Source organism: Pseudomonas sp. IT-P294 (assembly GCF_949767865.1).
Classification (GTDB): Bacteria; Pseudomonadota; Gammaproteobacteria; order Pseudomonadales; family Pseudomonadaceae; genus Aquipseudomonas.
On record NZ_CATKQW010000001.1, the window covers coordinates 1 to 57,671 of the forward strand.

A 57,671-nucleotide genomic window follows, 5' to 3' on the forward strand; every position below is an offset into this window, starting at 1 on the left:
AGTGCGGCTTCGCCGCACGGCGCTACGCGCCTACCCCCCAGATGAACGCCTCCACTCAGCCTGCCGACGGGGCAGGTGGATCAAGATCAAAAGCAGGCGAGCTACCGCTCGGCCTATTGAGTGGTGAAGAGCGGGCGGTAGACACCGGTCCGTTGTGGGAGCTGGCCTGCCAGCCGAACAATCTCTTGCAGGTGTACCCGGTCCATTGTGGGAGCTGGCCTGCCAGCGATGGCGGCCTGTCAGCCGACCAATCTCTTCCTGTTGCCCCTTGATCGTTCCCTACGCTCCGCGTGGGAATGCAGCCAGGGACGCTCCGCGTTCCATTTTTGTGTTTAACGATGTGTAAGAAACGCAGCGCTTTCCCACGCATTTTTCAGGTTGCCGGGTAGGAAGCAGTGTCTCTAACCTCTGGCTGTCGCTGAAACCTCAGCGACCGGGTGTGAGAACCCGACAGGTTAAGAGTTTTAATCGAGCGCCAGTACCACCATAATTGCCGCCAGCTTTTTCGCTGTCAGTAATGCTCTATGGCGGCTGTGTGCGGGCAGACTTCGGTCTGGCCGGGTTGGCTCTTCACCGGTTTCTCACTCCGCACATAGCTGTCACCACTTCGTCGCGTGAGAAACGGCAAGTGATGGCTCCAATTGAGAAAGAGCATATCCATGAATAAGCCAGTTCCTGACCCACCCTTCAATACCGTCACCCCTGAAGCCGAAGCCACCGAAGCGGAAGCGCTCATCAAAGACCGCGAAGCCATAAACCGCGCCCTCGATTACTACCTTGATCCCCCCGAGCCCTACAGCGTCAAAACTCGACGCCCGAGCACGATGTTCATGATCGCTCCCGATACGGATACCGAAAGTCTGCTCGCCCAGGCCTGTGAGTCCTTGGCGTCCGCCAGTGTCATGGCCAGCGATTTCGCCACAAACCTGATCGGCCCTCAGCGCAACACCGTGCTGGCCATTCAGCAGATCGTCATGCTGGCGGAGTTAGCGGTGAACCGGGCGTTGGATAATGTCGATTCGCAAGCGGCCTGACTTTTTCCAGGCCATAAAAAACCCGGCATAAAGCCGGGTTTTTTGACTGGCGTCGATCTTAAGCGGTGAAGGTTTTGCCTTCGAACTGCTCAGCCACGAATTTCCAGTTGACCAGGTTCCAGAACGCTTCGACGTATTTCGGACGAAGGTTGCGGTAGTCGATGTAGTAAGCGTGTTCCCAGACGTCGCAGGTCAGCAGCGGGGTGTCGCCGTTGGTCAGCGGGTTGCCGGCGCCGATGGTGCTGGCCAGGGCCAGGGAACCGTCAGCCTTTTTCACCAGCCAGCCCCAGCCGGAACCGAAGGTGCCGATCGAGGTTTTGCTGAATTCTTCTTTGAACTTGTCGAACGAACCGAAGGCTGCGTTGATCGCTTCAGCCAGTGCGCCGGTTGGTTGACCGCCAGCGTTTGGCGCCAGGCAGTTCCAGTAGAACGTGTGGTTCCAGACCTGAGCGGCGTTGTTGAAGATGCCACCCGAGGAAGTCTTGACGATTTGTTCCAGGGTCTTGCCTTCGAACTCGGTGCCTGGCACCAGGTTGTTCAGGTTCACGACGTAGGTGTTGTGGTGCTTGTCGTGGTGGTATTCCAGAGTTTCCTTGGAAATGTGCGGCTGCAGGGCATCGTGTGCGTAAGGCAGCGGCGGCAATTCGAAAGCCATGATGATTCTCCTAATCAGGTCAGTTGCGGTGAGCGCAAGGCCGATCACGGGCGGCCAGACAAGCGCCGGGGAGTTTGTACTCTTTGCGGCGCATCGGATCGGATCATAGCACCGGGGGTTCGGCATAACCACGCAACAACTGTGTGGAATAGAGGTTCCAGAGCCTTTTGGAATAATCAGGGGGTGACGATTAATTGAAAGGCCACGGCAAACATCATCACCGCCACCAGCAGATCGAGAATCCGCCAGGTGCTGGGCCGTGCCAGCCACGGCGCCAACCAGGCGGCGCCGAGGGCCAGGGTGAAGAACCACAGCAACGACGCACTGGCCGCGCCGACGACATAGGCGCCGGGCTCGGTTTGTTGGGCGCCGAGGGAGCCGATCAACAACACCGTATCCAGATAAACGTGCGGGTTGAGCAAGGTCACCGCCAGGGCGCTGAGCATCACCGCGCGCAGTGAGCGAACAGTTTGATGTTCACCTTGTTGCAGGCTTTGTTTCGAACAGGCCCGACGCAGCGCCTGACTGCCATACCAGATCAGAAAAACAGCGCCACCCCAACGGGCGACTGCCAACAGGGTCGGGTTTTGCGCCAGTACGGTTGCCAGGCCGAATACGCCCGCGGCGACCAACAATGCATCGCACGCAACACAAAGCGCCGCCACCGGCAGGTGATGTTCGCGGCGAAGGCTTTGCGCCAGCACAAACGCATTTTGGGTGCCGATGGCCATGATCAATCCGGCGGCCACCAGCAGGCCGTTCACATAACTTTGCCACATAGGTTTTACTCCGCGTTGGCTGCCAGGTCGCGCAGCACTTGCAATGCGCGTTGGGCGTCGGCCTGACCGACAAATAAATGGTCGTGGTAATAGCCAGCGATCACGTTGCAACTGATGCCGGCCTGGCCCAGTGCCGTGGCGAACGCGGCCGTCAGGCCAACGGCTTCGAGGGCCGAGTGCACGTTCAAGGTGATCCAGGCCGCGACATAGTCGAAGTTGAACCCTGCCTGTTCAGCATGGGAACGTTCCAGAATCACCGTCAGGCCTTCCTGCTCGCGGAAGCTGCCGATGATCTCAAGTCCTGCCGGTAACGTACTGTCGCGCAGGGTGCAAAACACGTATTCGCCGTCGTTGAGTTGCGGGCTCATGCTGCGCAGCAAGGTGGCCAATGAAGTTTCGCCAGCCATGTCGATGTTCCTTGTGAAAGAGTGCTTGCCGGGCATTCTCCGCTGCTAACCTGTATAAGAAAAACCAATCATGCTGATCGCTCATTAGGAAAACTGATGTTCGACTATAAATTGCTTTCCGCCTTGGCCGCCGTGGTCGAGCAGGCTGGATTTGAGCGCGCCGCGCAGGTACTGGGGTTGTCGCAGTCGGCGATTTCCCAACGGATCAAACTGCTGGAGGCGCGAGTCGGCCAGCCGGTGTTGGTGCGGATCACCCCGCCGGCGCCGACCGAGATTGGTCGGCGGCTGCTTAACCATGTCCAGCAAGTGCGTTTGCTTGAGCGGGATCTGCAGACGCTGGTCCCGGCGCTGGACGAAGAAGGTCTGCCGGAACGCCTGCGAATCGCCTTGAACGCTGACAGCCTCGCCACGTGGTGGGCCGCTGCCGTCAGTGACTTCTGTGCCGAGCAGCACTTGCTGCTGGATTTGGTCGTCGAAGACCAGACGGTCGGCCTCAAACGCATGCGCGCGGGCGAAGTGGCCGCGTGCATTTGCGCCAGCGAACGGCCGGTGGCCGGTGCGCGCAGCGTGTTATTGGGCGCCATGCGTTATCGGGCGTTGGCCAGCCCGGCGTTTATTGCGCGGCACTTTCCTGAAGGGGTTCGTGCTGATCTGCTGGCGAAAACCCCTGCGCTGGTCTTCGGGCCGGACGATTTCCTGCAGCATCGCTACCTTGCTTCGTTGGGTGTCGAGGGTGGTTTCGAACACCATTTATGCCCCTCATCCGAAGGCTTCATCCGCCTGACCGAGGCCGGTCTCGGCTGGGGCCTGGTGCCGGAATTGCAGGTGCGCGAGCAACTGGAACGCGGTGTTTTGGTCGAGCTTTTGCCAGATAAGCCCATCGATGTGCCGCTGTACTGGCATCATTGGCGCAATGGCGGGCAGCTTCTGGGGTTGTTGACCGATCAATTGGTACGTTCGTCGAAGCAATGGCTGGTGCCGTTGGGTTGACGGGCAGCGTCAAGACTCACGCATTACGCAAAACGAAAGACATCGGAGCTCTACATGAAAATTCTGGTCACCGGCGCAAGCGGCTTCATTGGCGGACGCTTTGCGCGTTTCGCCCTGGAGCAAGGCCTGGACGTGCGGGTCAACGGTCGCCGGGCCGAAAGCGTTGAACACCTGGTGCGCCGTGGCGCCGAGTTTATCCAGGGCGACTTGAGCGACCCGGAACTGGCGCGCGAGCTGTGTTCAGATGTCGAAGCCGTGGTCCATTGCGCTGGCGCGGTCGGGTTGTGGGGGCGTTATCAGGACTTTCATCAAGGCAACGTGCAGGTCACCGAAAACGTGGTCGAGGCCTGTCTGAAGCAGCGCGTTCGGCGTCTGGTGCATTTGTCGTCGCCGTCGATCTACTTCGATGGCCGCGATCATCTGGGGCTGACCGAAGAACAGGTGCCTAAACGCTTCAAGCACCCTTACGCGGCCACCAAGTTTCTGGCCGAGCAGAAGGTCTTTGGCGCCCAGGAATTCGGTCTCGAAACCATCGCTCTGCGCCCGCGTTTCGTGACCGGGGCCGGTGACATGAGCATCTTCCCGCGCCTGCTGAAGATGCAGCGCAAGGGGCGGTTGGCGATCATCGGCAACGGCCTGAACAAAGTCGATTTCACCAGCGTGCACAACCTTAACGAAGCATTGCTCAGCAGTTTGCTGGCCAGTGGTTCGGCCTTGGGCAAGGTCTACAACATCAGCAACGGGGCGCCGGTGCCGTTGTGGGATGTGGTCAACTACGTCATGCGCAAGATGGATGTCCCACAGGTGACGCGCTACCGTTCCTATGGATTGGCCTATAGCGTTGCCGCGCTCAACGAAGGGGTGTGCAAGCTGTGGCCGGGCCGTCCCGAGCCGACGCTGTCGCGACTGGGCATGCAAGTCATGAACAAAAATTTCACCCTGGACATCAGTCGCGCCCGGCATTATCTGGACTACGATCCGAAGGTCAGTCTCTGGGCGGCCCTCGACGAGTTCTGCGCCTGGTGGAAGGCTCAGGACCTTCGCTGACTGTCCGGTTGCCCGTCTGCCAGCACTGAACCGAGTTTGTGGTTGAGGGTCAATCGGTCGGCAGTGGGGTTTATACTCGCCGCATAAAGCCATCACCGCGTTCCACAAAGGTTGACTCAATGTCCATGCGTAACGATGCCAACGACGACTTCGACGATGTCCCAAGCCTGCGTGCCGACGTCCTCGATGACGATGATTTTCCCACCACTGCGCGCACCTCCGTGCACTCGCGGCCGGTGCCTGTCGTCAAAGTCAAAAGCGCCAGCACCGGCCCGTTGTGGGCGTTGGTCGGCGCACTGTTCTTTGCCTTCGCAGGCCTTGCCTGGTGGAGCTTCCAGCAGATTTCGCTGATGGAACAGCAACTGGTCGCGACCCAGGAAAGTTTCGCGCGCATCAGTGAAGAAGCGGCGGGGCGCTTGCAGGATATTTCCGGCAAGGTTGTCGCCAGCCAGACCAACGTCAACAGCGACAGCGAAGCGTTGAAGCTGCAAATCAAGCAACTGGAAAGCAAACTCCAGGACCAGAGCCAACAGCAGCAAGGCGTTGTCGGCCAGACCTCGGAGCTGGACAAACGCTTGGCGCAGATGAGCGCGCAAACCGCCGATCTGGACAAACGCCTGGCGCAAATGACCGCTCAGAACACCGAGCACCAGACCGCCAATACGCAATTGCAGGCGCAGGTCAAAGCGTTGAGTAGCGATTTGGCCGCGCTGAAAAGCGCCTCGGACGACACCAGCAAATTCGACGCACAGCTCAAAAGCCTGGGTGCCGACATCGTTGCACTGAAGAAACAAGGCAACCCGAGCGCCGCCATCGAGCGTCTGGAACAAGAAATGATCGTGCTCAAAAGCGAGCAGGACAACCGCCCGGCTGTTGCGCAAGGCGCCACCAATATCGCCGAGTTCGACGCCTTCCGCGGCCAGACCACCCGCAACATCAACACGCTCCAGGCGCAGATCCAGAATCTGCAACAGCAGCTGCGCGCCCGGCAGTGAGGCCTGAATCATTCCCGGGCCGTCCGGGAATGATTTCCTTACACACTGCGATTCGCTGAATATTCATACATATCCCATTGCCGACTACGCTCTTGAAACACTGACAAGAACGGGGGATGGACAATGAGGGTTCTGCACAAGTTGGCGGGGCTGGGCGCGATGCTGTTGCTGTGCCTGGGGCAGGTTCATGCCGCCACGGCGCAAAAGGACGACGGTCAGGCCGCCAAGGCCTTGCTGGAAAAAGCCCTGGCTTATTACCACGACAATGGCGACAAGGCGTTCGCCGCCTTCAGTCGTCAGGGCGAATTTGTCGACAAGGATCGCTACGTGTTCGTGGTCGACACCAAAGGCGTGATGCTCGCCAGCGGTGGGCCGTCTTCGGCATTGATCGGGCGTGATGTGTCCGAAACCCTCGGGCCGGAGTTGCAGAAAGCGTTCAAGGACGCCTTGAGCGTGCCGGAAGGCAATGGCATCCAACAGGCGGAATATCGCTGGCAGAACTGGTCCGACGGCAAGGTCGAACGCAAGCACGTGTTCTACCAGCGCGTTGGCCAGCGGATTCTGGCAGTAGGTTATTACCTGCCACGTGCCTCAGCGGAACAGGCGATGGTCTTGCTGAACAAAGCAGCGACCGATCTGGCCAAGGACGAGAAGGGCACGCTGAGCGCGATCAACTCCCTCAAGGGCGGTTACTTGCAGGATGACCTGTATGTGTTTGTCGTCGACCTCAACAACCAGCGCTACGTCGCGCACGGCACCAACCTGCGGCTGATCAATACAGACTTCGGCAAGATCAAGGACCCGGAAGGCAAACCGGTGGGCGAGCCGATCCTGGGGTTGATTGCCAAGCAGGATGACGGCGAATACGAATACCGCTGGAAAAACCCGGTGACCGGCAAGATTGAAGACAAGCATGCGTACCTGAAAAAGGTCGGGCATTTCCTGGTGGCGGTCGGGTATTACAGCCCTTGAATCACGGTGACTGACTGACTGACAGACCGCTATCGCGAGCAAGCTCGCTCCCACAGTGGATCTTCGGCGTTCACATATTGTGTGTATGACATAGATCAAATGTGGGAGCGAGCTTGCTCGCGATGGCCACGACTCGGTCCCACTATCGAACCTTGTCTTCCCGCCCCCGCAACAACATATTCGGCATCACAATCGCCGCCGCCAGCCCCAGCAACGACACGGCTGCACTGACCATCAGCAAATGCCGGAAAGTCAGCAGCAGCTCCGCGCGCAGGGCATTCTGCGCATCGCCGGGTGCGGCATTCAAACCATCGAGCAACACATTCCCCGAGCGGCCCTCGGCAATCATCGTCGAGCCGGCCAGGTGGGCAAAACTCGAATCCTGCAACAATGCCAGCAGCAACGCCGACATCAATGCCACACCCACCGCGCCACCCAGTGAACGAAACAGGTTGGTGGTGCTGGTCGCGACGCCAATATCGCGCTGGTCCACCGAGTTCTGTGTGCCGACCAATGACGTCGGGAATTGCATGCCGCTGGCGATCCCGCTGAGCAACATAAACAGACTGCTCAACAGAAAAGCCTGCGGCGGGCTGAAGGCCATGCCGAGAATCGAGATCGGCATCAGAACCGCCCCGGTCAGAATCATCGGTTTGTAGCGCCCGGTCACCGACGTGCGGCGCCCGGCGAAATACGCGCCAATCGGCAGGCCCATGGCCAGCGGCAACAGATGCAACGCGGCGCTGTCGGCCCCGGCGCCCGTGACGCTCTGAAAGCGCAGCGGCATCAGCACGATCAGCGAGATGGCCTGGAAACTGGTGAAGAAAATCGTGCACCAGCACAGGAGCGCATTGCGGTTGGCGAACAGATGCATCGGCAACAACGGCTCACGCGCCCGGCGTTCATGCCAGACAAACAACGCCAGCACCAACACCGCACACACCAGCAGGCTCAACACTTCGGCACTGCGCCAGGAATGGCCTTGCCCGACCTGAGTGATGCCCAGCAACAAAGCGGTCAAGCCGATGATCATCAGCAAGGTGCCGAGGTAATCGATGATCGGTTTGCGTTGCGGAACCGGCAGCCCGACCAACGTGCGATTGGCCACCAGCCAGGCACCGAGGCCCAGGGGCAGGTTGATCAGAAACACCCAGCGCCAGGACAAATACTCGGTCATGTAACCGCCCAGCACCGGGCCGGCGACGCTGGCCACCGCGTACATGCTGCTGAAATACCCTTGATAACGACCGCGTTCGCGGGGCGGGATGATGTCGCCGATGATCGCCTGGCTGACCGAAATCATCCCGCCCGCGCCGATGCCCTGGAGAATCCGCGCCAGCACCAGTTGCTCCATGCTTTGGGCCATGCCGCAAAATAGCGATGCGATCGTGAACAGGCCCATGCCGAAGAGCATCAGCTTACGCCGGCCATACAAATCGCCGAGCTTGCCGTAGATCGGCACCGCCACGGTCATCGCCACCATGTAGCCGGAGATCACCCAGGCCAGCAGGCTGACGTCCTTGAATTGCGCAGAAATGGCCGGCATCGAAACGGCGACGATGGTTTGGTCCAGCGCGCCGAGGAAAATCGCCAGCATCAGGGCGATCAACACGCTGCGGATGGCTGGTTTAGGCGTTTCAGGCTGGTTTAGATTGGTCACGGGTAAAGGCCTGCGGGCAGTGATTGACCCGCAAGGGCAAGGCGAGCGGGGACACTCGCCAGTGTAAGTCGGTAGCAGGCTATTCGATAGCCTCATAAGGAAGGCCGACGTAATTTTCTGCAATGGTTTTGCGACCGGCCTCGGAGTCGACGAAGTAATTCAGCTCCGACTCGCTGATGCGCTGGCTGAACGCGTCGTGGTCGTCAAAGCGGTGCAGCATCGAGGTCATCCACCACGAGAAGCGTTCGGCTTTCCACACCCGGCGCAGGCAGATTTCGGAATACTTCTCCAGCAAATCCAGGCGTCCCTCGCGATAGACCTTGAGCAAGATCTTGAACAAGGTGCTGACGTCGCTCGCCGCCAGGTTCAGGCCTTTGGCGCCGGTGGGCGGGACGATGTGCGCGGCGTCGCCGACCAGGAACATTCGCCCGTACTGCATCGGTTCAACCACAAAACTGCGCAGCGGTGCGATGCTTTTTTCGATGGACGGCCCGGTCACCAAGGTGTTGGCCAACGCAGAGGGCAGGCGCGTTTTAAGCTCATCCCAGAAGCGCTGATCCGACCAGTCCTCGACCTTTGCGTCAGCCGGCACTTGAAGGTAATAACGCGTGCGGGTGGCCGAGCGCATGCTGCACAAGGCAAACCCGCGCGCGTGGCGGGCGTAGACCAGCTCTTCATGGACCGGCGGGGTATCGGCCAGGATGCCGAGCCAGCCGAACGGATAAACCCGCTCGAAGACGTTCAGGCAATCACTGGGAATCGACTGCCGGGCCACGCCATGAAATCCGTCGCAACCGGCGATGTAGTCGCAATCGAGGCGATAGGTTTCGCCATCCTTTTCAAACGTCACAAACGGTTCGGCGGTTTTCATCCCGTGCGGTACGACGTTGGCGGCTTGGTAAATCGTCTGCGCGCCGGCCTCCCGACGAGCGGCCATGAGGTCGCGGGTGACCTCGGTCTGACCATAAATCATCACGGTTTTGCCTGCGGTCAGGGCGTGTAGATCGATGTGGACCCGACGGCCGTCGAGGGCCAGTTCGAACCCCCCGTGGACCAACCCTTCGGCATCCATGCGCTGTCCTACGCCGGCCTCACGCAACAGCTCTACCATGCCTTGTTCAAGGACCCCCGCGCGGATTCGTCCGAGCACATAATCAGCGCTCTGGCGTTCGAGAATAAGGGTGTCGATGCCGGCGTTGTGCAGCAATTGGCCGAGCAATAAACCGGCGGGGCCGGCGCCAATGATGGCGATTTGGGTTTTCAGCGTTTTCATTGTTTTTATGACTCGCAAGCTTCACATGGCCCAGGCCGGTGAATGATTTTTATGGATCGAGTGCTTGCATTTTTCCCTTGCGGGTCTGTCAATTGAAGGTGAAAAGTGAGCCGATACCTGTACATTCTGCCAATCGGTGCGATTATCGCCCGTAAACCTCTGAGGCCTGGATTGAAGTGATGAACAAGCCTGACCTGCCTTCGATTCCAGTGTTCAAGCTCTACGGTGAAAGCCTGGACTGGCCGACCCCCGACTTGCTGCACTGTGAAACCATTTCCAAACGCAGCCGCGAACATCAATGGGAAATCAAACCCCATCGTCACGCCGATTTGTGCCAGTTTCTCTTCGTTTTCAAAGGTCAGGCAGAGCTTGAAATCGAAGGCAAACGCACGCAACTGACTGAGCCGACCGTTCTGGTTTTGCCGCCGTTATCGGTGCACGGTTATCGTTTTTCCGAGGACGTCGAAGGATTTGTCGTAACGCTGGCCGCGCCGTTGGTGGCCCATCTCCAGGCACAGTTGGGCAGCTCGGTGAGCACACTGACCCAGGCCGAAAGTTATCCGGCGGGCAAGGACGGCGACTACCTCAACAGCCTGTTTTCGGCGCTGCAGGAGGAGTACACCGGCCACCAACCGGCACGCGAAATGCTGATGCATTCGCTGGTCAGCGTGATCATGGTATGGGTCAGCCGCCAGGTGATTTCCCGTCGCAACGCCAGCCAGCGTCCGCAACGGGCCCGGGAATATCTCAACGGCTTTATTCAACTGGTGGAGGAAACCTACCGTCAGCACGTCAAGGTTGAAGACCTGGCGCATCGGCTGGGGATTTCCGTGTCCCACCTCAACGGCACCTGCCGAGAGCTGGCGGGGCAACCGGCGTTGCAGATCATGCACGAGCGTCAGTTGCTGGAGGCCAAGCGTTTGCTGACCTACACCAGCATGACCATTTACGAAATGTCCGACGTGTTGGGGTTTTCCGATCCGACCAACTTCACGCGTCTGTTCCGACGTCGAGTGGGGATCTCGCCCAAGGCATTCCGCGACCGCTTGAAGGCCGATCAGGACAACGAGGCCTGACCGCTTTCGTCACCGAAGGGCGTTGAGGGTCGCGTTGTGGGGGATGCAGCGCTCGAAGTTACAGCTCGCATAGTCGCGGGGCAGTTGCCGCAACTGCTCTACGCGCCAGGCGGCGGTGCCATACAGCGCCAGCGTTGCCGCGCAGGTGATGAAAATGGCGAGGTATCTTCTTGTTCTGGTGTTCATGGCGTTGACCTCTGAACGAATACCCTTGGGTATTACTTTGAGCATAGGTCAGTGCCGCTGAGTTGCCAGCCCTGTGGGAGCGAGCTTGCTCGCGATGGCGCAGTGTCAGTCACCAGAGATGGCGAACATCAGACCGTTATCGCGAGCAAGCTCGCTCCTACAGTTTTGATCTGGTTACAGGCCGATATCCCACGCCGGCTCTTGCGGAAATCTGAGCACCAGAAAATCCAGCAGGCTGCGCAGCGCCGCCGGCATGTGCTTGCGCGAAGCGTACACCGCATAAATATTCATCTGCCTCGGCTCGGCATGGGGCAGCAGTCGCACCAGTTCGCCGCTGTGGATATTCACACCTGCCTGATACGTCGGCAGCATCGCCACGCCAGCTCCGGCGAGGGTGAGGCGCAACAGCGTGCTGGCTTCGTTGGCGCAGATGTTGCCCTGTACAGGCACTGACACCGGTTCCCCGTCCTGCTCGAAATGCCAGAGGCTTTTGCCGAAGTAGGAGTGCGTCAGGCAATTGTGCTGACTCAAGTCCTCGACCCGTTGCGGCGTCGGGTGTTGGCCGAGGTAAGCGGGGGAGGCGCAGATCACCGAGCGGCAGACCGTCAACCGCCGGGCGATCAGGTTCGGGTCCAGGTCGTTGCTGGTGCGGATGGCCATGTCGATGCGCTCATCCACCAGGTTCACGGTACGGTCGAGCATCTGCAGGTCGATGCTGACGCCGGGGTAGCGTTGGACATACGCCGCTATTGCATCCGCCAGTTGTGCCTGGCCGAACGAGGTGCTGACGCTGATCCGCAACAGGCCGCGTGGCGCTTCATCCGGCTCGCTGATGGCGGCTTGCATGTCCGTGGACAGGTCGAGCATCTGCCGGCAGCGCGGCAGGATTTCGCTGCCGGCAGCGGTCAGGCTCAATTTGCGCGTGGTGCGGTGCATCAAGCGTGCGCCGACCCAATCTTCCAATTCCGCCAGATAACGCGACACGACCGGCCGTGACAGGTCCAGATGATCGGCGGCAGCCGATTGGCTGCCCAGGTCAACCACCGTGACGAACACGCGCATTGCTTGAAGACGATCCATGATTTGCCCGATTTTAGAAACAAACTATGTTCAAGCATCGCATTTTTTGTACTGAGTGACGCAACTAAGCTCTGTCCCATCGCCAAACACGGCATTCGGATCACGGAGCAACAGATGATCGGCTTTACCTCTCTCAAGCGTATTTTGCTGGCCACCGCCACCCTGGGTTTCGCGGCCCACGCCGTCGCGGCGTCGACCCTGACCCTGGACGTCTACAACCCGGGTGAGAAAGCGATCTTCCCAGTCACCTCGGTGCTGGTCAGCGGCGAGAAAGAAGCCATTTTGGTGGACGCGCAGTTCGGCAAGTCTCAGGCCGAACAGGTGGTGGAAAAAATCCGCGCCAGCGGCAAACAGCTGACCACCATCTACATCAGCCACGGTGACCCGGATTACTACTTCGGCCTCGACACCCTGACCGCCGCCTTCCCGAACGCAAAAGTGCTGGCTTCGCAGCCAACCGTGGATCACATCAAGAAAACCGTCGACGGCAAGCTGGCGTTCTGGGGCCCGAAAATGGGCGCCGACGTGCCTGCCAAGACCCTCGTGCCGGGCGTGCTCAAGGGCGACAGCCTGATGCTCGAAGGGCAGAAGTTGCAGGTGGTGGGCCTGGACGGCAAGCAGCCGGATCGCACTTTCGTCTGGATCCCGTCGATCAAGGCTGTGGTCGGTGGCGTGGTCGTCGCCGAAAACATTCATGTGTGGATGGCGGACACCCAGACCGCGCAGTCCCGCGCCGATTGGTTGACTACGCTGAAGGCCATCGAAACCCTCAAGCCGAACACCATCGTGCCGGGTCACTACCTTGGTGAAAGCAAGCGCTCGCTGGCGGCCGTGCACTTCACCGCCGATTACATCAAGGCCTTCGACGAAGAAACCGCCAAGGCCAAGGACTCCGCCGCATTGATCAGCGCGATGAAAAAACGCTTCCCGACACTGGGTGAAGAAAGCTCGCTGGAGCTGAGCGCCAAAGTCGCCAAGGGCGAGATGAAGTGGGGTGAATGAGTGATCGTTCCCACGCTCTGCGTGGGAATGCAGCCCGTGACGCTCCGCGTCACTGGACGCGGAGCGTCCCTTGAGGCATTCCCACGCAGAGCGTGGGAACGATCTATCAACGATCTATCAGGTACAACCAAGCCAACTGGAGAACGTCATGAGCAAGATCGCAATCATTGGTGCCACCGGTCGCGCCGGTAGCCAACTGCTGGAAGAAGCCCTGCGTCGCGGCCACAGCGTCACCGCCATTGCCCGCGACACCTCGAAAATCGCCCCGCGTGCCGGGGTGGTTGCCAGGAATGTCGATGCGCTTGATGCCCAAGCGTTGCAAGCAGCCATCGCCGGCCATGACGTGGTGATCAGTGCCGCGCACTTTGCGACCCTGCCTGCCAGCGCCGTTGTCGGGCCGGTGAAAAAAGCCGGGGTGAAACGTCTGCTGGTGGTGGGCGGCGCGGGTTCGTTGTTGTTGCCAGACGGCACTCGCGTCATCGACAGCAAGGGCTTCCCGCCGGAGTACAAGGCTGAGGCCAGTGCCGGTGCGCAATTCCTGCAAAACCTGCGTGAAGAAAAAGACCTGGACTGGACGTTCCTGTCGCCGTCGGCGGAGTTTGTCGAAGGTGAGCGCACAGGGGCGTTTCGAATCGGCCAGGATGATTTGCTGGTGAGCAGTGCAGGGCGCAGCTGGATCACGTTTGCCGATTATGCAATTGCGATGCTTGATGAAGTGGAAACACCGAAGCATTCACGTCAGCGGTTCACTGTCGGATATTGAACTCATGATCGTTCCCACGCTCTGCGTGGGAATGCCTCAGGGGACGCTCCGCGTCCAGTGACGCGGAGCGTCACGGGCTGCATTCCCACGCAGAGCGTGGGAACGATCATCAGCGCGCTAACGATCAGTACCGCGCCTGAGCCTGCTCCACCAACCATCCCATTAGTTCGCGCAACTTCGGCGAAGGTCCAGGCTTGTCGGGGAATACCAGGTAGTACGCCAACCCCGTTTTTACTTTCAATTCAAACGGCATGACCAGCCGCCCGGCACTCAGGTCATCGCCAATCAACGACCAATCCCCAATCGCCACGCCCGTCCCCTGGGACGCCATCGACATCGCCAGGTCCAGCGTTTCGAAATGCTGACCCTTGCCGACATTGCTCAAGCGAACATTCGCGCTGGTCAGCCAGGCCTTCCAGTCCCGTTCATCACGAGTCGGGTGCAGCAGCATGTGCTGTTCCAGATCCTCGGGCTTTTGCAGGGGCACCGGACCTTCGAGCAGCGGTTTGGAACAGACCGGTGTCAGTTGTTCATCAAACAGTCGATGGGAGTCCAGTGAAGTGTCCGGCGGCACGCCATACACCACCGCCGCATCGAACTGCTCGCGATGAAAGTCCACGCCGTGCTTGACCGTGGTGGTCAATTCCACCGGCACGTCCGGACGCTCTCGCTGCCACTGCAACAGACGCGGCAGCAGCCAGCGCATCACGCACGTCGGGGCCTTGAGTTGCAGGGTTTCGCGCTTCTCGCCGATCTGCTCCACCGCCTCGTCGATCAGCCCGAAAATCTGCTGCACCCGTGGCAGCCATTCGCGTCCTTCGGCGGTCAGGGTCAGGCCCCGGGCCTGGCGAATGAACAGCTCATAACCCAGGTTTTCTTCCAGCCCGGCGATCTGCCGACTCACTGCGCCTTGGGTGATGTACAGCTGTTCGGCGGCGCGGGTGAAGTTGCAGCACTGCGCCGTGATCAGAAAAGTGTGCAGCGCCGGCAAGGGAGGCAATCGTTTCATTTGGATCCAAGGTATGACGTAAGGACATGGCTAGTATGACTTTTTATCCATTGTTGCGGCTATGTGTCGCCCGTTCCAATGAGGCCATCCCTGGACCTGCCAACTCATCATAAACACTGCGCAGGCCCGGCGTCTCAAACGAACAAAAAGGGCAATGACATGGCGACGTGCGGCGAAGTATTGGTCAAGTTACTCGAAGATTACGGGGTCGAGCAGGTGTTCGGCATTCCCGGGGTTCATACCGTTGAGCTGTACCGCGGCCTGGCCCGTTCGAGCATCAACCACGTCACTCCGCGTCACGAACAGGGCGCTGGTTTCATGGCCGACGGTTATGCACGCACCAGCGGCAAACCGGGCGTGTGCTTCATCATCACCGGCCCTGGCATGACCAACATCACCACCGCGATGGGCCAGGCTTACGCCGACTCGATCCCGATGCTGGTGATCTCCAGCGTGCAATCGCGCAGCCAGTTGGGTGGCGGTCGCGGCAAGCTGCACGAGCTGCCGAACCAGAGCGCCCTGGTGGGCGGCGTGGCGGCGTTCTCCCACACCCTGATGTCGGCCGCTGAATTGCCAGGCGTGCTGGCCCGCGCGTTTGCGCTGTTCCAGGCCGGTCGTCCGCGTCCAGTGCACATCGAAATTCCGTTGGACGTGCTGGTTGAAGAAGCCGATGACTTGCTCACCAGTCTCCCGGTGAACATCGACCGTGCGGGTGCCGCGCCAAGCGCCGTTGCTCGCATGACCGCGCTGCTGGCCGGCGCCAAGCGTCCATTGATTCTGGCCGGTGGTGGCGCCATTGACGCCGCCGCTGAGCTGACTGAGCTGGCTGAGCTGCTGGATGCGCCAGTGGCCCTGACCATCAATGCCAAAGGCATGCTCGAATCCGGCCACCCGTTGCTGATCGGTTCGACTCAGAGCCTGGTCGCGACCCGTGCCTTGGTAGCCGAGGCCGACGTGGTGCTGGCCATCGGCACTGAGCTTGCCGAGACCGATTACGACGTGACCTTCGCCGGCGGCTTCGAGATTCCTGGCGTGCTGCTGCGAGTGGACATCGACCCGGACCAGACCGTGCGCAACTACCCGCCGAAAGTCGCTTTGGTGGCGGACTCTCGCAACGCCGCCCAGGCCTTGTTGAGCGAGCTGTCCCATCACTCGCTGGCCGAGCGCCGCAACGATTGGGGCCAGGTTCGCGCCGCCCGTCTGCGCGAAGACCTCGCCGCCACGTGGGATGCCCCGACTTTGGCCCAGACCCGTTTCCTGGAAACCGTGTTGCACGAACTGCCAGACGCAGTCTTCGTCGGTGACTCGACCCAACCGGTCTACACCGGCAACCTGACCTTCAACCCGGAACGCCCGCGTCGCTGGTTCAACTCGTCCACCGGTTACGGCACCCTCGGTTACGCCTTGCCTGCGGCCATTGGCGCCTGGCTCGGTGGCAGCGTCGAGGGCGGTTCGCGTCCTCCAGTGGTGTGCCTGATCGGCGACGGCGGTCTGCAATTCACCTTGCCGGAACTGGCCAGCGCCGTTGAAGCGCGTACCCCGGTGATCGTCCTGCTGTGGAATAACCAGGGTTACGAAGAGATCAAGAAATACATGGTCAACCGCGCCATCGAGCCGGTGGGCGTGGACATCTACACCCCGGACTTCATTGGTGTCGCCAAGGCCCTGGGCTGTGCAGCCGAAGCGGTCAACAGTGTCGAGAAACTGCGCAGCGCATTGCGCCACGCCGCTGATCGTCAGGGCCCGACCCTGATTGAAATCGATCAGACCCAGTGGATGAAGGCGGTGTCGAAATGACTTTGCGCATGACGTTCCCAACGGCCCTCGATGGCCTGTACATCAACGGCCAATGGTCGGCGGGCAGCGAACACCTGCGCGTGATCAACCCGGCGACCGAAGCCCTGCTGACCACCGTCAATGGCGGCGATGAGCGCTCTGTCGAACTCGCCGTGACGGCCGCGACCGACGCCATTGCCGACTGGTCGAAAACCACCGGCGCCGAGCGCGGCGCGATCCTGCGCAAGATTGCCGCCGGGGTTCAGGCCGGCCGCGAACAACTGATGAACTTGCAGTCGAGCAACAACGGCAAGCCGCTGTTCGAAGCCGCCATCGACGTCGATGACGTGATCGCGACCTTCGAGTATTACGCCGGTCTGGCCGAAGGCCTCGATGCCAAACAAGACAGCAACGTCGAGCTGCCTACCGACGACTTCAGCGCTCGCGTGCGTCGTGAACCGTGCGGCGTGGTCGGCCTGATCGTGCCGTGGAATTTCCCGATGGTCACCACAGCGTGGAAACTCGCCCCGGCCCTGGCTGCCGGTTGCTGCGTGGTCCTCAAACCGTCGGAAGTGACGCCGTTACCCGAGCTGCAACTGGCGACCATCATCGCCGAGGCCGGTCTGCCCAAGGGCGTATTCAACCTGGTCTGCGGCACGGGGCTGGCGGTCGGTGCGCCGATGTCGGCGGACCCGCGCATCGCCAAGATTTCCTTCACCGGCAGCAATGCAGTCGGCGTACAGGTCATGCAGCGCGCGGCTGAAACCGTCAAAGGCGTGAGCCTGGAACTGGGCGGTAAATCCTCGCTGCTGGTGCTCAAGGATGCCGACCTCGATCTGGCCGTGGACGTGGCCAGCGGCGGGGGATTCTTCAACGCCGGGCAAATGTGCTCCGCCACCAGCCGCGTGCTGGTTGCTGCTGAACTGGCGGATGAATTTTTATCGAAGCTGAAAACCCGCGCTGAAGCTATTCGCGTCGCCGACCCGTTCGACCCGGACGTGGAAATGGGCGCGCTGGTCAATCAGGCGCAGTACCAGCGTGTACTCGGTCACATCGATCGTGGTCTGAGCGCCGGCGCGACGCTGGTGTGCGGCGGCAATCGCCCCGCAAACCTGCCGCGCGGATATTTTTTGCAGCCGACAATTTTCACCGACGTGCCCCAGGGCAGTGCGTTGTGGTGTGAAGAGATTTTCGGCCCGGTGATCTGCGTGCGCAGTTTTGCCAGCGAAGCCGAGGCGATTGCCCTGGCCAACGACAGCCAGTTCGGTCTGGTCGCCAGCGTGGTGACCCGTGACGCCGAAGCGGCGGATCGGGTCGCCAATGCTTTGCAGGCGGGGCTGGTGTGGATCAACGCACCGCAAGTGATCTTCCCGCAGACCGCTTGGGGTGGCTACAAGCAGAGCAGCATCGGCCGCGAATTGGGGCCGTGGGGCTTGCAGGCTTTCCAGGAAATCAAACACGTGATTCGCGCCGTCTGAAGGCACGAAAAAGGTGAGCGCATGCCTCCATACGAGGCATGCGTTGGCGTCATGGCTTCAATGAATTTTTATCGATAGTCAGGTGTTTTGCACGACCTCAGGATGAAGCGGTCGGCTCAGCTCAAGCCCTTTGAAACCGGGGGTTTAAGCGGATCCGATCGCGCGGATGCAACGGTTGCGACCAACCTCATACTTAAAAAAACAAAGGGAGTCCTTCATGGGCGAGCATGATCTAAACAGACGTCAATTCATCAAGACCGTAGGCGTAGCCTCGGTCGCAGCGGCGGCCATGAGCATGCCGTTCATCAAGGCCAATGCCAGCGACACGCGCTTTGCGGGCAAAACCCTGCGGTTGCTGACCTGGTCCGATGACACCGGCCTCGCGGCACTGCGCAACATTGCCGCGACCTTCGAAGACAAATACGGCTGCAAGGTCATCGCTGACCGCACCGGCAGCACCTCGGAAATGGTCGCCAAGCTCAAGGCTGGCGGTGATCGTCCGCAGTACGACGTCATCACCCTGGCGGGCGTCGGTGCCGAAGGTCTGGCGGCGGCTAACCTGCTGGAAAAACCCGATCTCAACCGCATTCCCAACCTGGTCGACGTGCCGGAGAAATACCGCACCGGCGCCAATGGCCACGGTATCGGTTACCTGCTCTGGTGCAACAGCCTGGTCTACAGCACCCGCACCCTCAAGGAAGCGCCGGACAGCTATGCGTCGCTGTGGGATCCGGAGTTGGCTCCGAACATCTTCCTGCCGCCGCCGAACTGGACCGAAGCGATGGACCTGATCATCATCGCCGCCAAACTGGCCGGTGGTGACGAGCACAACATCGAGCCTGGCTTCAAGAAACTCGCCGAGCTCAAAAGTCGCGTGGTCACCCTGGGTGAAAACCCGAACCAGATCGCCGAGCTGTTCCGCACCGGTTCCCTGGACATGGGCGGCCTGTACGCCCCGGCGTTCTTCCCGAAACAGATTCGCGACCCGGCCTACGGCCTGAGTGCTACCTTTGGCATGAAGGAAGGTTTCTACACCGACTTGATGCAATCGGTGATGCCGAAGAACCGTCCGGGCGACACCGACATGGCGTACGCCTTCATCAACCACTCTCTGGACCCGCTGGTACAGGGCAAGATGGCTGAAGATATCTACAACGGCCCGGTCAACTCCAAGGCGATCATCTCCGCCGAAGCGCGCAAGAGCCCGTACATCCTCACGCCTGAGCAGATTGCCGAGAAGGCGATCATGCACGACAACGCCTTCCTGGCCACCGTGCATGACCAATGGATTCGTCGCTACACGGAAATCTTTTCTTCCTGATCGAGTGACAAAACACAGGATCTTCAACCACTGAAGATCCCCTGTGGTAGCGAGCCTGCTCGCGATTGCTGACAGTCATTCAACATTGATGTCGACTGTTACACCGCTATCGCGAGCAGGCTCACTCCTACAGGGGGCGATGTGGTTTTGGGGCTTGTGTTTTGTCAGCTGCTTTCCATTGACGAGACCCTTGCTATGGAACACCAACCTCTGACTCATCCGGTCGCCGCCGCTGCATCGCGCGCTCCCCGGGGTGTTTCGCCGACGACGCGTGCCTGGTTTTTCCTCTCGCCGTCGATGCTGTTTCTGGGCGTGCTGATCGCCGCCAGCCTGCTGGTCTTGCGCATGAGCGTGGGCACCAAAGGCGCGGAATGGACCGGGTTCAGCCTGGCCAGTTATGCCCAGTTGCTGGAACCGTATTACCTCAAATCCTTGCTGCTGACCCTGCGCCTGGCGCTGATCAGCGCAGTGATCGCGGTCATCCTGGCGATCCCGGTGGCCTACACCATGTCGCGCCTGACCTCACCGTTTGTGCGACGGATTTTCCTTGCCGCCGTGTTGCTGCCTCTGCTGGTCAACCTGTTGCTGCAAAGCTACGGCTGGCTGGTGATTCTCGGTCCTGGCGGCATGCTCAATCAGGCGCTGATGGGCCTGGGCCTGATCAAGCGGCCGATCATGCTGCTCTACAACCAGAACGGCGTCTTGATGGGCCTGGTGCAAACCGCGTTCCCGTTGGCCGTGCTGCCGATTGCCAGCGCCATGCGCGGCGTCGCCCGTACGTATGAAGAAGCCGCTGCAACCTTGGGCGCGAGTCGCTTCCAGGTGTTTCGCCAAGTGGTGCTGCCGATGAGCATGCCGGGGATCATCACCGGTGCGACGTTGGTGTTTGCCTACAACGCCAGCAGCTTCGTGGTGCCTTTGCTGCTCGGTGGCCGTCGCGTGCCGATGCTGGCGGTGATGGTGCACGACCAGATCGCCCCGCTGATGAACTGGCCCGCCGCGTCCGCTGCCGGTGTGGTGTTGATTGTCACCACGCTCGCGATCATGACCTTGTCCGAATTCATCACTGGCCGTCGTCGGCGCATGCTGGAGGCTTCCCAATGAGCACCCTGACCAAGAAACGTTATGGGCTGCTGCCCGGCGAGACCGGCAAGTTTGCCGGCATCCTCTCGGGCTTCATCCTGCTGCTGGCCGTGTTGCCGATCCTGACCATGATCGTGATGTCGTTCAGCGGTGCGTCGAACCTCGACTTCCCGCCGAGCAGCTACAGCCTGCAATGGTACAAAGCCGCCTGGCACACGTTCGTCTCGCCCGATTCCAGCGATGTGCTGAGCCTGGGCAAGGCCATGACCACCAGCTTGATGGTGGCGTGCCTGACCATGGTCTTCGCGACGATTGTGGCGGTGCCGGCGGCGTACGCGCTGACCCGTTGCGAGTTCCGCGGCAAAGCCGTGGCGCTGCAATTGATGTCGCTGCCACTGGTGTTTCCGATGGTGGTGTTGGGGCTGGCGCTGCTGTTGGTGTTCGACAGCCTGCCCTTCCAGATCACTACCTCACGTCTGGTGATCGCCCATGTGATTCTGGCCCTGCCGTTCGTGGTGAAGAACTGCACCGCCGCCATGCTTTCCATCGGCAGCGAAGTCGAGGAGGCCGCGCAAATGCTCGGCGCTTCACCGCTGCGCGCGATTGTCGATGTGGTGGTGCCGTTGATGAAGTCGGGGATCCTGGCGGGCATGTTGCTGGCGTTCATCGTCTCGTTCAACGAATTCACCGTGACCTATTTCCTCTACACCATCGACGTCATGACCGTGCCGATCTGGATGTACAGCCGCACCGTGTCTTCGCTCGACCCAACCGTATTTTCGTTTGCCGTGCTGATCGTGTTGATCGACTTCGTGCTCATTTGGGCGCTGGAAAAGTTGGTTGGCGAAGGCGGCGTTTCGTTCTGATTTCTTGAGGTGATTCAAATGACTGGTCTGATTCTGGAAAACGTCGAGAAACATTACGGCTCGGCCTGCGCGGTAAAGGATGTGAACCTGCATTTGCCGGAAGGCAAACTGGTGTGTTTCCTCGGCCCGTCGGGCTGCGGCAAAACCACCTTGCTGCGCATGATCGCCGGGCTTGAAACCCTGAGCGGCGGCGAGATTCGCCTGGACGGTGAAGACATCGGCCACACGCCGGCGCACCAGCGCAATTTCGGCATGGTTTTTCAATCCCTGGCGCTGTTTCCACACATGACGGTGGGCGAGAACATCGCCTATCCGTTGAAACTGCGTGGCGTCAGCAAGGCTGATCAGCAGGCGCGAGTGGTGGAGTTGCTGGAGCTGATTCAACTGAGCGAGATGATTGATCGCCCGGTGGCGAAGCTGTCTGGCGGTCAACGCCAGCGCGTGGCGATTGCCCGGGCGATTGCCAACCACCCGAAAATCCTTCTGCTCGACGAACCGCTGTCGGCGCTGGACGCCAAGCTGCGCGAGTCGATGCAGGTGGAAATCCGTCAACTGCAACAGCGCCTGAACATCACCACGATCATGGTGACCCACGATCAACGTGAAGCCATGACCATGGCCGATATCGTCGTTGTACTGGGCGAGCATCGGGTGCAGCAAGTCGGTTCGCCGATTGAAATCTACCGGCACCCGGCCAACGAATTTGTCGCGGACTTTATTGGCTCCGGCAACATCTTCCCGGCCACCGCGCTGGGCAACGGCAAAGTCGGTTTGCCCGGTGGCGATGCGCTGGAAGTGCCGATCTGCAGCAGCATTGTGGTCGGTGAGAAAGTGAAGATGCTGATCCGTCCTGAAGACCTGCAACTGTCGCACCCGCAGGCGACGGCGGGTAACCGGTTGCTGGGCAAGGTGACGTTCGTGCGCGACATTGGCGCGACGATTGAAACGACCGTGGAGTGTTCCGGGGTGTCGTTTACGGCGTTGAGCACTCCGTGCCAGGGGTTCGGGTTGAGCATTGGCAACCCGGTGTCGGTGACCTTGCCGGCCGAGGCTTGCCGCGTGTTGAGCGCCTGATCCGGATTTGAAGTCGGCCTTGCTGGCCTCATCGCGAGCAGGCTCACTCCCACATTAGATCTCCTGTGAACACAAAATGTGTGAACAGCTCAAATCAACTGTGGGAGCGAGCCTGCTCGCGATAGGGCCGGCAAAATCACCGCAAAAATCCGATCAGACCGATAACCGCAACCGCGCCAAATCCCGCAACGGCGGCGCGCCGAACAACCGGCTGTACTCGCGACTGAACTGCGAAGGGCTTTCATACCCCACCCGATACCCCGCCGCTGAAGCTTCCAACCCCTCCGCCAGCATCAACCGCCGCGCTTCCTGCAACCGCAGCTGCTTCTGATATTGCAGCGGACTCATCGCCGTCATCGCCTTGAACCGGTGATGCAACGTCGACACGCTCAGGTTCACTTCCTTGGCCAGATCATCAATGCGCAAGGGTTGCTCATAGTTGCCATTGAGCCACTTGATCGCCTGGCTGATGCGATGGCTCTGGCTATTGGCAATGGCAATCTCATAGAGCCGGTGGCCCTGCTGACTGCGCAACAGCCGATACAGAATCTCCCTTCGAATCAGTGGCGCGAGCATGGCGATGTCTTTCGGGCTATCGAGCAAACGCGCCAGGCGCAGCACGGCGTCGAGCATCGCGGAGTCGATCCGTTCGACATACAAGCCGCGCCCCGTGGGACGTGTGGGGACGCCGAGAGGGCCGGCGTCGGCAATCAGCGCGGTAATCTCTGCCGGGTCGATGTCCAGCCGCACGGCGAGGATCGGCTCTTCAGAGGTGACATTCACCACTCGTCCGCTCAAGGGCATCGAGACGGACACCACCAGGTAATTCAGCGGATCGTAATTGAAGTATTCGTCAGCCAGCCGGACCTCTTTACGGCCCTGCGCCATGATGCACAACGCCGGTTGCGCCAGCACCGGGGCAAAGTCATGGGACTTGCTGTGTTTGGACATGAACAGTGAGCCGATGGCAGTCGCATAATTGCCATCCTCCATCGTGTTGCGACGGATGATCGCGGCCAGTTCTGCGCGCTGTTTCTCCATGTCGGCATCCAGCGGGGCTTGAAAGTGATCGAGCGACGACATGCAAGGCATCCTCGGCTGAGCATTGGTAATGGGCTGAGCTTATGTTTGTGCAAGGACCGGCGGTAGACACATCCTGCCTCAAGCTTGCCTGATTCTGCACGCAGTGAATAAACGGTGCCTTTATGGCTGCGTAATGTCGGGGAAACTTGCTTGAATGCCGTATTCCATCGATGTGAATGTGGTTACAAGTTTTTACAGGTTATCTGAGACACCGCGCAGGATTGTGCAATACGGCGGCAGGAATCGACTAACCGCGCTTTAACCGGCGCGTTTAACCTTGGATCCTGTCGCAGCCCGTCCCACGGCTGCAACCGGACTACCTGGGAGGGTTGAACATGTCTACGCAGATCCCCGTCAGTCATATGGCTTTTGTCCGTGCCCGCGCCGGGCGTTCGGCGGAACTCGGTGCGCGCCTGAGCGCCTTGATCGAGCCGTCCCGCAGCGCACCGGGTTGCCTGAGCTTTGCCCTGCAGCATTCACAATGCGATCCGGAGTTGTGGCTGGTGTCCGGTTTCTGGACGAACCAGCAGGCCATGACCGCGTACTTCGGCACCCCTGCCATGGAGGTTTTTGCCCGGTTGGTGCAGGACCTGGTCGTCAACAGCCTGGATTTTCATACCTTCAAGGATGTGTCGGCCGCCCAGGCGCTGGGCCAGACCGAGTCATGGGTACACAAAATGGCGGGTTGAGGGTTTAATGGTGCAACTCTCAATTAACCAGGATTCGCGACATGGCACGCAAAGCCTTTGATCATTTCGAAGCTGTTTCCGCTGTAGTACCGGGTGAGGGTGGTTATCACGCCGCGATTGCCGTCAAGGCCTTGGATGGTTCGGGTGCGCCACGCTTTCACAAAGTGCTTGAGGGGCAAATCTTCAAAACGGCAAACGAGGCCGACCTGGCTGCCGCCAAAGAGCTGACCCACCTCAAGGACGTCAAAGAAGACACCGATTTGCTCTGGTAGGTTATTTCTTCGCCCCCGGGCGATACATCTTGAACAGCGCTTCTGGCCCCAGCTGGAAATAATCCGCTGGCCCGCCGCCGCGCAGAATCGGTTCTGCCGCGGCGGTGTCGTACACCCCATCCTTCAACAGCCATTTGGCGATATGCACGGCGACCACTTCGCCGAGAATCAGCCAGCTTGGCACCACGTTTCCGTCCGCCCGCTGCAACTGAATGATCTGCGTGACCTTGCACTCGAAGGACACCGGGCTTTCGGCGACGCGCGGCACCTGAATGATTTTCGAAGCAACCGGCGTCAGCCCTGACAGCTCGAACTCGTTGACCTCGGGCGGGACCATGGCGCAACTCTGGTTCATCTGCTCTGCCAGGGGCCGGGTCGCCAGGTTCCAGGCGAATTCACCGGTCTGTTCGATGTTGTTCAGGCTGTCTTTACGGCCGATGCTGGAAAACCCGATGATCGGCGGAATGTAGTTAAAGGCGTTGAAGAAGCTGTAAGGCGCCAGGTTCAGGCGGCCGTTGGCGTCCTGGGAGGAAATCCAGCCGATGGGCCGTGGGCCGACGATGGCGTTGAACGGATCGTGCGGCAGACCGTGGCCGTTGGCGGGTTCGTAGAAGTGGATGTCGTCAGCCATGGCACAAATTCCTGGGTTCTCGATAGGCGGTCATGGTGCAAGGGCCTGCGGGATAATTCCAGTCGATCTTCGATCAAGGAGGAGCGAGCTTGCTCGTGAAACTCACTCATTGGCGTACGTGACAGATTTTTCATAAAGCACTTACCTATTTTTCACCGGTCCGCCGTCAGTCTGCGCCACGACTATTACCTGTGAAAAACGGTCGACATGACCGATGGAGTTCTACCCGCAATGAATAAGCTTCCACAAATCACCCTGGCGTTCTGGGTGATGAAAATCTGCGCGACGACCCTGGGGGAAACCGCCGGAGATTTGCTGTCGATGACCCTCAACGTCGGTTACGCCATCAGCTCGCTGATTTTGATCAGCGTGTTCGTCCTGACCCTGGTTGCACAGCTGCTGTCGAAAACCTACAAGCCGATGCTGTACTGGATCGTGATCCTGTCGACCAGCACGGCGGGCACCACCATGTCGGATTTCATGGACCGCACGCTTGAACTCGGCTACGCCACGGGCTCGATGATCCTGATCGCGATTCTGCTGGGGATATTTGCCGCCTGGCGCATGAGCGGTGATTCGCTGAACGTCACCAAGGTCCAGACCTTTCGCGGCGAGATGTTCTACTGGATGGCGATTCTGTTTTCCAACACCTTGGGCACGGCGCTGGGCGATTACCTGGCGGACGACTCTGGCTTGGGCTTTGCCGGTGGCGCGCTGTTTATTGGCTCGACCATTGCGGTGGTGGTGCTGCTCAAATACTTCACGAAGATTTCGTCGGTCGTGTTGTTCTGGGTAGCGTTCGTACTGACGCGGCCGTTCGGCGCAACGCTGGGTGATTTCCTGACCAAGCCTCATGCAAAGGGTGGTCTGGATTTCGGCACCGTCGGGTCGTCGCTGGTGTTGGCGGGGATTCTGGTGGTGATGATTGCCGGGGCTTCTTACGCACAGAACAAGTACGCGAAGCCTGCGGTTGCCGAGTTGACTTGATACCGAGGTAAGGCCATCGCGGGCAAGCCCGCCCCCACAAGGGTTCGGTGTACACAGATCCAATGTGGGAGCGAGCTTGCTCGCGATGGGGCCATAACCGCCACCATCAATTTAACGGTCAGTCTGTCTCGATCCGCGAATGCTTGCGGGTGTCTTTCATGGTCACGTACACCAGCAACGACACCGCGATGCATGCCGTGACATACCAGTAGTAACCGGTTTCCATGCCGATGCTCTTGAACCACAGCGCGATGTATTCAGCGGTACCGCCGAAGATCGAAACCGTCAGCGCATACGGCAAACCAACGCCCAGTGCACGGATCTCGGTCGGGAACAGTTCAGCTTTGACCACGGCGTTGATCGAGGTGTAACCGCTGACAATGATCAGCGCCGCCATGATCAGGAAGAACGCGCCCCACCAGGATTGAACGGTGTGCAGGGTGGTCAGGATCGGTACGGTGAACAGTGTCCCCAGAATGCCGAAGGCAATCAGGATCGGACGTCGACCGACTTTATCCGACAACGCGCCAACGATCGGTTGCAGGCACATGAACAGGAACAGCGTCGCCGCCGAAATGGTGGTGGAGTCGGAAATGCTCATGCCGACGGTGTTCACCAGGTATTTCTGCATGTAGGTGGTGTAGGTGTAGAACGCCAGGGTGCCGCCCATGGTCAGGCCGACCACGGTCATCAGTTCCTTGGGATGGCGCATCAAGGTGCGCATGGCGCTTTCCTTGGACTTTTCCTTCTTGGTGAACGACTCGGTTTCTTCCATGCCACGACGCAAGTACAGCGCGACCACGGCACACAGTGCGCCGATGGCGAACGGGATGCGCCAGCCCCAGGCGTACAACTCTTCAGTGGTCAGCACCTGTTGCAACACGATCAGCACCGCCAACGCGATGAGCTGGCCGGAGATCAGGGTCACGTACTGGAAGCTGGAATAGAAGCCGCGACGTTCCTTGGTCGCCATCTCGCTGAGGTAAGTTGCCGAGGTGCCGTATTCGCCACCGACCGACAAACCTTGCAGCAGACGCGCGAACACCAGCAGGATCGGCGCGCCGATGCCGATGGTTTCATAGCCCGGGCTCAGGGCGATCAGCAACGAGCCGAAGCACATCAGGTAGACCGACGCCATGAGCGCGGCTTTACGACCCGCCTTGTCGGCGTAGAGGCCCATCAGCCAGCCGCCGATCGGGCGCATCAGGAAGCCCACGGCGAAGATCGCTGCGGTGTTCAACAGTTGCGCGGTGGTGTCGCCTTTGGGGAAAAAGGCCTTGGCGAAATAGAGGGAGAAGGCGGCGTAGACGTACCAGTCGTACCACTCGACCATGTTGCCGACAGAGCCGCTGAAGATCGACTTGATGCGGCTGGCAGTGGTTCTTGATTTGGCGGGCGCGGCAGCCGACCCAAGGGGCAGGGCGTTGGAGTTATCCATTGAAGGATCCTTCGTTTAATTGTTTTTGTGGAGCGCGTTGAAACGCAGCCTGTAGGGGCTATAGCAGAAGGTGTGCCAGATCGGGGAGGGCCGGTTTAGAGGGGTTTTGAAGTTTGAGTGAGCGGAAATCCGCTTATTGGTGAGGGCGCGTGAGCGGAAAATCGCTTACTTGACGGGAGGATTGCTTTGTCTGGCCTGGCCTCATCGCGAGCAGGCTCACTCCCACAGTAGATCGGTGTACGCCGGACCATTGTGGGAGTGAGCCTGCTCGCGATGAGGCCGGAAGAAGCACTGCAAAACTCAGCTGTCTTGCAGGAACATCTCGCGGGTCAGCCCATGCCGCTGCATCTTTTCATTGAAGGTTCGGCGCGGCAGTTGCAGTTCTTCAAGCACGGCTTTCACATCGCCCTTGTGCCGGGTCAACGCCGCGCGCAGGCAGTGCGCTTCGAACGCTTCCGCCTGCGCCGCGAGTGACTGCCCGGGATCGATTCCCATCGGTTCCGGCTCATCCAGCCCCAGCACCTGCCGCTCGGCAACGTTCGCCAGTTCGCGCACATTGCCCGGCCAGTCATGACTCAACAGATGGCTCAGCTGCGGCCCGCTCAACGGTGGAAAAGTCCGTCCCAGACGCTCGGCGGCATTCTGCGCAAACGTTTCGAACAGCAACGGAATATCTTCGCGCCGCTCGCGCAACGGCGGCAGCCGTAATTCGGCGACATTCAGTCGATAGGCCAGATCCTCACGAAAACGCCCGGCCCGCGCTTCATCCAGCAGATCAGGTTTGGTGGCCGCAATGATCCGCAAATCCACGCGAATACTCTGATTAGAGCCCAGTCGCTCAAGCTTCTGCTCTTGCAACACCCGCAGCAGTTTCACCTGTTGGGCCAGCGGCATGCTTTCGATTTCATCGAGAAACAGCGTGCCGCCATCGGCGTATTCAAGCTTGCCGATGCGTTTGCCCGAAGCGCCGGTGAACGCGCCGCTTTCATGGCCAAACAATTCAGCCTCGAACAACTGCTCGGGAATCGCCGCGCAATTGAGCGCCACAAACGGCTTGTCCGCCCGTGGCCCGAAGTCGTGCAGGCAGCGGGCGACCAGCTCTTTGCCGCTGCCGGTTTCACCACGGATCACCACATTGACCGGCAGCGCCGCCAGATCCAGCACCTGCCGACGCAATGTCTGCAAACCACGGGACACGCCCAGCAGCGTCGCGTCGAGCTTGGCGCGGTTGTCCGCCAGCTCATGCAAGGCGCGGTTTTCCAGCACCAGCCGGCGCTTATCCAGCGCCCTGCGCAAACTGCTGAGCAAGGTTTCCGGGCTGAAGGGTTTTTCGAGGAAGTCATACGCGCCATCGCGCATCGCTTCGACCGCCATCGGCACGTCGCCGTGACCGGTCAGCAGAATCACCGGCAAGTCGGCATCGCGGCGCTGAACTTCGGCCAGCAACTCAAGGCCTGTCATGCCGGGCATGCGCACGTCGCTGAGGATCACGCCGGGGAAGTGACCGGGTAAATTCGCCAGGCACTCATCGGCGCGGCTGAACAACTGCACTTCGAAGCCCGACAGGCTCAGCCATTGTTCGACGGCGCTGCGAATACTGCTCTCGTCGTCGACCACCATCACTGAGTTCAGCATGGGCTGTGAACCTCCAGGTCGATGGGCAAGGTCAGGGTGAACATCGCGCCGTTTGCATGATTGTCGGCACTCAGGCGTCCGCCCGATTCGTGAACGATGGCAAACGATACCGCCAAGCCAAGGCCCAGGCCATCGCCCACCGGTTTGGTGGTGAAGAACGGATCGAACACATTCGCCAGGTGTTCTTCGGCGATACCGCCACCGTTGTCGCTGACACTCAGACGCCAGAGTTGTTCGTCGGCCTCGATGCGGATTTCCAGGCGCTTGCAGGGTTTGTCCCGCATGGCGTCCAGGGCATTGCGCAGCAGGTTGATCAGCACCTGCTCCAGCCGAATCGCATCACCGCGCACCCACGCCGGGCGTGTCAGGTGCAGCACGGTGCTGACCTGCTCGTCCCGCAGGCGCGCATCGAGCAATTGCAGCGATTGGTCCACCACCGCCGCCAAATCAAGTCGCTCGCGCAGGCCGCTGGGGCTTTTGCGGGCGAAGGTTTTCAGGTGGCCGGTGAGGGCGGCCATGCGCGTCAGCATGTCATCCACCGGTTTCAAGGCCTTGTAAGCATCGTCGACCCGACCGTGATCGAGCAGCAGGCGCAAGGTCGCCAACTGCATGCGCTGGGCGGTCAGCGGCTGATTGATTTCGTGGGCGAGGGCGGCTGACATCTGGCCGAGGGCCGCGAGTTTGGCCGATTGCACCAGACCGTCCTGAGCGGTGCGCAGGTCTCGGGTGCGTTCTTCGACCAAAAGTTCGAGTTCTTCGCGGCTACGCTGGCGCATTTTTGCCAGGCGCCAGCGCTGATTGAGGAACAGCAACAAAAACACCAGCGCCAGCCACAACCCGGCGGCGGCGAGCGCGGCGTTGCGGCTGTCTTCGAACGCGACTTGCGGGCGACGCAACAGGTGCAAGGTCCAGCCTTCAGTGGCCAGCGGCAGCGACTCCCAGAGGTAATCCGCCGTACCGTCAGGCCCGACAACGCGCATCAGATTGCTATTGTCGTCAAAGTGCTGCAGCGCTTGATGGTCCAGCGGTGTCAGCGGTTGTTTGTCGTATTGGCGGGTGACCTTCAGTTCAGCGTGATCGCTGTCGCTCAGCGGTTTCAGCAAGCGATAGCGCCAGCCCGGCTGATTGGCGATGAAAATGATGCCGCGTGCATCGCTGACCAGCAGCGTGTCGCTGCCCTGACGCCACTCGCGCTCCAGTTCCGGAAACTCGAGCTTCACCACCATCGCGCCGAGAAACTCGCCGTTATCGCCGGTCACCGCGCTGGACAGGAAATACCCTGGAATCCCACTGGTCACGCCTACCGCATAAAAACGCCCGGTGCCCTGGGTGCGGGTCTGGCTGAAATAAGGGCGAAAACCATAGTTGTGGCCGACGTAACTGCTGGGCAAACGCCAATTGCTGGCGGCCACGGCGAGGCCATTACGGTCGAGCAGTTCCAGGGTCGAGGACTGCGCAGCGCCGTTGATTTTTTCCAGTTTGAGATTCAATGCGGCCTGTTGCTCAGCCGATACCGGGCCATTGAGGGCGCCGCGCAACTCTGGGTCCAGTGCCAGCACGGCGGGCAGGGCGCGGTAACGATCGATCAATGTGTGCAAGGAATTGGCGTACAACGCCAATTGCTGGTTGGCGCGGGCGGCGTCCTCGACTAGCGCCTGGCGTTCGGCATGACGCACGGCCAAGCCTGCCGCCAGCGTGGCACCGGCGATGATAAGCAAGGTATACAACGAAAAACGCAAGGTACGGGAAATCGGCAGCATGCTGGCGCAAACAGGTAGAAAGTCGGGCGGGCACCATAGCATGGTGTGCCCGCCGCAAGAGAAAAGGGAGCCAGAAGTTGTGGGTCCCGAATGCCCTATTTGTTAAACATAAACACTCCGCCTGGACGCTGTGCTGGAGCGCAACGGTATCCGATTCAGGGATGACCTGTTGCGCACGCTGCCGGAGCCTTGAGAGGCATCAGAGTTTCGACGCGAGGAGGCGCCGCTCACACTGTCGAGACCCGGCCTCAATCGAGTGATTTTCTCAAGCATCCCCATGGTATTCCACGTAATGCCAGTCAAGCTTTCGACCTCCAGTACCTGATCACGGAGCGCGGTCTGCGCTTTCACGGTGACCTCGTCCAGCAAACTTTGTTCGGCAATCAGTCTGTTGATGGTGGTGCTCATTTCACCGGCCTTGGCTTTTTTCTCAGCTTTTTCTTTGGTGCCTCTGAACTCGTCAACATAACCGCCGACTATCGGCCCCAGCGCAACACCAACCACTGCACCGGCCAGGGTCACGCCGGTGTTGATCATATTAAAGTGCCGGTTGACCTCTTGGGTCACGTCTTTTGGAGGCATCGAGCCATCTCCCTCTGGATCCCACGTGCCAGCAGGTGACCAACCGGGGTTAAACAGAGTTGCTTGTACGGTCAACTGTACGGCCGCCGTGAGAATGGTCGAAACGACTGCTGCGTTAGCAGGACTTGAAGTTCCGGTCGGAAGCAAGGCTAATCCGGCTCGCGAGTTAACCGTCCACAAAGTGGCTCGCTTCAACCATGAACCTTCAGGCTCAGGTTCAGGCGGTAGCGTGCCGGGAGGATTCTCCCGGGGATTGTCTACCAGCGCAGGGCTGTCAGAGAGGCTCATCGTACTGCCTGCGATTGAGCTGGTACTGGACAAAGACGAGGGGCCCATCGAAATGGTGGTTTGTTGAAGATTTTGCGAAGCCGGGCTCTTCATCCCCCCTTGGTCATCAACAAAGTTTATCGGGTTGTTTCCTACCATTTGATATGGATTCAAACCGTCCACGGTTCCCAACGGATCGGGATTGATCCACCGCCATAACCATGGCGCGTAATAGCGCAGCCCATAGTAATAAAGGCCACAGGCATCCATTTCCTTGCCGGAAAAACGGATGGTTTTGTAGGCGACCTCCAGCAAGGAAATCGCTATCAACCAAGCCGTGCCGCCAAACGGGTAATAGCCTTCGTGGCTGATCAGTCTTGCGTGTTGATCAAGTTCCATCAGGCTGGAACCCAAGTGGTCATGGAGGCTATATCGCAGCTGATTCTTATCGATCCCTTCAGGTTTTTTGTTGATCCAATGCAGGCAACGTACGTTGCCACGACCACCCGGCACGGTGATGACGTGCAGTTCCTCGCCGTTGTCACGGGTGCGGATTTCCAGTCCCCGCAGGTAGATCACCTGGTGAAAATGCGTGGTGGTCGCCGTATGGGTTTCATGTCGCTTGTAAACCCGAACGCCCTGGCTGTAGAGATAGCATTCTTCGTCGTTACGACCGTCGTCGCGTTCGACCAGCGTCACCGAAGCCAACTGATCGCGGGTGTTCCAGTGCAGCGGCCGCCCCAGGTGCAATTGCTGGAGATTGCCATGGCGGTCAAACAAGGTGTCGAAATCCGGTTCGGGATCACCCGCTTTCCAGCGCACACCACGGTTGCTGGTCGAGTCGATGCGCATATGGTGGGTGTAGCCGCCCACCGCGCGATCATGGTTCAACTTGATCAGGTGGCCGCCAAGGTCGTAGGTGTAAGTCTGCTTGTAATTGAGGTGGTTGTTGGGATCGCTCGGGGAAGGTCGGCCCGGCAGCTCGGCACTCGGGGCGGCGTCATGGCCGGTGGCGCTGGTCACTTGGTACAGCGAGTCGTAGGTGAATTCGCGGTGACCATCGATGAGTTGGTTGGCGAAGTGCACTGGTTTAAAGGTGAGGTCGTCGATGCGCAGAGGGTTACCGACCGGGTCGTAAAGGTATTGGAAGTGCTGCAGCAGTGCTTGCCCGGGAACACCGGCGCTCATGCTGTCCAGCTGACCATTGGCCTCGTCGTACCTCCAGGTGCTGACCACGTGGTTTCCGGCAATTTGCTCAACGATCTGGCCGGCGGCATTGTACCGGGCGTTTTCAAGCACGGTTTGCCAAGGGGCCGTGGGATCAAGCCGCAGATGAACCTGATGTAATTGCCCGGCCCTGTCGTACCGCATTTGTTGCTGATGTGCACCGGCATCGGTCTGGGCCACGACCACACCGAGCGGGCCGAAGGTTCGGCTGCTGGTGAAGGTGCCCCCCTCGGTGATCATTTGGCTGTCGCGCAGAGGATGGCCGTGCAGGCTGAAGCTGCTGTACTCGGATACACATGCGGCATCGACTTGCCTGATCGGTCGGCCGCACAGGTTGTAGGCAGCATCGGCCGATGAGTCGGCGTAGGTATTGCTCTGGACGATGCCCTGATCGTTCTCTTCAAGCGTGAGCATACGCAACTGATTGTCGTAGGTGCTGTGCCAACGGTTGCCCCGTCCGTCCCAGCGCCGAAGGGTTTCACCCGCCAGCCCGGCCAGGATTGTGCGTTCGCCGCTATCAACGCTGCCGACTCTCACCGCTTGCCCGGCCAGTCCGTAAATTGCCGTCATATTGGGTTTGGGGGCATCAACCAGTCGCGCGTCCCGTTGCTCCACCCGCCTGCCGATAACATCAAAGTGTTGCCGGGTAATGAGCGTTTCCACGGGACCGCCCGCCACCGTGCGCCAATAGGCAATCTTGCGGACTGCCAGGCCCCGCGAGTCAAAGGATTTCACTGACGGTGTTTGCCAGTCGACAGTGGACATCATCGATTCCCCGTCTTGAGTCCTTTCGCGTCCGGCCCAACGTAAGTGTCATTGAAGTCCAGGTTGGTGATGTACCAGGGATGATTGACGACGAGCGCAGTATCCCCCTTGGCGTTGATGATCTTGATGAGGCGACCCATTACGTCGTAGAAGCTTTTATCGTGATGGCCGAATACCTTGAAGCAATCGTCATTGATGTAGCCGTAAGCGTTGGCGAAATAGGGGCGATAGGTTCGTACGGGTAATCCCTTGTTGTTGTATTCCACGCGTTCGCTGATGCGCCAGCGTTGATCGGCGTGTGCAATCTTTGGCTTGCCGTCCTCGATGACCAGTTTGCCGTTTTCCACGACATAAGCCTCACCGGGCTCGACGCGTTGCTGAGTTTGCAAGGGTCGTTCAAAACCGTCGACCAATGACAGGGTGATGTGGATATTCGCTGGAACATCATCACCCGGGTACCGATCAGCACTCAGGCGGACGCTGTGCACCGGCATGCGATCGACGGTATGCAACAAATCATTTAACGCTTGTTCCTCCGGCGTGCGCGTTCGGATCCTGGCCAGGCGCCTGCGGGCACTGGCGCGAATGTGGCCGCTGGGTAACACGTAACCGTTGTTGATCCACTCGTTCAGCCATTCGGTTTTTTGTCTGGCCGATACGGGCAATATGCCCATCCAACAGTGAAGATCCGTGCGCAAGGTGCTGGCCGCTTTTTGCAGCTCATCTTCAGGGTGCTCGATTGCCGTGTCGGGGCTTAAGTCTCCGCTGGGGACATAGTTTCTGATGAAGTCAAAGCCGACGGGTATAGCGTTTTCTGTGCCGTGAAAAGTGTGGGTGTGCACACCGGAAGGACCGTTATAAGCTTCCTCAGTATTATCGTTGGCGTCGGTGATGCTCTTCGTTAGCCCTGAGAAGTAATCCTGCTCGAAGTGAGTGGTGCAGCCATCCGGCTGCTCGACGCTTTTGATCACCAGACAGTACTCGTCATATTGCGCCTTGGTTATACCGTGGCTTTGCGTTTCGTTGTATTTGAACACTCGGTAGAATTTATCGAGGCCAGCATACGTAGCAAAGTTGTGTAGGGCAGACCAAAGATTTCTCTGTTCGTCCTCCACTTTGTCGGCCGTGTCGTCCGTGCCCAGAAGCAGCTCCATGGGCAGATATCCAATGTTCGCAAGTTCTGCCCGGATATCGATCGGGGGCGTTACGTTGCCGTAGACCTCCAGCGCGTTCTTGTCCAGATAAGCGATTTCCATCGTCCCTCGCAAAGCCTGTAAACAGGCTTTGTCCTTCGGCAACTCGTCATTGTTCGTGTCGACGTAGAGTTGCACCGATTGCGCGGTCAGTTCCCGCACAGCGGCCCATTCGAGGGACTCGAATGAATCCAGGAAGTCCTTATAAGAAATTTTTTCGGGGTTGAGACCCGATGGTGCTGTTCCTTTTGGCAAAACCAATGCGTTGCCGCGTTGCAGAAACGGCAGACCAATCCGCCAGCCCTGCAGGTCGACCAAGTGAATGAATTGGGCGCGGGTTTCGCTCAGGTAATAAGACTGTTGTGCTCGGTCATGTGCATCGAGCCACCATTTCATTTCGTCGGGGTCTGTGGAAGGTGGATCATCCTTTTCGGTCTTGCGTCGGGCGTAACTGACCGTGAAGCTGTGGGTGGGCAGGCCGAATCCGTCTCGCTTCAAATTGATGACGTGGCGGCACAATGGGTCTTCGACGATACGTTCGTAACGGTAGCTGATGTTCTCCAGCAGTGATGCCATCAACACCGAGTCGGGGTGGTGGCCGCGCTCACGCACTTCGCGCACGATGTAACGATTTTGCTCCACCAGAATGGGAGTGTCGGTGTCTGCGTCTTTCTCCGCTCTGGTTTCGACTCTCAATACGGAACCTGCGAGGGCGCGGGCGATTTCGCGGGCAATGCCCTCGTCGGCCGGCGTAATGATCTCTTCGCAATCGTCGACCGGGTGATACCGACAAAACAGCGTGTCATCCAGGCGGTGTGCCTTATCGTCAAGATTGAAATATCCATCGCGAGATGCATCAATCGTTCTGCCTGTGTGATACCAGATGTCAAGCAGCGCCGATTCGGTGAAACCGGTGTCGTCGTCATCTGACGCACTTTCACTGTCGGTTTGGCGCACGCGGCCGAAGCCCCGGAATTCGCGATCCGTACTGTCGTAGTAGCCCTCGAAATAACTGAAAAACTGATTCAGGCAATTGCCGGTGATTTCGTCGAGCTGGGTCTGTTGATTGACGACTTGCACGGCAAACGGCAGGTAACACACGGGAAGTCGCTTGAGTTTGAGGATGCGCTGTTTTTCATCCAGCCAGAATTGCGCAGAACTTCTATACACCGCCTCGGTGAAACACCCCATGTTGTTATTGCTCGATGCCAGCAAATAGGGCTTGGCGCTGACAAAGTCATAACGCCAGTGTTGGGGCTTAATGTGCGTCACGGTCAGGATCAGGCTGGCGCAACCGAGCCCTTGCAGGTCGGCGAAGGTGACTTGGCACAGGTTGTCGTAACGCACGTCTTCGGGCCACGAGACCTCGATGGGTGTCTTTTCGAAACCGTTGCCGCTGCGGTTGAGGTAAATCTCAAAGTGATCCGATTTGAGATAGATCAGCGCCGGAGCGCCGGACCCGTTCAGGTCCGCGATGCGCACCCGGTTCGCGTCGAATGTTTCGTACTCGAAAACGGGACCTTCGATAACAATGCCGGTGCCAAATTTCCCATGCCCGAGGTTTGGCCAGCATTTGATTTCGTTGTGACGAATGCGGCACAACCCGGTCATGTCGCTACCGAGCAGGTTGCCCAGAAACACCAGCTCAGTGGGTGAGTTGCTGATCAACGGCAGACGGTCATCGGCCGGCTCATGAGCGACGTCTTCGCCTTTGGCAAAACCGTCTTCGCGCCGGTTGGCGTAAAGGCGTACAGCGTTGGGCCCGATCAGGGCCAGGGAGTTGAGCCCGTCTCCGGTAAAGTCGCCCAGTTGCGAAAAAACGTTGAAAAACTCCACCGGGAACGCCGTGAACGGAATGAAGCCGGACCAGGTTTTATCCGGGTTCAGCGTATAAAAACCACACATTCCCGGCTCGGCAATAATCCAGTTCAGACGGCCTTCGCCGGTCAGGTCCATCAGGGCCTGATGCGCCTCCTTATTGCGGTTGGCGACCGGGATCTTTTTCAGGGCTGTCCAGGGGCCATACGTGATGTGATCGACATTGTCCGCGCCACGCAGCGGTTCGCGGTAATACCAGCATTGGTCATAGCAACACAGAAAGCCGGGAATGCTTTCGCCGAACAGATCAACACATTGATATGTCTGTCCATCCTCGATTGCCGGCATGACCTCGAACGGGAAAAATGCGCTTGGCTGCTTGTTGAGTTCGAAGGATGAGTATTCGAATTCCACCGGCGGCGAGGACTCCATCAGTCCGCTGGCGTCGTACGCCTGATAATGCGCCGCTGTGATCTGACTGTAGGGCCAGAGGTTGGTGTAGTCCGAGTACTCCAGCAGCAAGCGGCGCACCAGCACAGGTTTATCACCCAGTTGCGTAAAACTGTGGAACATCAGCACCTGCTGGCAGAGGCGCCGGGTGCCCACTTCAAAGCCTCGCCCATAGGACGAAAACGGGTCGTTACGGACTAACCAAGGCTCGAGTGTCGCGCCGTCATAAACCGGTTTTTCAGTCAGGCCCAGCGTACGTTCGCCGTAATCGAATACCACGTGAAAAAGCCATGAAGGTGGTGCTGACGTCGAGACATCCCAGCCGTACAACTGGTCGCTTGCCTGAACATTGCCATACAGCACCCGATGCAAATATCGCTGGGCCCGGTAGTCATGCGGGTCAGGAAGCTCGTCCTGTTTCTCTGACAGGTACTGGTAGCAAATATGCTCGCCAAGGGCGTTCATGCTTTCCTGCAACAGCCATGTCGCCACATGGAGTGGGGCTTGCGGGTCGACCACGCGGGAGCTGTCGTCTTTGCCGAAAAGGTGCAGGCTGCCGTCGGCGCCGTGCACCAGCCAGAAGCCCTCGGGTGTTAAGTCGGAGCGCCAGAATTCGATGAGCTCGAATGTCTGTTCGACCCGAGGCCTATAACGCACCACTGTATGTTTGCCAACGAGTTGACCACGGTATTCGGACACCTCTGTGAACTCGATCTTGCCCTCGTCGTCACGATCGGGCATCACCTCCTGCCCCAAGTGGTTGATGAACACATCCTTGTCGTCGCGATAACGTGGCACGCCCTTGTCCGTCTGGCGGGTAAAGGCCTGAAGGTTCAAGCGCCAACCGATACCGAACGGACCGTTTCCCGACTGGCTGCTGTAACTCAGTGTGAGCTGAGGATCCCAGCCACGGCCCTGTGACAAGGGCAGAGGCAATGCAAAGGAAGTGGCTCCCGTCGACCCCGTCGTACCCCAGCTACTGGCGATGGTGGCGATTGAAGCGCTCTTGGCGATGGTAGGTTCAGTGATGCTCAGGGACGCTTGTTCTTGCATGGGGCTGATCCTGTTTTGGCCTGACGCTGTTGCGTGGCAACGGTGTCGCGGGATAGGTCAGACGCTAACAAGATGGGCGGCATTCGTAACCTGTCAGATCTGACAGGTCGGAAAGGATTTTCTAGATCGAATCGCTGTAAGAAGAAGGCTTTTAATGCCGATAAAGGTTATGCGTTAACAAAAAAAACGACCGGATCGTCATCTGACGAACCGGCCGTTGGGGTCAATCTAAGCGCTTACTGCACTTCGACTGCCAGGCTTTCACTGATCTTTTTCTGCCAGATGGCTGGACCGGTGATGTGTACCGACTCGCCCTTGCTATCAACCGCAACGGTCACCGGCATGTCTTTGACGTCGAACTCGTAGATCGCTTCCATGCCCAGTTCGGCGAATGCCACCACGCGGGATTTCTTGATGGCTTGCGCCACCAGGTAAGCCGCGCCGCCGACTGCCATCAGGTAAACGGCTTTGTGGTCCTTGATCGCTTCGATTGCGGTCGGGCCGCGCTCGGATTTGCCGATCATGCCCAGCAGGCCGGTTTGCTCGAGGATCTGACGGGTGAACTTGTCCATCCGCGTTGCGGTGGTCGGACCGGCAGGGCCCACCACTTCTTCGCGCACCGGATCAACCGGGCCGACGTAGTAGATGAAGCGACCTTTGAGGTCCACCGGCAGGGTTTCGCCCTTGTTCAGCATCTCGACCATGCGCTTGTGCGCGGCGTCGCGACCGGTGAGCATCTTGCCGTTGAGCAGGACGGTTTCGCCCGGCTTCCAGCTCTGCACTTCTTCTGGCGTCAGGGTGTCGAGGTTGACACGACGGGCCGATGGGCCGGCTTCCCAGACGATTTCCGGGTAGGCGTCCAGCGGTGGTGCTTCCAAGGATGCCGGGCCGGAACCGTCGAGCACGAAGTGCGCGTGACGGGTGGCGGCGCAGTTGGGGATCATGCACACCGGCAACGAGGCGGCGTGGGTCGGGTAATCCATGATCTTCACGTCGAGCACGGTGGTCAGGCCACCCAGGCCCTGGGCGCCGATGCCCAGTTGGTTGACCTTCTCGAACAGCTCCAGGCGCATCTCTTCGATACGGTTCTGTGGGCCGCGTGCCTTGAGTTCGTGAATGTCGATGGATTCCATCAACACTTCCTTGGCCATCACGGCGGCTTTCTCGGCGGTGCCGCCGATGCCGATGCCGAGCATGCCCGGTGGGCACCAGCCGGCGCCCATGGTCGGAACGGTTTTCAACACCCAGTCGACGATCGAGTCGGACGGGTTGAGCATGGCCATCTTCGACTTGTTCTCGGAACCGCCGCCCTTGGCTGCCACGTCCACTTCCACGGTGTTACCCGGAACGATGGAGTAGTGGATGACGGCCGGAGTGTTGTCCTTGGTGTTTTTACGAGCGCCCGCCGGGTCGGCGAGGATCGAGGCACGCAGGACGTTTTCCGGCAGGTTGTAAGCCTGGCGCACGCCTTGGTTGATCATGTCGTCCAGGCTCATGGTGGCGCCATCCCAGCGCACGTCCATGCCTACGCGAACGAAGACGGTGACGATGCCGGTGTCCTGGCAGATCGGGCGGTGGCCGGTGGCGCACATCCGCGAGTTGATCAGGATTTGCGCGATGGAGTCGCGGGCTGCCGGCGATTCTTCGCGCAGGTAGGCCTCGTGCATCGCCTGGATGAAGTCAACCGGGTGGTAATAGGAAATGAACTGCAGGGCGTCGGCAACGCTCTGTATCAGGTCGTCTTGCTTGATCACGGTCATGAGTCGCGCTCCTCTAAAAGACGGGAACATTCAATAAGGTGCCTGCGGCTTGGGTGTATCGGTCGATCGCAGACACCTTTCAAGGCACGCCGGGCATGCTGGCGCGACGCTAAAAAGGCGCGGCAGTATAACGCGCCTCGCTGGCGGGTACACGCGCCAACGGTCAATCGTTGGTCGCATACCGCCCACAAGTTCTGGGCAGAGACCAGGACTCAGATGAAACGGGACATGCTTTTGACGCCAGTTTTTTGCCCCGAAAATTGAATGGTCATTTGTCAGACACCCCACTAAAGTGGCATTCGGTCTGTAGAGTAGGACACTCGATCAGCCTCCTTTCGCACGGTGAGTCAACGATTGACCCATAACGCCATCCAACGGCTTTTGCTCAAACGCTTTGCCCTCGCAGCCGGCACTTACGCCCTGGCTCTGGTATTGCTGTGGCTGGCTTTTTTCACCGGGCATTACGATCAACCGTTGAGCAACGTGGCCGTCGGCAGTGCGCTGGTGGTGATCAGCCAGGCCGCGTTGTTCGCGATGTTTTTCAGCGGCTGCAACCTTAAGTGCGCCGACCCGAGCCTGACCGAAGTGCAAGTGTTGATGGGCCTGGGGTGGCAGACATGGCTGATCGCCAATCTGGATGTAGCCCGCGGTGCGTTTCTGGTGTTCTACGTACTGATTCTGCTGTTCGGCCTGTTTCATCTTTCGCGCCGGGCCTTTTTGCGCTGCACGCTGCTGGTGTTTTTCAGTTTCAGCGCAATCACGCTCTGGGAGGGTTACCACTTCCAGCTGACCGATCCTGCGCTGGCCGCGCTGCAGGTGTGCGTGCTGTTCATCGTGCTGGTGTGGCTGGAGCTGTATGCCCGTTACGTCCAGGCTTCGCGCCAGCGTATGCGCCAACGTCGATTTGCCTTGCAGGCGCACCAGGACACCCTTCGCGGGATGATGCGCCAGCTCGAAGACCTGGTCGCGACCGACGAACTCACCGGGCTGTTCAACCGCCGCCATTTCCTGCGCCTGGCCTCTCGAGAGCTTAAAGCCATGGACGCGGGCATAGTGCACGGCCTGGCCTTGATCGACCTCGACCACTTCAAACGCATCAACGATGTTCACGGGCATGCCGCGGGTGATCAGGTGCTGCAAGCTTTTGCGGCGGTGGCCAGCGCGTGCCTGCGCGATGGCGATGTGCTGGCCCGTTATGGCGGCGAAGAGTTTGTGGTGCTGTTGCCCGACTGCAATGCCGAGCGGCTGACCTCCTGCTGTGAACGACTGCGCATCGCCTTCACCGACGTCGAGTTGATCGGCCTGAAAGTGGGCAACCTCAGTTTGTCCGCAGGCATGACGCTGCTGGAGCTCGGTGACGATCTGGACGACGCGTTGCAGCGAGCCGATCAGGCGCTTTACCGGGCCAAACGCGACGGCCGCAATCGTTGCGCGGCGGCGTGGGAGAACGTCGATGCCTGAGTTGCGTGTCGGCGAGCGCCTGTGGTCTGTGGCGCCGGGCAGCAACCTGCTCGATGCCCTGAATCAAAACGGCGTGGCCGTGCCCTACAGTTGTCGCGCCGGCAGTTGTCATGCCTGCCTGGTGCAATGCGTCCAAGGATTGCCCAGCGACAGCCGTCCCGATGCCTTGAGCGCCGAGCAACGTCAGCAGGGCTGGCGTCTGGCGTGCCAGTGCCAGGTGGTCGAAGACCTGCAGGTGCACGCGTTTGATCCGCAGGTGGACGGTCGCCCGGCCAAGGTCGCTGCGGTCGATTGGTTGAGCACCAGTGTGTTGCGTTTGCGCCTGACAACCGAGCGTCCGTTGCGCTACAGCGCCGGGCAGCATCTGGTGTTGTGGGCGGGCAACGTGGCCCGGCCCTATTCCCTGGCCAGTCTGCCGGAAGAAGACCGCTTTCTGGAGTTCCACCTCGATTGTCGCCAGCCGGGAGCGTTCAGCAACGCGGCCCGCCAGCTGAAAATCGGCGATACGATCCGCCTCGGCGAACTGCGTGGCGGGGCGTTGCACTATGACCCGGACTGGCACACCCGGCCCCTGTGGCTGCTGGCCGCCGGCACTGGGTTGGCGCCACTGTTCGGCGTGCTGCGCGAAGCGCTGCGTCAGGATCACCAAGGCGCCATCCGCGTCATTCACCTGGCCCATGAGGCGAGCGAGCATTACCTCGCCAAACCGCTGCAAGCCATGGCTGATGGGCGTTCCAACCTCAGTGTCGAGTTCTGGACCCCGGCCGGGTTGCCGCAGGCATTGGCGCAACTGCGGCTTGTTTCCCGGCAAACCCTGGCCTTAGTCTGCGGAGCCCCCGACAGTGTCGATGCCTTTGCCCGGCGTTTGTACCTGGCCGGATTGCCGCGCAACCAACTGCTGGCGGATGTCTTTGTTCCCCGTGGTTGAGCGCTGATCGTTTAACGACGCGAGACTCGCCATGCCCAATGCCATTGAAGTTGAACGCGAGCGCGGTCTGCTGACCCTGCGCCTGAATCGCCCCGAGAAGAAAAACGCCCTGACCCGCGCCATGTACAGTCACTTGGCCGAGGCGCTCAAGCAGGCCGATGCCGACCCTGAAATCAACGCCGTGCTGGTCACCGGCAGCGCCGAGTGTTTCACCGCTGGCAACGACATCGCCGACTTCATCCAGCAACCGCCGGGCAACCTCGACAGCCCAGTGTTCCACTTCATGCTCAATTTGCTGGAATGCCGCAAACCGGTGATCGCTGCGGTGGCGGGCGCGGCGGTGGGGATCGGCACAACCATGCTGCTGCATTGCGATCTGGTGTATGTCAGTCGTGATGCAAGGTTGCGTATGCCGTTCGTCAATCTTGGCTTATGCCCGGAGTTCGGCTCCAGCCTGATCCTGCCCCGAATGCTCGGCCATGCCAAAGCGGCGGAGCTGTTGCTGCTGGGTGAAGGTTTCAGTGGCGAACAAGCCGCGCAGTGGGGCATTGCGACCGAGGCGCTGGGCAGCGGCGAAGCAACGTTGGCCAAGGCGCGGGAGATGGCGTTGCGCTTTGAGTCGTTGCCACCGGAGGCGGTGCGCATCAGCAAGCAATTGATGAAAGCGCCGGACCGGGAGTTGTTGCGCAAAGTGATAGAAGAAGAGGGCGCGTTATTCACGCAGCGGTTGCGTTCGCCGGAGGCGATGGCGGCGTTGTCGGCCTTTATCAATCGGCATTGAATAATGCGGTGACTGGGTGACGCCATCGCGAGCAGGCTCGCTCCCACATTGGATCTGTGGCGTTTCACAAATCCCCTGTGGGAGCGAGCCTGCTCGCGATGGGGTCAGTCCAAACAACACATCTTCCGGACCAGAAACCAAAAAGCCCCGCCATTCACATGGCGGGGCTTTTGTTTTCAGCAACCGGTCACTCAGACCATCGGGTCGCCAACGTGCAGGATTTTCATCCCGTTGGTGCCGCCAATGGTGTGGTAGCTGTCGCCCTTGGTCAGGATGACCCAGTCGCCTTGCTGGACTACGCCGCGTTTGAGCAACTCGTCCACCGCGGCCTGGCTGACTTGCTCAGGCGGCAAGGAAGCCGGGTCGAACGGTACGGTGTAGACGCCACGGAACATGGCCGCGCGGGCCTGGGTTTCGCGGTGCGGGGAGAACGCATAGATCGGCACCGAAGAACGGATGCGCGACATGATCAACGGCGTGTAGCCACTTTCGGTCAAGGCGATGATCGCCTTCACGCCCGGGAAGTGGTTGGCGGTGTACATGGCCGCCAGCGCGATGCTCTGGTCGCAGCTTTCGAAGACCTTGCCGATGCGGTGGCTGGAGGTCTTGCTGGTCGGGTGCTTTTCAGCGCCGACGCAGATGCGCGCCATCGCCTGCACAGCTTCCAGCGGATACAGACCGGCAGCACTTTCCGCCGACAGCATTACGGCGTCGGTGTAGTCGAGCACGGCGTTGGCCACGTCGGACACTTCGGCGCGAGTCGGCATCGGGTTCTGGATCATCGACTCCATCATCTGGGTCGCCACGATCACTGCCTTGTTGTGGCGGCGTGCATGCAGAATGATTTTCTTCTGAATGCCCACCAGCTCGGCGTCGCCGATTTCCACACCCAAATCACCACGGGCAACCATGACCGCGTCGGACGCCTGGATCAGCGCGTCGAGGGTTTCATCGTCGGCCACGGCTTCGGCGCGTTCGATCTTCGCCACCAGCCAGGCGGTACCGCCGGCCTCGTCGCGCAGTTGACGGGCGTATTCCATGTCGGCAGCGTCACGCGGGAAGGACACGGCGAGGTAGTCGACTTCCATCTCGGCGGCGAGCTTGATGTCGGCCTTGTCTTTCTCGGTCAGAGCCGGTGCGGTCAAACCACCGCCGCGACGGTTGATGCCTTTATGGTCCGACAGCGGACCGCCAATCAGCACGGTGCAGTTCAGCTCGGTGGCGGTGGCGGTATCGACGCGCATCACCACGCGGCCGTCGTCGAGCAGCAGCTCGTCGCCCACGCCGCAGTCTTTCACCAGGTCCGGGTAGTCGATGCCGACCACTTGCTGGTTGCCTTCGGTCAGAGGATGGCTGGTGGAGAAGGTGAATTGATCACCGATCTTCAGCTCGATCTTCTTGTTGGCGAATTTGGCGATACGGATTTTCGGGCCTTGCAGGTCACCCAGCAGGGCGACGAAGCGGCCGTGCTTGGCGGCGAGGTCACGCACCAGCTTCGCGCGAGCCTTGTGCTCGTCGGGGGTGCCGTGGGAGAAGTTCAGGCGGGCGACGTCCAGGCCAGCCAGAATCAGCTGTTCGAGAACTTCCGGCGAGTTACTGGCCGGGCCAAGGGTAGCGACGATTTTGGTGCGACGGACGGACATTCAAAGACTCCTGAGTTCAAGCGCTGAGTGAGGCTACTATGGTCTCGGGGTGTAGTCATTGTTCGTTTGCACTACTTTTTGTGAAGAGCTTTGTTATTCGCTTGTTTATTGAAACGAACATTCCTGAAGATTTCACGCACCGGGTCGATACAGAGCTCAAGACAGGAGATTCCCCATGCGATTCGTGCCCATTGCCGCCCTTGCCCTCAGCGTTCTCAGTGTGACGGGGTGCGCCCGTTGGTCGATGAACCACCATTTGAATAACGCCTACAGCGCATACGATCGTGGCAATTGCGAGCAGGTCATGCTCGAGCTGTCGAAAGTCGAACGCTCCAGCCGTGCGCGGCCTTATGTGTGGCCGGAAGTGTCGATGATGCGCGGCCAGTGCCTGGAACGGCAGAAGCTGTTCATCGATGCGGCCCAAACGTATCAATTCATCATGGCGTCGTACCCGCAAAGCGAATACGCCTACCGCGCCCGTGCACGCCTTGAAACCTTGCAGAGCCTGGGTCATTACCCGATGCGCAGCGTGACGACCGTTCGACCGTCCCAGTTCTGATGACGCAGGTCATGCAAAGTCTGGCCTGCCGGCGTCGGTGAGCTATAGTCCAATGGATCGGTTTTAGAGCCTTGCCTCTAAACCGAGGTCACACCTGTGATCGGCAGGAGTAAGCGTCAGCGGCTCGATGGACTGACGCACCGGGATCGGGGAGAGCGTGCCAGGTTTTGAAAAAAACCGACCCGTTCCGAAGCATTAGTGCGGCCCTGCTTAAGGGCCTTGCTGGGCCAACTGCGCATGTTTACCGACCGCCGGATCGAGCGGCATCAACTGCCGTATTTTCTGAAAGTGTTTAACAGTGTCACCGACAAACCCATCGGTTTTCTGGGCAACGTGTCCGCAGACGGACTGATGCTTATCAGTCAGTTGCCGATGATGGTGGGCGCCGACTTTGACCTGCGATTAAAAATCCCCGCGAGCAACGGCTGCCAGCAGGTCATCGACCTGACGGCGTGTTGCCTGTGGTGCCATGAAGACGAAACGCCGCACCATTACGACGCCGGCTTCAGCCTGCAACGGGCACCGCTGGAGTATGAGCAGTTGATGCAGGCGTTGACGCAGTATTTCAGCTTTCAGTCGTTGCCGGCTTCGGCCTGAAGTCCTGTGGTGTCTTCACCATCGCCATCGCGGGCAAGCCTGCTCCCACAAGTATCGAGTTGAAACGCAGATTTTGTGTTCACCGAATAACCCTGTGGGAGCGAGCTTGCTCGCGATGGCGTCAGTGCAAACAGCAAAAAATAGTGGGTAAAGACTAAATCGTTCTTATCGCCTGCTCGTTATCCAGCGACCGCTCCACCCGCATCAACCCCAACTCACTCATCCGATAAATCGCCATCGCCAGATGCCGCTGCTTGTCGTCCAGGCTTTCCGCCAGATCGAGCGGCGGAATGCTGACTGTCGAAAAGGTTTCGTAGATCTCGACAGTCAATGCTTCGGGGTTGGCATCGGGGATAACGGCAAGAGACCCCGGATGCCGCTCGTCGGAACTGTCAGATTTTACAGGTAGGCAATGTTCCGGTTCGCGACGTAGAAAGGAAGCCTTGGAATATTTCAACAGTCTGGGCAGAGGAGCGGAATGATGTCAGACGAAAAGGATCTATCTGTTGATTCATTGATTGGTAATGATGAAGAACCGCTTCAATCCGATGCCGTTAGAGAACTTTATGATGAGGATGGAAAACTATATTTGGATGTGGATAAGTTGCAGGTTGAGCGTGATCATTATACTGAAGATAGTGCAACGATTTCTCGTATTGAGTTTAATGTTCCGCACAGTAAAGGTTCGCATCAAGTCTGGATTAAGTATGTGCATTCTTCTGGAACCTGGGATGTGGTTAGAGGAGCTTGGTATAAAGGTGTGGAATGGAATATACTTGATGTTCCAGGTCTTCCGGAGGGGCCAGGTTACTATTGGACGCAGTGGCATTACGAAGGCAATCCGTCAAAAATAGGATACAAACATATCAATGTAAAAAGTCGGCCTGTCATGGATGGAGGTGATGAGCAATTAGTTGTTGATTCAATCACAGGCTTTGCTGGAGGTGGTCAGGTAACGGTTGTGCGGTCACGTTTTGGCACAGTAATGAGTGAATCAAAAGCATCCAGTGGAGATTTTTATTGGTCGCTGAAGTTGTTAGAGAGTGTAGCTTGGGGGAAGCATGAAATTGTTATCGAACAACTGGTCGGTTATTCGCCACCTGTTTACTCCGCCAATATAAAAACAATACACCTCCTCAAAGCGCCTGCTATTGATTCGCCGGGTTCAGGAGCTGTAATAGCACTTGGACGTCCGGTCCTGTTGAAAGGAAAGGGCGCACCGAATGAAGTCATTGACATTATGAATGGTGAAGGCACTGTCTCTCACGCGGTGACTACCGTTTTAAATGATAAAAGTTATGAGGTGGCCTTTAATCAGGCGAACTATCCCGGTGGCGGTTCGGTCGTGATAAGGGCTAGGCATCGCAGGATAGGAGACTTGGCATGGACGACGCCCCGGACTGTATATTTGCTTGCACAACCGAATATTACCGGGCCTGAAGAATACTCAGTTCAAAACACAAAATTTACGTTGACTGGGAGCTACGGTAATGTGGGCTCCAAGCTTAAAATATTGTTAGATCCGACCGACGTTGAAGTTGGAAAGATTGAATCCTTGACGAGTAATACATGGAGCTGTGAGGTGACGGTGCCTGTGGGCTCCGATCGGCAGCTCGTTGCTGTTCAGGAACGATCCGGGACGCAATCGGTGCGCAGGATTCCTCGCAAGTTCAAAATTCGACCTGCTCAGGTATCGGATATTTCAGCGGTGGTGACGTCTCCCTTTGTCGTCTTCAAGGGCGGCGGATATACAGGGTCCAAGGTTAAGGCCAGGATACCTGGTTTGGATCCCCAGCCATCCCACGTCGATGTGTCGGCGAGCGCCTGGCAGACACAGGCCATTAAAATGGTGCCGAGTGCTTCTCAACAGACTTGTTATTTCCTCCAGTCCTTTGATGGGGTTGACTCTGTGGAGGTCTCTCATTCCGTTAGGGTACCCACGCCGGTTCCGAAGGGTACACAAATCACCTTGTCTGGCGATGTTCCAACGCTCAGGGGCAATGCACATTACTGGTCTACCCATTACACGGCTATCGAGGTCAATCTCAATGGCCTGTGGGACTATATAACGGTGGAGTCTACTGGCGTGTGGAGTGCTACCGGAAAACAAGCACTTCCCCCGGGTAGCTACACACCGCAGGTTCGCCTAGGCGTCAATAATCAATGGTCCGATTATGACGTGCTCGCACCTCTTGTCATCAGGCCGAAAGAGCCGCACGACATCCTGGTTACCCCTAACGGCCTTTCCCCAACTATCACGGGGAAATGCTGGCCTCTGGCAAAGCTTTCTTTGAAGTACAGCGACGAAGACATAAACCATCCCATAGATGGCAATTCGAGCGGTACATGGACAACTCGCCGTCCAAAACTGTTCACTCCCGGCAATCACACCTTCACTATTACTCAAACCTTTGGCGGACAAACTTCGCCAATCGCGGGCCCGACGTCGTTCAATATCGCTACTCCTACACCTGCTATCAAATCCCCTTCGTCAGGTGAGGAGGTTAGCTTGAGGCCGACCATAGTCGTTTCCAATGCCTACATCGACTCTGTCATCAAAGTCTACGACGCCCGGGTGGCCAACAAGGTGTTGGGCCAGCACACGGTGACCCAAGCGGGTGACTGTTCAATCACCTTGACGGACGAGTTCGTCAGTGAAGATGAACAGATCATCAAGGTCGATCAGGACTACAAAGGCCAGAAGTCTGCATCCAGTGCGGAGGTGAGCTACCAGGTGAGGCTGCCAAAACCTTTGATTAAAGTGCCGCAAGCGACGAAGTCAATCGAGCGATTCGCTGATTATTCCGGTATTGGTTGGCCCAATTCGAAGGTTTTCTTGACCCGAGTGGGCTTCCCCGACTGGGTCAGACAGGTCGATGTCGATGTGCTGGGCGAATGGAAATTGAGAGTACAGGTGGATGAGGTTGGTCCTCAAATTTTGGCGATTAACCAGCACTACGGAACTTTCACGCGCGCGGGCGATGACCAAGCATTCAGCGTGATTCCGAACACTCCTGTTTTCGAGACGCCGACAGAGAATGAGCGCCTTACATCGCAGCGGACGTTTTCGGGGTTCGGGTATCCGGGCGATACCGTCTCCGTCGTTAGACATCGCTACCCAACCCACATCTATGGCACCGTTAAGGTGTCGGAAAAAGGTACCTGGTCCATTCGCTCGCAATACAATATTCCCATTGGACATGACCTTTGGGTGACCCTCAAGCAGGAGCGGGATGGATACCTCTCAGGCTGGACCCCGCCGCGTATTGTCCATTTGCCAAGTCCAGAGTCGTGGATCTACGAACCCGCGCCAGGTGACTGGGTGGGTATCTACCCATGGGTCTGCGGTCGGGATAAACCTGGGGCGCAGATCACGGTGGCCTCTGTGTTCGACTCTCAAGAGGTACTGGCGCCGATCACGACCGCCGATGAGTATGGCCGTTGGCGTGTACAGCTCGATAAGCCACTGCCCATCGGGCCTAATTGGGTACAGGTACGGGCCAGTCGGCCGCAACCGGATGGTCAAGAGAATGTGGTTTCCGATTGGGTGCATAGCGGGCGGTTCATTGTCGAACAAATGGGGACCGAATTTGCGCCCCCCACGGTGAAGTTACCACCGCGCAGGGGCGAAGTGGGATTAAGACCTGTGCTGAAAGGGTCGGGGCTGTCAGGCGCGAAAATACAAATCATCGTTGCCAGCGTTATCCGAGCCGAAGCCTGGGTTGACCGCAAAGGTTGCTGGACGGCTCGTTTCAAGGATGAGGTTCCAGTCGTGGACGGTCTGACGTCTTATTCCATACGTCAGTCGAGAGACGGAGTGTGGTCTCGCCAGTTGGCGCCCGAGCGCTCGTTCAAGGTGACTCAAGTCCCGGACGGTTTCCAGGCTCCTGAAATTGACGGGCCTGAGCCAGGTGATGTTGTTGACTCGCGATTCTGGCTGCACGGAAGTGCCATTCCCGGGGCACAGGTCGATGTGTGCCAGGACCTTGACGTGTATGCCACCATCGAGGCTGATGCTGAGGGTCAATGGCAAGTTTGTATTAATAGGGTATTGGCTGCAGGGGACTTTACGTTCACCGCCAGACAAACACTCGATGGCAAAGAATCGCAATCGACATCGGCCATTACCGTCAACGTAAATGAACTTCTGCCTCGGCCCGTGCTTAACCCTTCCGAGGGAACATCGGTCACTCCTGTGACGAAGATATCCGGCCGCGGTTATCCGGGCGCTACGGTTACATTGCTTCGGTCCGGTTCCCCCTATATCTCCTGGGGGGCTGGTGAAGTCGACGGCTTCGGATATTGGGAAATATTGACGAAGCCCTTGCCGTTAGGGACATTCAAAATGACCGGTAAACAAACCCTCAGCGACAAACCGCAGAGTGCCTGGATGTTGGAGCGTATCTATTACGTTTCAAACGCTGGCTAGCGTCTGATATTTCCGATGAGCGGACGCATCTACTGTCATTTATGACAGTAGAGGTTTGTCGGTAGATGCCGCTCAATATGACTTAGTGGTTTACGGATTATCCCCCCGCATCGGATATGTCGCAGCGGGCCTTTCACGGAGTGTCACCGATGACCGACGCACCCCCGCGCCCTACATTGCAACTGGTCGACCATTTGTTCTCGCAAAAACGTAAAGCCAAACTGGGAAAATTGCAGGAATTTGTCAGCCAGGGCGGAAACGTTTTCGATCTGATGGCATACAGTCCCGCCGGATTGTGCGTTGAGTTCGACCTCACGACGATCGAGGCCAGCCAGTTGCTTGAGCTCAGCTACAGCCTTGGTTTGAAACTGGCTCGTGAATACCGCGAACATCAGCTAACCCGTAGCACCGCACCTGTAGTGGATACCCGTACTGGCTTGCGGGCGATGGTCGACAGCGCAAGGTTCGACAAGTTGTTCGAGGTGGACACGGCCAAAAATACACCAGCCAATGACATTGGTTCCACGGGTTCACCTGTGGCGTATTTGATGTGGATTATTTCTGCGGCGCTAGAACTTGAGGACGCAAGCAAAAGCGACAAAAAGATCACACTGTTCAGACGCCGTCCCGACTTGCTTCAATTGTTGATCGATGAAGCTTCCGTCAATCGTGTAGTCCCGATGCTTACGGTTGTTAATGAGGTGTTGCAATTCCATCTGGAAGCGAACAAGCAGCCTAATGATGATGTTGATACGTTGCTGCGCTCCACACGTTACCCCAATACGCTGCCCTACGACCGTGCCTTTCGCAGCATTGAATATGCAGTCACATCCAGAGAACCGAAGCTGTCACTGGGCGCGATCGTTCAAGCGCTGGACCTGGGCTTTCCTTATTTCATACAACGATCTGCCCGAGGCCCAAACTCGGACATCGCACTGCGCCTGGCCTCGCGCCTGGCACCAATGCAGCAGGAGATGTTGATCGAGCCGGCGTACCCCTTGAGCCCCCGTCAGCAATCGCAGTCCCAGCCCTGGGTCAATCCGCGCTCACGCCAGGTGGTATCGCCGGCGGAACTGACCCCCCAGGCTTTTTATCGGGCTAACTTCAATTGCGATAGCTACGAAGATCTTTTGCCGCTCAAGTCGTTTCTGCAAAAAACTCAACTCAAGCGCGAGGGGGCTGAGCGACTGTTTTCTATTGGGGCCTTTGTTCCGGCGTTGTCAGCCAACGCACCCGCCGAGCGTAAGGGACTCGATCCGAATCTGCCGATATCTGAGACAAACCCAGCACAGCCCACTGGGCCCCAGGACTTCGGTTCGGTATTTATCAACGGGGGTAAAGCACCTTCCATCGGCCTGCTACGGGAGACGGAATCGGATCAATCAATGCAGTTTGTACTGACCAACCTGGGCAAGGATAACCAAGATCGTTTTGACCGTATAAACCGCATGGTTCGCCTTAATCAATGGCTCGGTCTCAAGGCTCATGAAACCGATCAACTGGTCTGCAATGCCATCAGTGCCGAGGTTCGTAAGCGCGAGCAGGGTGCGCTCAAAATGTCCGCAAACACTATGCGCGCATTAGGTTTGTTTCGAAGAATGCATGCCGATTACGGATGCAACGCTGAAGATTTTGCATGTTTTCTCAATCGTATTTCGGCCTTTGAGTATGGTGAGGTGTTGTCCCATTTTGACCGAGTCTTCAACGCAGGATCCCTGTTCGCAACACCGCTGCAAGTAGACAACGTCGAGTTTTCGGTATTTCCGGTCAACGAGGAAGACCAGCGGACGGCAGATCATATTTGCGCGGCGCTGGGCATTGACTTCGACACCTACATCTACTTGGCCGCATTGATAGCGGCGTCGCATGGCCCGGTCGCTGAAAGACCGAACCTGATACTGAATCGCAGTCTTTCGGTTTTTTCCAGTTTTTATCGATTGGTTCGCCTTCCCAGGTTGCTGGGCATCAGCCCGCTGGAAGGGATCGCACTAATCAGCGTACTTGATTTGAAGAGCGATGGCTGGCTGACGCAATTGGCGGGACCGACACATATTGCCATGTACAAATCCGGCGACCAGATTGATGTGCTGAACGTCATTCAAGCCGTTGTTTCGATAGTGGAGTGGTGTCGACGTAATGATCTTTCGCCCAAATGGCTCACACAGCACGTCAGCACGCTGGTGGTTCCGGTGGTGGCAGGGGATCCTGAGCTTGAGCTGCTGTCGCAGTTGAGGGTGCAACTGCTGCCGGTTCGCATGACCGAGGTAATGCTGGTGGATGCCAGTGTGCCGCCTGACCCTTCCGGGGTTGGATGGATGAAGCAACTGGAAACGGTAGTGGATTCCGAGGGTCTGATCATCGGTATCAGTGATCGATCCGATGCCGACTATATGGCGTGGGTCCGCAATGAAGTCATGGTTATCGTCGATGCCATGAAGTTTCCCAAGCCGGATCAACCCTGGATTGTCGAAGCGATTTTGACTGTGGTGTTGCGCTCTCGGGCCCTGCAGCGTGCGTTGGTACAGGAAAGTTTTGCCGTGTTTTTGCAGTTGCCTTCTGATCTGGCGCTGCCGGTGATTGTATGGTCGGGCGGCTACGTCTATCAATTGCTGAGCCAGGCGCTCAAAGCCATTGCCAAGCCGCCGGCATTGACGAGCTGGCCGAAGGAAGTGCTGCGCGAAGACCCTCCGGAAAAAGACTCCGAACAGCGCGAGTTTTTGCGATTGCTCGTGGAATTGCAGCGACGTAGCGAAGTAGCGCGGGAACTCAAACTCAGTTCGGCGATGCTCATCTCTTATCTGGAAAACTCGAGCTGGTTTGGTATCGAGGACATGAGTGAGTTGTCACTGACCACCGTGTTTTATCTGACGTTGTATGGTCGTGCGGTCAAGCTCGCCAAACAACCTGCCCAGAAGCTCCTGGATTACCTGAGCCAAGTGAATCAGGAACTGGGTGAAATTTCCGAGGATGAAGAAGCCTTGGTACGTGATGCCGCAGCCGCTCTGCTGGCAGGTTTTTTTGGCTGCGGGATCAAGGAAGTCCTGGTTTGCGCCATTCACGCCAATCCGATTGGTGAAGCCGATACTCGAGCACCACTGCCGCTGATCCGCAATCTCAAACAATTGGCGCTGTTGCTGCGCATGCTGGAAACGCGTGACCAGACGGGCCTGGATTTCGATGCCCTGTTGATGCTGGGCAAGTTGACCCCCACGGACAGTGATGCAACCTACCGAGCTGCCGCACAACGCGCCCTGGAAAGCCTGTCCGAAAACTTGATTGAAGGCGCAAGCGAGGAGACGGGTGAGTTTGGGCAAAGTCTCGACGTCGTTTGCGAGGTGGACCGCAGAAAATTGGTGGCCAACATGCCGAATGAAATCGCCACGTTCACCCTGACCCTGCGCGATTACACCGGCAAGGTGTTGAAGTATGTGCAGGTGAAATGGTCTCACACTGGTGAAGGTGTACTCATGGATCAGCTGACCCGCACTGACCACCAAGGCAAAACCACAGCCCGGCTGATGGCAGGCGGCAAGATGGGTGTTGCTCATGTGACGTACCGCCTGTCATTGCGAGAGGAAATCGCTGCAGCTTCGGTGTTGATTGATTGTGACGATAAGCTGAAACCAATTAACGCCAGCATGAGCGTTGAACCCCAGCGAAATCTACTGGCAGGGGAAAAAGAGTTCGCCACCGTTAAAGTCCGGTTCGTCGATGACCATGACAACGTAGCCCGGGGGAAACAGATCAACTGGTCCACTGATTTGGGCACTATCAGACCAGATGAAACGTTCACAGATAACCAGGGCTATTCTGTCGTTCGCCTCTACAGTGAACTTGAGGGGGATGCAATCGTCAGTGCCCGGTACGTCGAGGGCGGGCAGGGAGTGGAGTTCGAACCAATCCGCTTTGTCGAGGAGCCGCAGATCAAGGCTCTGGTCGCCACAACGCCGGCGGTTGTCGGTCAGGTGTTGACGGTAATGTGTGAAGTTTTCGGGTTGAATAACAAGCCGTTACCTGGACACGAGGTAAGGTGGTCGACTTCGTACGTAGGAATGCTGCATAAGTCTTTTACTGATGATGACGGCAAGGCTTATTGGGATATTCCCGACTTGACTGAGGGGCTGTTGCATGTCACTGCCGCTGTCGGTTCTGCCGGGCAGGATCAAACCCTGGATCTCTGGGTGGCTGAGCAAGTATTGATCGGGAGGGTTTCCGAAGAATGGCTAGTGCCAGTCGCCGATTCCATGGTGCCGAGCGAGATCTGGATCGAACTACATGGCCATTCTGATCTCTCCCGGCCTATTGCTCTATACCCCGTGGCCTGGACTTTAGAACGGCTTTCACCCGCTAATCCGGTCTTTAACACGTCGATCACAATCCCGACCAATGAGTCCGGGCGATCCACCTTCATGTTCATGCCTGGGGCTGTTGGTGATTACAAACTCAAGGCGCAGGTTCAAGGAATAGATGCCCCTCAAGAGTTTTCGATTGAGGTATTACCGGTGTTTGAGTGGAAGGTAGACCTGATTCGAAATCCTGGCGCCGATGAAGTCACGATTCCAGTGGTACCTGGCTCAGGTGATCTAGAGTTGTCCGCTGGCGTTAAGTACAAACTCAATATTTTGCCCCGCAGTCAGCCACTGGTGGGGAGCGAAGCCATCCTTGGATGGACGCAGGCTGAAGGCAGTAGTGCCGCAACAGTCGGGCTTGCATTTACACCCAGGTTGGCAATCCCCACTGCTTTTCTAGAAGAAGGCACTCCATTGTCATGGGACATTGACTGCAATGCCCGCAATGATCGGACGTTCGGTCTGGTGCTCTCCTGTCCTTTCGTAAACAGGCCATTGGTCTTGAAGGGCAAAGTACGAAAATAACCTGCTCATCAGCCACGTATCCATGACATCGGAAACGCGATTGCGGGCACCCCCGTGCCGGGCAATGGCGCTCGCCCCAAATCAGGACAGGAGTTGAACCATGGCAACGCTTTTTGTCAGCACGCTGGAAGAAGAACGAGCCCTCGCCCAGGCAGCCCTGGCGTGCAATTCGCAGCTGATCAAGTATCCCGACGGTATAGAGCCTCAGTCGTTCGAGGACTTGCAAGAGTACTTGAACATTGATCCGCAGAGTTCTGCCGACGTTCATACCTCAAAAGTTGCGCAAGCGATTGCCAGTGTCCAGCAGTACATCAATCGTATTTACAACGGTATGGAGCCTGGTTATGACACGGGATCTTTTGACCCGCAGAATGAGCAGTTCTGGCAGAACATTGGCGGAAGTTTGAGTTGGTGGCGTGCCAATGTGATGATCAAAGATTACCCGGAGAACTTCACTGAGCCAACGCTTCGGATAAAGCGCACGCGTTTGTTCAGAACGCTTGAAGACAACCTGAACCAGACACACCTGAACGAAGATTCTGTGCACCTCTGTATCAAAGAGTATTTGCGCAGTTTTCAGGAAATCAGCGATCTGTATGTAATCAGTGGTTACGTTGACAGTGACCAGTTCAAAAAAGCCACCTATTACTTTATCAGCAGGGAGAGGGTCGAACCCTTCCGTCATTTCTGGCGCAAGGCCGACATCGATCTTTCGCAGCCCCAGAGTTTTGTGAACCCAACGGCCTGGAGTGAGTGGGAGTTGATCAAGATTCCATCGACCGACCGAATGCTCGATATCCGGCCGGTATTCTGGGGGGGGCGGCTATTTGTTGTCTGGGCAGACTGGCGTAAACCTCTGGTGGATCAGGACGGCAAGGTCTTTAGCGATGGCGTTCTGAAAATTCAGGCGTCATACCTGACCCTGAACGGAGAATGGTCCGTACCCTTTGTACTCAACGAGCTGCCTCGTGCCGAACCTTTCGATGAGAAGGGCGGTCGGTTGGTGGCCGTGGTGTTTGGTGAGTTGAATGCCAAGGAAGACAAGTTGGCGGTCTACTTTACCAATCGCAACTCTGCAACGCTGGGGGCTGAACCTGCGCTACTGGATATATACGACACTCGCGACACACTGATGCGCAAACGACCGGTTGAAGATAAAGCGCTTCTGGAGATGGCGACAGGGCGGTTCAAAGATGCTTCGACCTTGCAGTATAGAGTCATGCCAGCGAATCGATTCACGCTCACGGTTGACCGAATAGACGGCGATAAAGATGAAGTCGTGGGTGATTTCAACAATACGCTGGGTCTGGAGGCCGTCCTTACCCGGGAAATGGTTGGCGGTGTTAGCAAGGAAGTATTACGGGTAAGGGGGACATGCAGTTATAAAGCGGAGTCAACGCTCAATGCGAGCTTCACGCTGACGTTTGGTGCCAAGGCACCGGATGATCCGGATCCACAAGTAACCGCCATGGCGCTGGACGGTAATGGGCGCACGGAATGGATGGTCGTCCGCCGCGATCAGTTTCCCATCGATGCGAATATTCCCTTCAGTTTCGCCATTGCAGATTTCAAAGACGCGACTACAAAACCACCCATAGACCTAAGAAAAAGCACTAATGTTTACGCCGTCAAAAAACTTGTGAGCACAGCTAGCTATATTCTCCCCAAGCTGCACAGCAGCGCAGACAACGCCGCGCAATTTCTGGATTTCAACAATTCTGTTGCTGGGCAAAGTTTTCAGTACACGCGGCTGAATACCGTGATTGGCCCGCAGCTATTGGCGCGAGCTGATATTTCGGTGGCCAGCGTCCTGAGCTGGCCGACCCAGCACCTCACGGAACCGGGCTGGCCGGGCACAAAACCCGAGGGGCATGGGCCGTTTGAAGGCAGCAACGGCTTGTACATGTGGGAACTGTTCTTTCACGTCGTTCACCTGGTGGTGTACCGCCTGCGAAACGAAGGCCGATTCCTGGAGGCCCAACGCTGGAATCACTACATTTTCGATCCCAAACTCAATGAGCAAACGTTTGAAGAAACGGATCCAGGTGTCCCCGCTGCACCCAAGTACTGGCGCTGTCGTCCCCTGATTGACAAAGGCGATATCGCCCATGAGTTGGCCGAGCCCAATGATCCGGATGCAATTGCCTATGGCACGCCAAAGCACTACCGAATCGCTATGTTCATGGAGTATGTGCGCACCTTAATCGAGTGGGGCGACTGGCTGTATCGGCAATTAAACCGTGATGACCTTGCAGCTGCGCAA

Annotated in this window: 44 protein-coding genes (1 of these 44 running past the window's edge); 25 read left to right on the forward strand and 19 right to left on the reverse strand. The window is 58.4% G+C overall.

What is annotated here, in order from left to right:
- Positions 1–511 precede the first annotated feature (511 nt).
- Entirely contained in the window at positions 512–661 is a 150-nt protein-coding gene (locus tag ACM6I0_RS00005) for a hypothetical protein (protein ID WP_414921202.1), read from the reverse strand.
- Between ACM6I0_RS00005 and ACM6I0_RS00010 the strand changes: the two genes are divergently transcribed.
- A complete protein-coding gene (locus ACM6I0_RS00010) occupies positions 660–1,034 on the forward strand; it encodes a DUF6124 family protein (protein ID WP_414921203.1) in 375 nt (124 codons plus the stop codon). The genes ACM6I0_RS00005 and ACM6I0_RS00010 overlap by 2 nt on opposite strands.
- 58 nt (positions 1,035–1,092) lie before the next feature.
- Here ACM6I0_RS00010 and ACM6I0_RS00015 read toward each other — a convergent pair whose 3' ends face one another.
- The 3 genes from ACM6I0_RS00015 to ACM6I0_RS00025 all read right to left on the reverse strand — a co-directional run bounded on the left by ACM6I0_RS00015 (position 1,093) and on the right by ACM6I0_RS00025 (position 2,875).
- The gene (locus ACM6I0_RS00015; RefSeq protein ID WP_157713500.1) at positions 1,093–1,689 is read right to left on the reverse strand and encodes a superoxide dismutase; all 597 of its coding nucleotides are present in this window, start codon (positions 1,687–1,689) and stop codon (positions 1,093–1,095) included.
- A gap of 176 nt (positions 1,690–1,865) precedes the next feature.
- Positions 1,866–2,468, reverse strand: a complete 603-nt coding sequence (locus ACM6I0_RS00020; protein WP_285429546.1) for a LysE/ArgO family amino acid transporter — start codon at positions 2,466–2,468, stop codon at positions 1,866–1,868.
- A gap of 5 nt (positions 2,469–2,473) precedes the next feature.
- Positions 2,474–2,875, reverse strand: a complete 402-nt coding sequence (locus ACM6I0_RS00025) for an ACT domain-containing protein (RefSeq protein ID WP_285429547.1) — start codon at positions 2,873–2,875, stop codon at positions 2,474–2,476.
- Positions 2,876–2,971: 96 nt separating this feature from the next.
- Here ACM6I0_RS00025 and ACM6I0_RS00030 point away from each other — a divergent pair, with 96 nt between their 5' ends.
- The 4 genes from ACM6I0_RS00030 to ACM6I0_RS00045 all read left to right on the forward strand — a co-directional run bounded on the left by ACM6I0_RS00030 (position 2,972) and on the right by ACM6I0_RS00045 (position 6,879).
- Positions 2,972–3,865 carry a LysR family transcriptional regulator ArgP gene (locus ACM6I0_RS00030; protein ID WP_208669656.1) on the forward strand — a complete coding sequence of 298 codons (894 nt, stop codon included), beginning with the start codon at positions 2,972–2,974 and terminating at the stop codon, positions 3,863–3,865.
- Between the two features lie 54 nt (positions 3,866–3,919).
- On the forward strand, positions 3,920–4,912 hold the full coding sequence (locus ACM6I0_RS00035) for an NAD-dependent epimerase/dehydratase family protein (protein ID WP_414921204.1): 993 nt from the start codon (positions 3,920–3,922) through the stop codon (positions 4,910–4,912).
- Positions 4,913–5,031: 119 nt separating this feature from the next.
- Positions 5,032–5,907, forward strand: a complete 876-nt coding sequence (locus ACM6I0_RS00040) for an ATPase (protein ID WP_285429551.1) — start codon at positions 5,032–5,034, stop codon at positions 5,905–5,907.
- Between the two features lie 123 nt (positions 5,908–6,030).
- A complete protein-coding gene (locus ACM6I0_RS00045; RefSeq protein WP_414921205.1) occupies positions 6,031–6,879 on the forward strand; it encodes a cache domain-containing protein in 849 nt (282 codons plus the stop codon).
- Positions 6,880–7,021: 142 nt separating this feature from the next.
- On the opposite strand, the gene ACM6I0_RS00050 is transcribed toward ACM6I0_RS00045, so the two are convergent.
- Entirely contained in the window at positions 7,022–8,539 is a 1,518-nt protein-coding gene (locus ACM6I0_RS00050) for an MDR family MFS transporter (RefSeq protein WP_414921206.1), read from the reverse strand.
- 79 nt (positions 8,540–8,618) lie between these two features.
- A complete protein-coding gene (gene pobA / locus ACM6I0_RS00055; protein WP_285429657.1) occupies positions 8,619–9,803 on the reverse strand; it encodes a 4-hydroxybenzoate 3-monooxygenase in 1,185 nt (394 codons plus the stop codon).
- A gap of 188 nt (positions 9,804–9,991) precedes the next feature.
- Between pobA and ACM6I0_RS00060 the strand changes: the two genes are divergently transcribed.
- Positions 9,992–10,888: a helix-turn-helix domain-containing protein gene (locus tag ACM6I0_RS00060; protein ID WP_259153299.1), complete on the forward strand. Its 897-nt coding sequence runs from the start codon at positions 9,992–9,994 to the stop codon at positions 10,886–10,888.
- A gap of 9 nt (positions 10,889–10,897) precedes the next feature.
- Here the strand turns inward: ACM6I0_RS00060 and ACM6I0_RS00065 are convergent, their stop codons facing one another.
- Together ACM6I0_RS00065 and ACM6I0_RS00070 are read right to left on the reverse strand one after the other, a co-directional pair.
- Complete coding sequence (locus ACM6I0_RS00065; protein ID WP_167360513.1) at positions 10,898–11,074, reverse strand: hypothetical protein; 177 nt, start codon at positions 11,072–11,074, stop codon at positions 10,898–10,900.
- A 174-nt stretch (positions 11,075–11,248) separates the two neighbouring features.
- Positions 11,249–12,154, reverse strand: a complete 906-nt coding sequence (locus ACM6I0_RS00070; RefSeq protein ID WP_414921207.1) for a LysR family transcriptional regulator — start codon at positions 12,152–12,154, stop codon at positions 11,249–11,251.
- 114 nt (positions 12,155–12,268) lie between these two features.
- Here ACM6I0_RS00070 and ACM6I0_RS00075 point away from each other — a divergent pair, with 114 nt between their 5' ends.
- Both ACM6I0_RS00075 and ACM6I0_RS00080 read left to right on the forward strand, forming a co-directional pair.
- Positions 12,269–13,156 (forward strand): MBL fold metallo-hydrolase, encoded by an 888-nt coding sequence (locus tag ACM6I0_RS00075; protein WP_414921208.1) that lies wholly within the window; start codon positions 12,269–12,271, stop codon positions 13,154–13,156.
- 148 nt (positions 13,157–13,304) lie between these two features.
- A complete protein-coding gene (locus tag ACM6I0_RS00080) occupies positions 13,305–13,919 on the forward strand; it encodes an NAD(P)-dependent oxidoreductase (RefSeq protein WP_414921209.1) in 615 nt (204 codons plus the stop codon).
- A 124-nt stretch (positions 13,920–14,043) separates the two neighbouring features.
- Here the strand turns inward: ACM6I0_RS00080 and ACM6I0_RS00085 are convergent, their stop codons facing one another.
- Positions 14,044–14,928, reverse strand: a complete 885-nt coding sequence (locus ACM6I0_RS00085) for a LysR substrate-binding domain-containing protein (protein WP_285429563.1) — start codon at positions 14,926–14,928, stop codon at positions 14,044–14,046.
- Between the two features lie 159 nt (positions 14,929–15,087).
- Between ACM6I0_RS00085 and ACM6I0_RS00090 the strand changes: the two genes are divergently transcribed.
- The 6 genes from ACM6I0_RS00090 (at position 15,088) to ACM6I0_RS00115 (ending at position 22,526) form a co-directional block, all read left to right on the forward strand.
- The gene (locus ACM6I0_RS00090; RefSeq protein ID WP_414921210.1) at positions 15,088–16,725 is read left to right on the forward strand and encodes a 5-guanidino-2-oxopentanoate decarboxylase; all 1,638 of its coding nucleotides are present in this window, start codon (positions 15,088–15,090) and stop codon (positions 16,723–16,725) included.
- Positions 16,726–16,733: 8 nt separating this feature from the next.
- Positions 16,734–18,182, forward strand: coding sequence for an aldehyde dehydrogenase family protein (locus ACM6I0_RS00095; protein ID WP_414921211.1), 1,449 nt, complete (start codon positions 16,734–16,736; stop codon positions 18,180–18,182).
- A gap of 217 nt (positions 18,183–18,399) precedes the next feature.
- Positions 18,400–19,503, forward strand: coding sequence for an ABC transporter substrate-binding protein (locus ACM6I0_RS00100; protein WP_414921212.1), 1,104 nt, complete (start codon positions 18,400–18,402; stop codon positions 19,501–19,503).
- A gap of 195 nt (positions 19,504–19,698) precedes the next feature.
- A complete protein-coding gene (locus ACM6I0_RS00105; RefSeq protein ID WP_285429567.1) occupies positions 19,699–20,607 on the forward strand; it encodes an ABC transporter permease in 909 nt (302 codons plus the stop codon).
- Positions 20,604–21,452, forward strand: a complete 849-nt coding sequence (locus ACM6I0_RS00110) for an ABC transporter permease (protein WP_090187568.1) — start codon at positions 20,604–20,606, stop codon at positions 21,450–21,452. The genes ACM6I0_RS00105 and ACM6I0_RS00110 overlap by 4 nt, the downstream gene beginning before the upstream one ends.
- 18 nt (positions 21,453–21,470) lie before the next feature.
- Positions 21,471–22,526 carry an ABC transporter ATP-binding protein gene (locus tag ACM6I0_RS00115; protein ID WP_285429569.1) on the forward strand — a complete coding sequence of 352 codons (1,056 nt, stop codon included), beginning with the start codon at positions 21,471–21,473 and terminating at the stop codon, positions 22,524–22,526.
- A 153-nt stretch (positions 22,527–22,679) separates the two neighbouring features.
- Here ACM6I0_RS00115 and ACM6I0_RS00120 read toward each other — a convergent pair whose 3' ends face one another.
- Positions 22,680–23,609 carry an AraC family transcriptional regulator gene (locus tag ACM6I0_RS00120; protein ID WP_285429571.1) on the reverse strand — a complete coding sequence of 310 codons (930 nt, stop codon included), beginning with the start codon at positions 23,607–23,609 and terminating at the stop codon, positions 22,680–22,682.
- A gap of 335 nt (positions 23,610–23,944) precedes the next feature.
- Here ACM6I0_RS00120 and ACM6I0_RS00125 point away from each other — a divergent pair, with 335 nt between their 5' ends.
- Complete coding sequence (locus ACM6I0_RS00125) at positions 23,945–24,298, forward strand: putative quinol monooxygenase (protein ID WP_285429573.1); 354 nt, start codon at positions 23,945–23,947, stop codon at positions 24,296–24,298.
- Positions 24,299–24,339: 41 nt separating this feature from the next.
- Positions 24,340–24,570, forward strand: a complete 231-nt coding sequence (locus tag ACM6I0_RS00130) for a hypothetical protein (RefSeq protein ID WP_285429575.1) — start codon at positions 24,340–24,342, stop codon at positions 24,568–24,570.
- 1 nt (position 24,571) lies between these two features.
- On the opposite strand, the gene ACM6I0_RS00135 is transcribed toward ACM6I0_RS00130, so the two are convergent.
- Entirely contained in the window at positions 24,572–25,201 is a 630-nt protein-coding gene (locus tag ACM6I0_RS00135) for a flavin reductase family protein (RefSeq protein ID WP_414921213.1), read from the reverse strand.
- 231 nt (positions 25,202–25,432) lie between these two features.
- Between ACM6I0_RS00135 and ACM6I0_RS00140 the strand changes: the two genes are divergently transcribed.
- Complete coding sequence (locus ACM6I0_RS00140; RefSeq protein WP_285429578.1) at positions 25,433–26,188, forward strand: hypothetical protein; 756 nt, start codon at positions 25,433–25,435, stop codon at positions 26,186–26,188.
- Positions 26,189–26,306: 118 nt separating this feature from the next.
- On the opposite strand, the gene ACM6I0_RS00145 is transcribed toward ACM6I0_RS00140, so the two are convergent.
- The 6 genes from ACM6I0_RS00145 to ACM6I0_RS00170 all read right to left on the reverse strand — a co-directional run bounded on the left by ACM6I0_RS00145 (position 26,307) and on the right by ACM6I0_RS00170 (position 40,136).
- Positions 26,307–27,626 (reverse strand): MFS transporter, encoded by a 1,320-nt coding sequence (locus tag ACM6I0_RS00145; RefSeq protein ID WP_285429580.1) that lies wholly within the window; start codon positions 27,624–27,626, stop codon positions 26,307–26,309.
- A gap of 300 nt (positions 27,627–27,926) precedes the next feature.
- On the reverse strand, positions 27,927–29,261 hold the full coding sequence (locus ACM6I0_RS00150; RefSeq protein ID WP_285429581.1) for a sigma-54-dependent transcriptional regulator: 1,335 nt from the start codon (positions 29,259–29,261) through the stop codon (positions 27,927–27,929).
- A complete protein-coding gene (locus tag ACM6I0_RS00155) occupies positions 29,255–31,021 on the reverse strand; it encodes a sensor histidine kinase (protein WP_285429582.1) in 1,767 nt (588 codons plus the stop codon). Before ACM6I0_RS00155 ends, ACM6I0_RS00150 begins: the two co-directional genes overlap by 7 nt.
- Positions 31,022–31,123: 102 nt before the next feature.
- Positions 31,124–33,862 carry an RHS repeat domain-containing protein gene (locus ACM6I0_RS00160; RefSeq protein WP_414921214.1) on the reverse strand — a complete coding sequence of 913 codons (2,739 nt, stop codon included), beginning with the start codon at positions 33,860–33,862 and terminating at the stop codon, positions 31,124–31,126.
- Positions 33,862–38,376: a SpvB/TcaC N-terminal domain-containing protein gene (locus ACM6I0_RS00165; protein ID WP_414921215.1), complete on the reverse strand. Its 4,515-nt coding sequence runs from the start codon at positions 38,374–38,376 to the stop codon at positions 33,862–33,864. Before ACM6I0_RS00165 ends, ACM6I0_RS00160 begins: the two co-directional genes overlap by 1 nt.
- Positions 38,377–38,612: 236 nt before the next feature.
- A complete protein-coding gene (locus tag ACM6I0_RS00170) occupies positions 38,613–40,136 on the reverse strand; it encodes a fumarate hydratase (protein WP_285429586.1) in 1,524 nt (507 codons plus the stop codon).
- 354 nt (positions 40,137–40,490) lie between these two features.
- Between ACM6I0_RS00170 and ACM6I0_RS00175 the strand changes: the two genes are divergently transcribed.
- The 3 genes from ACM6I0_RS00175 to ACM6I0_RS00185 are packed head-to-tail and all read left to right on the forward strand — an operon-like array spanning position 40,491 to position 43,306.
- Positions 40,491–41,597 carry a GGDEF domain-containing protein gene (locus ACM6I0_RS00175; protein ID WP_285429587.1) on the forward strand — a complete coding sequence of 369 codons (1,107 nt, stop codon included), beginning with the start codon at positions 40,491–40,493 and terminating at the stop codon, positions 41,595–41,597.
- On the forward strand, positions 41,590–42,525 hold the full coding sequence (locus tag ACM6I0_RS00180) for an iron-sulfur-binding ferredoxin reductase (RefSeq protein WP_285429589.1): 936 nt from the start codon (positions 41,590–41,592) through the stop codon (positions 42,523–42,525). Before ACM6I0_RS00175 ends, ACM6I0_RS00180 begins: the two co-directional genes overlap by 8 nt.
- A 31-nt stretch (positions 42,526–42,556) precedes the next feature.
- Positions 42,557–43,306 (forward strand): enoyl-CoA hydratase-related protein, encoded by a 750-nt coding sequence (locus ACM6I0_RS00185; protein WP_414921216.1) that lies wholly within the window; start codon positions 42,557–42,559, stop codon positions 43,304–43,306.
- A 191-nt stretch (positions 43,307–43,497) separates the two neighbouring features.
- Here the strand turns inward: ACM6I0_RS00185 and pyk are convergent, their stop codons facing one another.
- On the reverse strand, positions 43,498–44,949 hold the full coding sequence (gene pyk / locus ACM6I0_RS00190; protein ID WP_414921217.1) for a pyruvate kinase: 1,452 nt from the start codon (positions 44,947–44,949) through the stop codon (positions 43,498–43,500).
- Between the two features lie 175 nt (positions 44,950–45,124).
- Here pyk and ACM6I0_RS00195 point away from each other — a divergent pair, with 175 nt between their 5' ends.
- Both ACM6I0_RS00195 and ACM6I0_RS00200 read left to right on the forward strand, forming a co-directional pair.
- On the forward strand, positions 45,125–45,508 hold the full coding sequence (locus tag ACM6I0_RS00195; RefSeq protein ID WP_414921218.1) for a tetratricopeptide repeat protein: 384 nt from the start codon (positions 45,125–45,127) through the stop codon (positions 45,506–45,508).
- 237 nt (positions 45,509–45,745) lie between these two features.
- Complete coding sequence (locus ACM6I0_RS00200; protein ID WP_285429594.1) at positions 45,746–46,105, forward strand: PilZ domain-containing protein; 360 nt, start codon at positions 45,746–45,748, stop codon at positions 46,103–46,105.
- A gap of 154 nt (positions 46,106–46,259) precedes the next feature.
- On the opposite strand, the gene ACM6I0_RS00205 is transcribed toward ACM6I0_RS00200, so the two are convergent.
- Complete coding sequence (locus ACM6I0_RS00205) at positions 46,260–46,562, reverse strand: DUF6124 family protein (RefSeq protein ID WP_414921219.1); 303 nt, start codon at positions 46,560–46,562, stop codon at positions 46,260–46,262.
- 24 nt (positions 46,563–46,586) lie between these two features.
- Between ACM6I0_RS00205 and ACM6I0_RS00210 the strand changes: the two genes are divergently transcribed.
- The 3 genes from ACM6I0_RS00210 to ACM6I0_RS00220 form a co-directional block, all read left to right on the forward strand.
- The gene (locus ACM6I0_RS00210; RefSeq protein ID WP_414921220.1) at positions 46,587–50,534 is read left to right on the forward strand and encodes a hypothetical protein; all 3,948 of its coding nucleotides are present in this window, start codon (positions 46,587–46,589) and stop codon (positions 50,532–50,534) included.
- Between the two features lie 149 nt (positions 50,535–50,683).
- A complete protein-coding gene (locus ACM6I0_RS00215; protein WP_285429599.1) occupies positions 50,684–55,408 on the forward strand; it encodes a Tc toxin subunit A in 4,725 nt (1,574 codons plus the stop codon).
- A gap of 100 nt (positions 55,409–55,508) precedes the next feature.
- Positions 55,509–57,671, forward strand: the 5' portion of a protein-coding gene (locus tag ACM6I0_RS00220) for a neuraminidase-like domain-containing protein (RefSeq protein ID WP_285429601.1). 2,004 nt of this gene lie beyond the right edge of the window; the window shows 2,163 of its 4,167 coding nt (coding positions 1–2,163); it begins with the start codon at positions 55,509–55,511; its stop codon lies beyond the right edge, outside the window.

Bases quoted from the DNA above. Each gene is read 5' to 3' on its own strand.
- ACM6I0_RS00010 (WP_414921203.1), top strand. From the start codon at position 660: ATGAATAAGCCAGTTCCTGACCCACCCTTCAATACCGTCACCCCTGAA.
- ACM6I0_RS00005 (WP_414921202.1), bottom strand. From the start codon at position 661: ATGGATATGCTCTTTCTCAATTGGAGCCATCACTTGCCGTTTCTCACG.
- ACM6I0_RS00015 (WP_157713500.1), bottom strand. From the start codon at position 1,689: ATGGCTTTCGAATTGCCGCCGCTGCCTTACGCACACGATGCCCTGCAG.
- ACM6I0_RS00020 (WP_285429546.1), bottom strand. From the start codon at position 2,468: ATGTGGCAAAGTTATGTGAACGGCCTGCTGGTGGCCGCCGGATTGATC.
- ACM6I0_RS00025 (WP_285429547.1), bottom strand. From the start codon at position 2,875: ATGGCTGGCGAAACTTCATTGGCCACCTTGCTGCGCAGCATGAGCCCG.
- ACM6I0_RS00030 (WP_208669656.1), top strand. From the start codon at position 2,972: ATGTTCGACTATAAATTGCTTTCCGCCTTGGCCGCCGTGGTCGAGCAG.
- ACM6I0_RS00035 (WP_414921204.1), top strand. From the start codon at position 3,920: ATGAAAATTCTGGTCACCGGCGCAAGCGGCTTCATTGGCGGACGCTTT.
- ACM6I0_RS00040 (WP_285429551.1), top strand. From the start codon at position 5,032: ATGTCCATGCGTAACGATGCCAACGACGACTTCGACGATGTCCCAAGC.
- ACM6I0_RS00045 (WP_414921205.1), top strand. From the start codon at position 6,031: ATGAGGGTTCTGCACAAGTTGGCGGGGCTGGGCGCGATGCTGTTGCTG.
- ACM6I0_RS00060 (WP_259153299.1), top strand. From the start codon at position 9,992: ATGAACAAGCCTGACCTGCCTTCGATTCCAGTGTTCAAGCTCTACGGT.
- ACM6I0_RS00065 (WP_167360513.1), bottom strand. From the start codon at position 11,074: ATGAACACCAGAACAAGAAGATACCTCGCCATTTTCATCACCTGCGCG.
- ACM6I0_RS00070 (WP_414921207.1), bottom strand. From the start codon at position 12,154: ATGGATCGTCTTCAAGCAATGCGCGTGTTCGTCACGGTGGTTGACCTG.
- ACM6I0_RS00075 (WP_414921208.1), top strand. From the start codon at position 12,269: ATGATCGGCTTTACCTCTCTCAAGCGTATTTTGCTGGCCACCGCCACC.
- ACM6I0_RS00080 (WP_414921209.1), top strand. From the start codon at position 13,305: ATGAGCAAGATCGCAATCATTGGTGCCACCGGTCGCGCCGGTAGCCAA.
- ACM6I0_RS00085 (WP_285429563.1), bottom strand. From the start codon at position 14,928: ATGAAACGATTGCCTCCCTTGCCGGCGCTGCACACTTTTCTGATCACG.
- ACM6I0_RS00090 (WP_414921210.1), top strand. From the start codon at position 15,088: ATGGCGACGTGCGGCGAAGTATTGGTCAAGTTACTCGAAGATTACGGG.
- ACM6I0_RS00095 (WP_414921211.1), top strand. From the start codon at position 16,734: ATGACGTTCCCAACGGCCCTCGATGGCCTGTACATCAACGGCCAATGG.
- ACM6I0_RS00100 (WP_414921212.1), top strand. From the start codon at position 18,400: ATGGGCGAGCATGATCTAAACAGACGTCAATTCATCAAGACCGTAGGC.
- ACM6I0_RS00105 (WP_285429567.1), top strand. From the start codon at position 19,699: ATGGAACACCAACCTCTGACTCATCCGGTCGCCGCCGCTGCATCGCGC.
- ACM6I0_RS00110 (WP_090187568.1), top strand. From the start codon at position 20,604: ATGAGCACCCTGACCAAGAAACGTTATGGGCTGCTGCCCGGCGAGACC.
- ACM6I0_RS00115 (WP_285429569.1), top strand. From the start codon at position 21,471: ATGACTGGTCTGATTCTGGAAAACGTCGAGAAACATTACGGCTCGGCC.
- ACM6I0_RS00120 (WP_285429571.1), bottom strand. From the start codon at position 23,609: ATGTCGTCGCTCGATCACTTTCAAGCCCCGCTGGATGCCGACATGGAG.
- ACM6I0_RS00125 (WP_285429573.1), top strand. From the start codon at position 23,945: ATGTCTACGCAGATCCCCGTCAGTCATATGGCTTTTGTCCGTGCCCGC.
- ACM6I0_RS00130 (WP_285429575.1), top strand. From the start codon at position 24,340: ATGGCACGCAAAGCCTTTGATCATTTCGAAGCTGTTTCCGCTGTAGTA.
- ACM6I0_RS00135 (WP_414921213.1), bottom strand. From the start codon at position 25,201: ATGGCTGACGACATCCACTTCTACGAACCCGCCAACGGCCACGGTCTG.
- ACM6I0_RS00140 (WP_285429578.1), top strand. From the start codon at position 25,433: ATGAATAAGCTTCCACAAATCACCCTGGCGTTCTGGGTGATGAAAATC.
- ACM6I0_RS00145 (WP_285429580.1), bottom strand. From the start codon at position 27,626: ATGGATAACTCCAACGCCCTGCCCCTTGGGTCGGCTGCCGCGCCCGCC.
- ACM6I0_RS00150 (WP_285429581.1), bottom strand. From the start codon at position 29,261: ATGCTGAACTCAGTGATGGTGGTCGACGACGAGAGCAGTATTCGCAGC.
- ACM6I0_RS00155 (WP_285429582.1), bottom strand. From the start codon at position 31,021: ATGCTGCCGATTTCCCGTACCTTGCGTTTTTCGTTGTATACCTTGCTT.
- ACM6I0_RS00160 (WP_414921214.1), bottom strand. From the start codon at position 33,862: ATGTCCACTGTCGACTGGCAAACACCGTCAGTGAAATCCTTTGACTCG.
- ACM6I0_RS00165 (WP_414921215.1), bottom strand. From the start codon at position 38,376: ATGCAAGAACAAGCGTCCCTGAGCATCACTGAACCTACCATCGCCAAG.
- ACM6I0_RS00170 (WP_285429586.1), bottom strand. From the start codon at position 40,136: ATGACCGTGATCAAGCAAGACGACCTGATACAGAGCGTTGCCGACGCC.
- ACM6I0_RS00180 (WP_285429589.1), top strand. From the start codon at position 41,590: ATGCCTGAGTTGCGTGTCGGCGAGCGCCTGTGGTCTGTGGCGCCGGGC.
- ACM6I0_RS00185 (WP_414921216.1), top strand. From the start codon at position 42,557: ATGCCCAATGCCATTGAAGTTGAACGCGAGCGCGGTCTGCTGACCCTG.
- pyk (WP_414921217.1), bottom strand. From the start codon at position 44,949: ATGTCCGTCCGTCGCACCAAAATCGTCGCTACCCTTGGCCCGGCCAGT.
- ACM6I0_RS00195 (WP_414921218.1), top strand. From the start codon at position 45,125: ATGCGATTCGTGCCCATTGCCGCCCTTGCCCTCAGCGTTCTCAGTGTG.
- ACM6I0_RS00200 (WP_285429594.1), top strand. From the start codon at position 45,746: ATGTTTACCGACCGCCGGATCGAGCGGCATCAACTGCCGTATTTTCTG.
- ACM6I0_RS00210 (WP_414921220.1), top strand. From the start codon at position 46,587: ATGTCAGACGAAAAGGATCTATCTGTTGATTCATTGATTGGTAATGAT.
- ACM6I0_RS00215 (WP_285429599.1), top strand. From the start codon at position 50,684: ATGACCGACGCACCCCCGCGCCCTACATTGCAACTGGTCGACCATTTG.